This is a genomic window from Cupriavidus respiraculi (assembly GCF_914271545.1).
GTDB lineage: Bacteria > Pseudomonadota > Gammaproteobacteria > Burkholderiales > Burkholderiaceae > Cupriavidus > Cupriavidus respiraculi.
In genome coordinates, this window is the sequence record NZ_CAJZAH010000005.1 from 229,008 (window position 1) to 274,487 (window position 45,480).

A 45,480-nucleotide genomic window follows, 5' to 3' on the forward strand; every position below is an offset into this window, starting at 1 on the left:
AGTCGGACGCCGGCGCCGGCAAGCCGCTGCGCGCCTTCCTCGACTTCCTTGCCGCGACGCAGCGCGGCATCGTCCGCTGATTCCGGGCCACGCCATGTCGGACCCGATCCCGCCCATGGCGGTCGCCTCGCCGGGGCAGCCGGCCTCGCTGCACGGCACCGTCGCGATGGTGGCGGGAGAGGCCTCCGGCGACCTGCTGGCCTCGCTGCTGCTGGCAGGATTGAAGGCGCGCCTGTCCGACTCGGTCAACTATGCCGGCATCGGCGGCCAGCGCATGATGGCGCAGGGCTTCGTGTCGCACTGGCCGATGGAGACGCTGTCGGTCAACGGCTATGTGGAGGTGCTGGGCTCGCTGCGGGAAATCCTCGCCACGCGCCGCGCCATCCGCGACCGCCTGCTTGCCGAGCCGCCGCTGTGCTTCATCGGCGTGGACGCACCGGACTTCAACTTCGGCCTGGAAGTGCCGCTGCGGCGCGCCGGCATCCCGGTGGTGCACTTCGTCAGCCCGTCGATCTGGGCCTGGCGCGGCGGCCGCATCCGCACCATCGCGCGCGCGGTCGACCATATCCTGTGCCTGTTCCCGTTCGAGCCGGAAATCTACGCCAAGGCCGGAATTGCCGCGACCTACGTCGGGCACCCGCTGGCCGACGTGATCCCGATGGTGCCCGACACCATGGGCGCCCGGGCGCGCCTGGGCCTGCCCGCCGGGCGGCGCGTGGTCGCGGTGTTGCCGGGCAGCCGCCAGTCCGAGGTGCGCAATCTCGGCGCGACCTTCTTCGCCGCGATGGCACGCATGCAGCGCATGGATAGTGCGCTGACCTTTGTGGTCCCGGCCGCCAGCCCGCCGCTGCGCGCCATCATCGAGGGCCTGCATGCGCAGCATCCCGAGGTGGATGTGACCATCGTGGACGGCCAGTCGCATACGGTGATGGAGGCCGCCGACGTGGTGCTGCTCGCCAGCGGCACCGCGACGCTGGAGGCGGCGCTGTACAAGAAACCGATGGTCATCTCGTACAAGGTGCCCTGGCTGACCGCGCAGATCATGAAGCGCCAGGGCTATCTTCCGTATGTCGGACTGCCTAATATTCTTTCCGGACGCTTCGTCGTGCCCGAACTGCTGCAGGACGATGCCACGCCCGACGCGCTTGCCCGCGAGACGCTGCTGCAGCTGAACGACGAGAGCAACGGCGCCTTTCTCCGCGAACATTTCACGCAGATGCACCAGACGCTCCAGCGCAATACCGCCGACCTCGCGGCCAATGTCGTCGTGGACCTGATGGCCGCCCGGGCCGGGGCGGGCCGCTGATGGCGCGCCGCGGGTCCGCCCAGGCATCGGCGCAACTCGGGCTCGAGCTGTCGCCTGCCGCCGCCGCCGTCCAGCGCCGCTGCGGCGTGGACGAAGCGGGCCGCGGGCCGCTGGCCGGGCCGGTATTCGCGGCGGCCGTGGTGCTGAACCCGAAACGCCCGATCCGGGGGCTGGCGGACTCCAAGATCCTCACGGCGAAACGGCGCGAGGAACTGTACGAGCAGATCTGCGAGCGTGCGCTGGCCTGGCATATCGCCCAGGCGTCGGTCGAGGAGATCGACACGCTCAATATCCTGCACGCCACCATGCTGGCCATGCAGCGCGCGGTGCAGGGACTGGCCGCCAGCGGCTGCACACCTGACCTGGTGCAGGTGGACGGCAATCGCTGCCCGCAGGTGCCGTATCCGGTCGAGGCCGTGGTCAAGGGCGATGCGCTGGTCAAGTCGATCTCGGCCGCCTCCATCCTCGCCAAGGTCGCGCGCGACCGCGAACTGCTGACGCTGCACGCGATGTTCCCGCAGTACGGCTTCGATTCCCATGTGGGCTACGGCACGCCGCAGCATCTGGCCGCGCTGGCCGAATTCGGCGCCACGCCGCATCACCGCCGCTCGTTTGCGCCGGTGCGGGAGGCGCTGAGCCGCACCCCCGCCACGATGGCCGCGATGCTGGCTGCGGGCGAGCCGACCTCGTCGCTGGCAACCTTGCCGGCACTGTCGCCCGAAGCCGATTCGGCCTGGTAACCGCAGTCCCATCCCCAAGCCCCCGTGAAGCACGTCAGCTCGCGCGACAACGCGCTGTTCAAGCATCTGAAGGCCCTGGTCACGTCGACCCATCAGCGCCGCAAGGCCGGCCAATCCGTGCTCGACGGCGTGCATCTGGCCGACGCCTATCTCGGCGCGATGGGCCAGCCGGTCAACTGCGTGGTGTCCGAGCGCCATCTGGACCATCCGGAGGTCGCGCCGCTGCTGCGCCGGGTGGACAGCGACCACGTCGTGGTGCTGGCCGATGCGCTGTTCGGCCAGATCACGGGCGTGGTCAACGGCATCGACCTGATGTTCGTGATCGACACCCCGGCCGGTCATCTGCCCTCGCATATCGATACCGACTGCATCATTCTCGACGGCGTGCAGGACGCGGGCAATGTCGGCTCCATCCTGCGCAGCGCCGCGGCGGCGGGCATCCGGCACGCCTTCCTTGGCACCGGCTGCGCCTTTGCCTGGTCCACCAAGACCCTGCGCGCCGGCATGGGCGCCAACTTCCATCTGAACATCGTCGAGCACTGCACGCTGGAGATGCTCGCGCCGCGGCTGGCGGTGCCGCTGCTGGCCACCTCGTCGCATGCGGATGCCGATGTCTACGACACGGACCTGCGCGGCGCGGTGGGCTGGGTGGTGGGCAACGAGGGCTCGGGCGTGAGCCCGGCGTGGATGGAGCGCGTCTCGCGCACCGTCGGCATTCCGCAGCCGGGCGGCATGGAGTCGCTGAACGTGGCGGCCGCGGCCGCCGTGTGCCTGTTCGAGGCGGTCCGGCAGCGCCGCGGCCGCTAGCCGGCCGGTCGGGCAGGGTGGGCTAGTAGTTGTCCCGCTCGACCTTGATTTCCTGCAGGATGGTGGTGGCGATTTCCTCGATCGACTTGTGCGTCGACGACAGCCACTTGATGCCCTCGCGCCGCATCATGGCCTCCGCCTCGTTGACCTCGTAGCGGCAGTTTTCCAGGGCGGCGTATTTGCTGCCCGGGCGGCGCTCGTTTCGGATTTCGGTCAGGCGCTGCGGATCGATCGACAGTCCGAAGATCTTGCTCTTGAAGTCGTACAGCGCCGAGGGCAGGCGGCCGCGCTCGAAATCGTCCGGAATCAGCGGGTAGTTGGCGGCCTTCAGGCCGTACTGCATGGCCAGGTACAGGCTGGTCGGCGTCTTGCCGCTGCGCGAGACGCCCACCAGGATCACGTCGGCTTCGGCCAGGTTCTTGTGCGACTGGCCGTCGTCGTGCGCCAGCGAGAAGTTGATGGCCTCGATCCGGTTCTTGTACGCCTCGGTATCCGCGTTCTGGTGGAAACGCCCGATGGCGTGGGTCGATTTGAGCCCCAGTTCCTTCTCCAGCGGCTCGATAAAGGTCTGGAACATGTCCAGGATCATCGCCTTGGCGCGCCGGATCGCTTTGTTCGATTCCGCATTGACCAGCGTCGTGAACACGATAGGCTTGACGCCTTCGGCATAGAACGCCTCGTTGATCTTACCCACCGCGACATGTGCCTTTTCAGGCGTGTCGATAAATGGCATGCGCACCTTGCGGAACCGCATTTCGAACTGCGCCAGGATGGAATGGCTGAACGTTTCGGCCGTGATGCCGGTGCCGTCGGACACGATGAAAACAGTACGGACGGCCGGCTTTTCTTCGCGCGGCGCTTCGGGCGGTTGCATGTCTGGACAATTATTTGGAAGGGGTGCCCGCGAAAGTGTGGTGCGGCACGGTAGAATAGCGGCGATCTTTTCGCTAAGCAATTCTGCGGGGCGCCGGCCCGGCATCCAATCCGGGGCGAGATTGTCGACAATGGGCGGTGACAGGGCTTTCCGGCAGAGCAGTCATCCCGCCGGTCCCTCCTCGATCATGTCCGCCATGGTCGTCAACGCGCACGCATCGTCGGCCTGTCACGGCATGACAGACGATGCCGTGCGTCCCTCGGCGCCAGCCGCCGTCCCCCACGCGGGAATGCTTAGCCAAGCGATTCGTCCGGGCACAGAACGCCAACAACATACCGGGCGCAGGCGACAAGTTTCTTACTTCGTTTTGAGGCTGTTATGACCAACCAGGCCAATCCGGCAATTGACGGCGCCTACGTGCTGCCGTTCGAACAATTGCGCATGTCCGATGTGGAAGTCGTAGGCGGAAAAAACTCGTCGCTTGGCGAGATGATTTCCCAGCTCGCGCAGGCGGGCGTGCGGGTGCCCGGCGGTTTCGCCACCACCGCGCTCGCCTTCCGCGATTTCCTCGAACACAACAAGCTGACCCAGCGCATCTCCGACCGCCTCAAGGCGCTGAACGTCGATGACGTCAAGGCGCTGGCCGAAGCCGGCAAGGAGATCCGCGAGTGGGTCGCCACCGCGCCGTTCCAGCCCCGGCTGGAGCAGGAGATCCGCGAGCACTATGCGCGCGTCGCGGAGCGCGAAGGCTCGGAGGCATCGTTCGCGGTGCGCTCGTCGGCCACCGCCGAGGATCTGCCGGACGCCTCGTTCGCCGGCCAGCAGGAGTCCTACCTGAACGTCAGCGGCATCGACGACGTGCTGGACAAGATCCGCCACGTGTTCGCCTCGCTGTACAACGATCGCGCAATCTCGTATCGGGTGCACAAGGGCTTCGCCCATGACGTGGTGGCGCTGTCCGCCGGCGTGCAGCGCATGGTCCGTTCGGACCTGGCCGCCTCGGGCGTGATGTTCACGATCGACACCGAATCGGGCTTTCCGGACGTGGTCTTCATCACCTCCAGCTACGGCCTGGGCGAAACGGTGGTGCAGGGCGCGGTCAATCCCGACGAGTTCTACGTCTTCAAGCCGACGCTGCAAGCCGGCAAATACCCGATCATCCGCCGCTCGATCGGCTCGAAGCTGATCAAGATGGAATTCACCGCGCCGGGCGAAGCCGGCCGCGTGAAGACGGTCGATGTCCCGGCCGAGCTGCGCAACCGCTATTCGATCACCGACGACGACGTGTCGGAGCTGGCGAAGTACGCGATGATCATCGAGAAGCATTACCAGCGCCCGATGGACATCGAGTGGGGCAAGGACGGCAAGGACGGCAAGATCTATATCCTGCAGGCCCGCCCGGAAACGGTGAAGAGCCAGCAGGCCGGCAAGGCCGAGCAGCGCTTCAAGCTCAAGGGCACGGCGCCGGTGCTGACCACCGGCCGCGCCATCGGCCAGAAGATCGGCACGGGCCCCGTGCGCGTCATCAACGACCCGTCCGAGATGGAGCGCGTGCAGCCGGGCGATGTGCTGGTGGCGGACATGACCGACCCGAACTGGGAGCCGGTGATGAAGCGCGCCTCGGCGATCGTGACGAACCGTGGCGGCCGTACCTGCCACGCGGCCATCATCGCGCGCGAGCTCGGCGTGCCGGCCGTGGTCGGCTGCGGCGACGCCACCGACGTGCTCAAGGACGGTACGCTGGTGACCGTCTCGTGCGCCGAGGGCGACGAGGGCCGGATCTACGACGGCATGCTGGAGACCGAGATCACCGAAGTCGAGCGCGGCGACATGCCCGAGATCGACGTCAAGATCATGATGAACGTCGGCAACCCGCAGCTCGCCTTCGACTTCGCGCAGATTCCGAACAGCGGCGTGGGCCTGGCCCGTCTCGAATTCATCATCAACAACAATATCGGCGTCCACCCGAAGGCCATCCTCGACTATCCGCAGGTCGACGCGGACCTGAAGAAGGCCGTCGAGAGCGTGGCCCGCGGCCATGCCAGCCCGCGTGCGTTCTATATCGACAAGCTGGCCGAGGGTATCGCCACCATTGGCGCCGCCTTCTATCCGAAGCCCGTGATCGTGCGCCTGTCGGACTTCAAGTCCAACGAGTACAAGAAGCTGATCGGCGGTTCGCGCTACGAGCCGGACGAGGAAAACCCGATGCTGGGCTTCCGCGGCGCGTCGCGCTATATCGCCGAGGACTTCGCCGAGGCCTTCGAGATGGAGTGCCGCGCGATGAAGCGCGTGCGCGACGAGATGGGCCTGACCAACGTCGAGATCATGGTGCCGTTCGTGCGCACGCTGGGACAGGCCGAGAAGGTTATCGAGCTGCTGGCCAAATACGGCCTGAAGCGCGGCGAGAACGGCCTGCGCATCATCATGATGTGCGAGGTGCCGTCCAACGCCATCCTGGCCGAGGAATTCCTGCAATTCTTCGACGGCTTCTCGATCGGCTCGAACGACCTGACGCAGCTCACGCTGGGCCTGGACCGCGATTCCGGCATGGAACTGCTGGCCAAGGACTTCGACGAGCGCGATCCCGCGGTGCGGTTCATGCTGTCGCGCGCGATCTCGACCGCGCTGCGGCTGGACAAGTACGTGGGCATCTGCGGCCAGGGTCCTTCGGACCATCCGGACTTCGCGGCGTGGCTGGCCAAGGAGGGCATCCTGTCGATCTCGCTGAATCCCGATTCGGTGGTGGATACCTGGAAGCAGCTGGCGTCGTGAGATGGGAAGTTCCTCCCCTCTCCCGCTAGCGGGAGAGGGGGCAAGCCGGCGGACTATCTACCCCCGTAGCGCCCTCGCGTTGCGGGGGTTTTTGTTTGTGCTTTCCACCTTCAACGAAAGGAGCTTCATGGCGGCGCATTTCATCTGGTTTGCCCTGGCGGTCGTGCTGGTGATCGCGGAACTGGCGAGCCTGACCCTGTACCTGCTGATGCTGGCGCTCGGCGCGGTGGCGGCCGGCATTGGCGCCGTGTTCGGCCTCGGTGTCGGCGCGCAGATCGTGATCGCGGCGCTGGTGGCGCTGGCCGGCTTCGCGGTGTTGCGGCGCCTGCCGTATGGCAAGGTCAGGCGCGGCGCGGCGGCCACCGATCCGAGCGTCAACCTGGATATCGGCCAGGAAGTCGACGTGCCGGCGTGGGACGCCGACGGCCGCGCGCGCGTGCCGTATCGCGGCGCGCAGTGGAACGTGCAGTTGCGCGAGGGCGCGGTGCCGATGCTCGCGCCCGGACGCTACCGGATCGTCGAGGTACGCGGCAATACGCTGTTCGTCATGCCGCGCCAGTAAGCTGGCCCCATTCCTTTTCTTCGTAACGGAGCTTTCATGTTCGATGTCATTGGCAGCGCGCTGCCCCTGCTGGTTTTGATCGCCGTGATCGTGCTGCTGGCGCAGAGCCTGAAGATCGTGCCGCAGCAGCATGCCTGGGTACTGGAGCGGCTGGGCAAGTACCACGGCACGCTCACGCCCGGGCTCAATGTGGTGCTGCCCTTTATCGACCGCGTGGCCTACAAGCATGTGCTGAAGGAAATCCCGCTCGATGTGCCGAGCCAGGTCTGTATCACGCGCGACAACACGCAGCTGCAGGTCGATGGCGTGCTGTACTTCCAGGTCACCGACCCGATGAAGGCCTCGTATGGATCGAGCAACTTCGTGGTGGCCATCACGCAGCTGTCGCAGACCACGCTTCGCTCGGTGATCGGCAAGCTCGAACTCGACAAGACCTTCGAGGAGCGCGAGTTCATCAACCACAGCATCGTCAATGCGCTGGACGAGGCGGCGTCGAACTGGGGCGTCAAGGTGCTGCGCTACGAGATCAAGGACCTGACGCCGCCCAAGGAAATCCTGCACGCGATGCAGGCGCAGATCACCGCCGAGCGCGAGAAGCGCGCGCTGATCGCGGCGTCCGAGGGCCGCCGGCAGGAGCAGATCAACCTGGCGTCAGGCGCGCGCGAGGCCGCCATCCAGAAGTCCGAGGGCGAGCGTCAGGCGGCGATCAATTCGGCGCAGGGCGAGGCGTCGGCGATCCTGGCGGTGGCCGAGGCGAATGCGCAGGCGATCGAGAAGATCGGCCGTGCGATCCGGGGCGAGGGCGGCATGGAGGCCGTCAACCTGAAGGTGGCCGAGGAATACGTCAATGCCTTCGGCAATCTGGCCAAGGCCGGCAATACGCTGATCGTGCCGGGCAACCTGGGGGACATGAGTTCGATGGTCGCGTCCGCGTTGCAGATCGTCAAAGGGCACAAGGCGGGGTAGGTGGAACAGGTGCGCGGCGCGATAGGGCGCCGCGCTACTCCTTGGCGCCGCCCTTCAGAATGCGCGCCTTCTCGCGCTGCCAGTCGCGGTTTTTCTCGGTCTCGCGCTTGTCGTACAGCTTCTTGCCCTTGGCCAGGCCGATCTCGCATTTGACGCGGCCGCGGGTGTAGTGCAGGTTCAGCGGCACCAGCGTATAGCCGCGCTGCTCGACCTTGCCGATCAGCTTGCTGATCTCGTCGGACTTGAGCAGCAGCTTGCGGGTGCGCACCGGGTCGGGCGTGACGTGGGTCGAGGCGCTTTGCAGCGGGCTGATATGCGCGCCGATCAGGAACAGCTCGGCGTCGCGCACCACCACGTAGCCCTCCTTGATCTGCACGCGGCCGGCGCGGATGGCTTTCACTTCCCAGCCTTCGAGCACGATGCCGGCTTCATATCGCTCTTCGATGAAATAGTCGAAGAACGCCTTCTTGTTGTCTGCGATGGTCATGCGTTGGGGAGAGAGAGGGCGGGATGCCGGGGCGGGATGCCGCTCGGCATGTCGCAAAGGATGTCCCTTGCTCCCGTGTCGGCTAAAATCCGGATTCTAGCAAACAGACCCGGGCCGGTATTGGCTTTTGCGCGCCGCCAGGCGGTAAAGGCAGGCGAGCCGGCCGTTCGGATTGATCGAGATATGGCAGACGTCCATAAGACCGTGCTGCTCGGCTACTCGGCCGAACAGATGTATGACCTGGTCACGCGCATCGAGGACTATCCCAAGTTCCTGCCCTGGTGCGGTGGCGTGGAAGTGTTCGAGCAGACCGAGACGCTGCTCGATGCCAAGCTCCATATCCACTTCAACGGCATCAAGCAGTATTTCCACACGCGCAACACGCAGCAGCGGCCCACGCGCATCGACATGAATTTCGCCGATGGCCCGTTCAAGGCGTTCAACGGCTACTGGCATTTCATTCCGCTGCGGGCCGATGCCTGCAAGATCGAATTCCACCTGCACTACGAGTTCTCCAGCATTCTGCTGGAGAAAATCATCGGCCCGGTATTCAGCATGATCGCCAATACCTTTGTCGATGCTTTCGTCAAGCGCGCCGAAGTCGTCTATGGCGCCAGCTGATTTGCCGAGTTTGCCCAATTCGGCGTCCCCGGTTCGCGTCTCGGTCTGCTTCGCGCGGCCGGGCGAGGTATTCCTGCGGGATGTCGAGGTGCCGGCCGGCACCACGATCGCAGCGGCCATCGCGGCCTCGGGTTTGCTGCAGGCCTGCCCGGAGGTCGATCCCGCGACGATGCGCGTGGGCATTTTCAGCAAGTTGAAGACGCCGGACACGGCGGTGCGCGAAGGGGATCGGATCGAGGTCTACCGGCCGCTGCTGGCCGACCCCAAGACCGCGCGGCGCAAGCGGGTGCTCAAGACCCGCCAGGGCGGCACGCGCGAAGGGCAGAAGTGGTTGCGAGGGGCGGTGGATACGCCCGAGCAGGGCAGCTGAGCGGTCGCGGCCCCGCGCCCCGGCCCCTTTTCAGCGCGGTGCGCTAGGCGCAGAACTTCGCCAGATCCGCGTTCGCCTTGCTCAACTCGGCCTCGCGCTGCGCGGCGTCCATCGGCTGCAGGCTGCCGTCCGGTCCCGCGACGGCGGTGCGCCGGCCCTGTTGCAGCGCCTCGGCGTAATGGCGCAGGCTCGCGCAGCGGCTCTGGCGCTCCAGCCCCGCCTGCAATTGCGCGGCTTCCTCCATCTCGACCTTGCGTTGCGCCTCGCGACGCTGCCGGAACGCGGCCTCGGCGTCCGGGGCGGGCCCGGCCGCCACGGCGGCCACGCCGGGTGCCTTGGCTTGCGGCGCGGGCTGGGTGTCCGGCTCGGTCACGGGGCGGAACTGGCCGGCAAAGCGATCCGGCACCTTGACGAGGCTGCGTGCGGGCACCGAGGGCGGGGGCGGCACGTCGCTGTAGACCATACGTCCATTGGTGTCGCGCCACTGCCACTGCGATTGCGCGGCGGCGGGCAAGGGCAGCACGGCCAGGCCGGCGAGGGCCATGCAGGCGAAAGCGGCGAAAGGCGGGAGGCAGCGGGTCATGGCGGCGCGCGGGGAGGCCAGATCGGACCCGGCGCGCGGGGGCGCCAGGTGACGTGCGCGCTAGTTTAGGCAGCTTTGTCGGTGGCGTGCAAGCGCACCGACCAGGCCACGCCGACCATCAGCAACACGATGGCGGCGATCTCCAGCGGGCGGGGCCAGCGCGCATCGAACACGAAGCCGTAGGCCAGCGCGAACAGCGTCTCGAACACGATCATCTGCCCGGACAAGGTCAGCGGCAGCCGCCGGCTGGAGATATTCCACAGGTTGTTGCCGATCAGCGACGCGCCCAGCGCCACGGCGGCGTTGACCATCCAGAACCATTGCCAGTCCCGGCCGCTGCCCGGCGCCGTCAGCGCGTCGCCCGCCACCAGCCAGCCGACCAGCGCGAGGCACAGGGAGACCAGGCCGGTGGACAGCCCATACAGCGCCGACCATTCGTTGCCGCTGTACTGCGGATTGCGCTGCAGATAGCGGGCGTTGTCCACGGCATAGAGCGTCCAGCAGATCAGCGCCCCCACCGCGCACAGCACGCCGGCCATCTTCTGCCATGCGGTGCGCGCCGCCTCCCCGGCGGCCGCCCCGTGGGCGCCGCCGCCATGGCCGGCGAACAGGTCGATATTGATGCAGGCGATACCGGCCGCGACCACCAGCAGCGGCCAGACCAGCCGGGACAGCGGCACCGCGCCGTGGTCGCGGCGGCCCATCAGCGTGACGGAGATGGGCAGGATGCCGATGATCAGGGAAGTGGGCCCGACGCCGGCGAGCTGGACGCCGAACGCCAGCAGCACGTAGTACAGGAGATTGCCGGTGAAGGCCTGGCGCAGCAGGGCGATGCAGTCGGCCCGCGTCAGCTTGCGGGCGATGCGGCGCATCAGGGGCAGGGCGGCGACGAAGGCGACCAGCCCGTAGGCCAGGTATCGCCCGATGGCCAGCTCCCAGGGGGAGAATACGGGCAGCAGCTTGGGGGCGATGAATACCATGCCCCAGAACGCGCCGGCCAGCAGGCCGCACAGTACGCCTATGCCCATCGATCCGCGTCCCCCGCCTGAAAAAAGCCTTCGAGCATAGCAGACTGGGACTCGCGGTCAATGCCGGACGCGTCAACGCGTAGGCATTACTGTACAATTCGCTTTTGCGCCTAGAGGAATTGCTATGCGTCTTGTCCAGAAAGCACTCACGTTCGATGATGTGCTGCTCGTGCCGGCCTATTCGGCCGTCCTTCCCCGCGACGTGTCGCTCCGCACTCGCCTGTCCCGTTCGATCGAATTGAATATCCCGCTGGTGTCCGCCGCCATGGATACCGTGACCGAGGCGCGCCTGGCGATCGCCATGGCGCAGGCGGGCGGTATCGGGATCGTTCACAAGAACCTGAAGCCGGCCGACCAGGCGCGCGAAGTGGCGCGGGTCAAGCGCTACGAGTCGGGCGTGCTGCGTGACCCGATCACCATTTCCCCGGAAATGAAGATCCGGGATGTGATCGCGCTATCCCACCAGCACGGCATTTCGGGCTTCCCGGTGCTCGAGGGCAAGACCGTGGTCGGCATCATCACCAACCGCGACCTGCGCTTCGAGGAAGAGCTGGACGCGCCGGTGCGCGCCAAGATGACGCCGCGCGAGAAGCTGGTCACCGTGGCCGAGGGCGCCAGCCTGGACGAGGCCAAGCGGCTGATGAACCGGCACCGCCTGGAGCGCGTGCTGGTGGTCGATTCGGCCTTCGAGCTGCGCGGCCTGATCACCGTCAAGGACATCCAGAAGGCGGTCGAGCACCCGCTGGCCAGCAAGGACGCCCGCGGCCAGCTGCGCGTGGGCGCGGCGGTCGGCGTCGGCCCGGACAACGACGAGCGCGTCGAACTGCTGGTCAAGGCCGGCGTCGATGTGATCGTGGTCGACACGGCCCACGGCCATAGCCAGGGCGTGCTCAACCGGGTGCGCTGGGTCAAGGACAATTTCCCGAACGTGCAGGTGATCGGCGGCAATATCGCCACCGGCGAAGCCGCGCGGGCGCTGGTCGAGCATGGCGCGGACGGCGTCAAGGTCGGCATCGGCCCCGGCTCGATCTGCACCACGCGTATCGTCGCCGGCGTCGGCGTGCCGCAGATCTCGGCGGTGTCGAACGTGGCCGAGGCGCTCAAGGGCACCGACGTGCCGCTGATCGCCGATGGCGGCGTGCGCTACTCCGGCGATATCGCCAAGGCCCTGGCGGCCGGCGCGCACACGGTGATGATGGGCGGCATGTTCTCGGGTACCGAGGAAGCGCCGGGCGAGGTGTTCCTGTACCAGGGCCGCTCGTTCAAGAGCTACCGCGGCATGGGCTCGGTGGGTGCGATGAAGGAAGGCGCGGCCGACCGCTACTTCCAGGAAGACAACACCGCCAACGTCGACAAGCTGGTGCCGGAAGGCATCGAAGGCCGCGTGCCCTACAAGGGCTCGGTGATGGCCATCATCCACCAGCTGTGCGGCGGCGTGCGCGCCTCGATGGGGTATTGCGGCAGCAGCTCGATCGCCAACTGGCACGAGACCTCGCAGTTCGTGCAGATCACGGCGGCGGGCATGCGCGAGTCGCACGTGCACGATGTGCAGATCACCAAGGAAGCGCCGAACTACCATATCGACTGAGCGCCGACCGGGTCGCGCCGGCCGGTCCGCGGGGAGGCGGGATGCCGCCTCCCTCATCGGGGCCTGTCGCATTGCAGGGCAGGAAGCGACAGCCACGTTCGAGGAGATGCGATGAAGGTCCTGCTGAGAACCGTGCTGTTCTTCAACGCCTTGCTCTACCTGATGGCCGGCCTGCTGCTGCTGGTCGCGCCGTTCGCCACGCTGTACAGCGCGCTGCAGCTGCCCCAGCCGCAGCCGGCCATGTATGGCCAGTTGCTCGGCGTGGCGCTGGTGGGCATGGCGCTGCTGTCATGGCAGGCCACGGTCCACGGCGAGCTGGCCGCCGCCGTCGGGCGCACCATGGGCCAGGTCAACGTGGTCAGCGCGATGGTCGTCGCGGCATGGCTGGTGTTCCTGGACCTGCCGGTGCAGGGCGCGGGAAAGATCTGGCTGTGGCTGCTGGCGGCCATGCTGGGCATCTTCGCGCTGATGCTGCTGCCCACGGCCAAGACCATCCGCATCCGCGAGCGCGAACAACGTAAAGCCCGACAGAACGACAAGACCCACGATATTGGCCCGGTGCCGGCGACGCCCGCCGGCCGTCCGTACCAGGCCCCAGAATTCCGGCGCGAGCCGGTCGTCACGCCGCCGCCCGGCTATGGTCCCGGCACGGAAGTGGTGACCGAGCCCGATCCGGTCGATACGCCACCCGCCCATCATGCACGACAAAATCCTTATCCTTGATTTCGGCTCGCAGGTCACCCAGCTGATCGCCCGCCGCGTTCGCGAAGCCCACGTCTATTGCGAGATCCATCCGAACGATGTGTCGGACGCGTTCGTGCGCGAGTTCAACCCGAAGGGCATCATCCTCTCGGGCAGCCACGCCAGCACCTATGAAGACCACCAGCTGCGCGCGCCGCAGGCGGTATGGGACCTGGGCGTGCCGGTGCTGGGCATCTGCTACGGCATGCAGACCATGGCCGTGCAGCTGGGCGGCAAGGTCGAGTGGAGCGATCACCGCGAGTTCGGCTACGCCGAGGTCCGCGCCCGCGGCCATACCGCGCTGCTCAAGGACCTGGAAGACTTCGCCACGCCGGAAGGCCACGGCATGCTCAAGGTCTGGATGAGCCACGGCGACAAGGTCGCCGAGCTGCCGCCCGGCTTCAAGCTGATGGCATCGACGCCGAGCTGCCCGATCGCCGGCATGGCCGACGAGGCGCGCGGCTACTACGGCGTGCAGTTCCACCCCGAAGTCACCCATACGGTCAAAGGCCGCCAGCTGCTGGAGCGCTTCGTGCTGCAGATCGCGGGTGCCAATCCCGACTGGGTCATGCGCGACCATATCGAGGAGGCGGTGGCCCGCATCCGCGAGCAGGTCGGCGAGGAAGAGGTCATTCTGGGCCTGTCCGGCGGCGTCGATTCGTCGGTCGCCGCGGCGCTGATCCATCGCGCCATCGGCGACCAGCTCACCTGCGTCTTCGTCGACCACGGCCTGCTGCGCCTGGACGAAGGCAAGATGGTGATGGAGATGTTCGCCGGCCGCCTGCACGCAAAGGTCGTCCATATCGACGCCTCGGAACAGTTCCTCGGCCATCTGGCCGGCGTGACCGACCCCGAGCAGAAGCGCAAGATCATCGGCCGCGAATTCGTCGAGGTCTTCCAGGCCGAGGCCAAGAAGCTGAAGCAGGCCAAGTGGCTGGCGCAGGGCACGATCTACCCCGACGTGGTCGAGTCCGGCGGCACCAAGACCAAGAAGGCCACCACGATCAAGAGCCACCACAACGTCGGCGGCCTGCCCGAGACGCTGGGCCTGAAGCTGCTGGAGCCGCTGCGCGACCTGTTCAAGGACGAAGTGCGCGAGCTCGGCGTGGCCCTCGGCCTGCCGCCCGAAATGGTCTACCGCCACCCGTTCCCCGGCCCGGGTCTCGGCGTGCGCATCTTGGGGGAGGTCAAGCGCGACTACGCCGAGCTGCTGCGCCGCGCCGACGCGATCTTCATCGAGGAACTGCGCGGCACCATCGCCACGGCGCAGGACGCCGCCGCGGGCCTGTGCACCGAGGACCAGGTGGGCAAGAGCTGGTACGACCTGACCAGCCAGGCCTTCGCCGTGTTCCTGCCGGTCAAGTCCGTCGGCGTAATGGGCGACGGCCGCACCTACGACTACGTCGTCGCGCTGCGCGCCGTGCAGACCACCGACTTCATGACGGCGCACTGGGCACACCTGCCGTACGCGCTGCTGGGCCGCGCGTCGAACCGCATCATCAACGAGGTGCGGGGTTTGAACCGGGTGGTGTACGACGTGTCGGGCAAGCCGCCGGCGACGATCGAGTGGGAGTGAGTGGACGTCCTTCGAAGACTATCGCCAGTTATCGAGAAATCGTCGTAACGCGTTGATTCGACAGGCAAAAACGCGTCACGGCATCTATCGGTGGCTAGCGCCGGCCCGCGAAACGAGTTGACGGTGGCACTGGCGGTAAGAATTCGAGACCGGTTGAGACACACTCGCTCCCCATTTGAGACCTTTGCCGTCCTTGACGGTAAAGGTCTCGCCGCAGTGATCGAGCCGTCCATGACACGTCCACCGGGCGCTTCCTGCTGATTCCGCGGGGCTTGCGCATCCTCGGCCGCTATCCAGAGAAGGGCGGCCGCGCACAGTCACGTTTCTCTTCAGCTTGCAGCGAGCAGAACCGTCGATGCCGACCTCGCTCGGCCGGCATGGGCCCAGATCTCTCAGCGCCTCGGAAATTCGGCGAGCGCAGGCATGGCCTGCTGCGGAGCCTCCTCCATCACAGCCAATGCCCCGAGCCCCTGACGATGAGGCCCTCGAGGCTGGAATGCACCAGCTGGCCTGGTCGACCATCAGCGCGGCAGCCATTGCGAATTGCATGAATCGCAGGGAGGCATTCTCGATCGTCTCCCCGGAGTCAGAGGGCCTGAGTCAAAGTTGGCTCATGCCGCCGTCGGCAATGATCTCGGAGCCCACGATGTAGGCCGACTCCGGCGCCGTCAGATGCAGCACCGTCGCCGCGATCTCTTCCGCCGTGCCGAAGCGCCCGAGCGGGATCTGGCTCTGGATCTGCGCGGCTGTGGCCTCCTGCGCAGACGTATCCAGCCCCAACTTGCCGTAGATCGGTGTGGCGACCGGCCCTGGGCTGACCACGTTGACCCGCACGCCGCGCGGCAGCAATTCCGCCGACAGCGTCTTGGCTAGCGAGATGACCGCGGCCTTGCTGGCCGCGTAGACCGAAGAATTCGGCATTCCGATGCGAGCATTGATCGAACCATTGATCAGGATGGCCGCTCCCGGGTTGAGCAGCGGCAGCAGCGCTTGGAGCTGGAAGTAGGGGCCCTTGACGTTGGTGTCGAATATCTGCTCCCACAGGCGTTCGTCCACATCCGCAAAGGCGGCGAACTTGGCCACGCCGGCGTTGAGGAAAACGGCATCGAGGCGCAGGTCCAGTTCGGCAAGCCTACTGGCCAGCGCCTTGGCATCGGCCAGGTTGCCTGCATCGTTGCGCAGACCAATGGCGTTGCCGCCCACCGCGGCCTGAGCTTGTGCCAGGGCGGCGGCATCCCGGCCCGTAATGACGACGCGGGCGCCTTCGGCGGCGAAAGCTTTGGCGGAGGCTAGGCCGATACCACTGCTGCCGCCGGTGACGAGTACGGTCTTATCGGAAAAGCGGTTCATGAGTTTCTCCTTCGAAATCAGCGAATTGCTGTATCTGAATAATGGCGCAGCGTCAGAAGCTTTACGTATCATGTTCGTGATGAAATCGTGCGAAGGAATCGAACATGTTGTCCATCGATGAACTGGCCCTGCTGGAAGCCATCCGGGATACCGGGAGCCTGTCGCGTGCCGCAGTTCGATTGCGCAAAGCACCGTCCACGGTGTCGCATGCCGCGAGGCAGATGGAAGAACGGTTCGACGCTCTGCTGTTCGACCGACGCCGCTACCGGCTGCAGCTCACGCCAGCGGGTCAGCTGCTGGCCCAGGAGGCTGCCCGTGTCATGCTGGACGTCTCCCGGTTGACGCAGCGAGTCAAGCAGGTGGCGGGTGGTTGGGAAGACCGTTTGTGGATCGTTACGGATGAAGTGCTCGAATTTGAAACCCTGGTGCCGGTGATCCAGGCGTTCGATGCACTGAAGTCCGGCGTTACCCTCCGCCTTACCCAGGAGGTGCTGACCGGCACCTGGGATGCATTGCGCGAAGGCCGTGCCGATCTGGTGGTGGGCGCCACTAACGAGCCGCCGGTAATTCCCGGGCTGCGCTGGTTCGAACTGGGCGTGATGGATTGGGTCTTCGCTGTATCGTCGCGCCATCCGCTGGCCAAGGCGAAGGAGCCGCTGGACCGGGATGCAGTCATTCAACACCGATCGATCGTCGTGGCCGATTCTTCGCGCAGGTCGGATGTGCGCGGCTATGGCGTGCAGAGCGGTCAAGCCACGCTTGCCGTACCAAGTATGCGCGCCAAGATCGAGGCCCAGCGCCAGGGTCTGGGCGTCGGCTGGTTACCGCGCGATCGTATCGCCGGCTTACTCGAGCGCGGCGAGTTGATCGAGAAGGAGATGGTCGATCCGCGCGAGCCCAACCAACTCTTCGTGGCTTGGCGCGGCGACCATCAGGGGCGTGGACTGGATTGGTGGCTGAAGCAGTTGAAGGACAAGCGGCTGGGGGCGCGGTTGGTGCGGGGCATCGACTTCACTGCCGTCGTGGGATAGTGTTCGCGGTTCACGCCCGCGCGCCGTTCTTCGTCGTGCACTCCGCAATGAGCCGCCCTCTGTGATGGCGGGCGGATTATCAATACCTCCACTCACGCTGACTGCAGGCACGCGCTCAACTGCCTCGCAAAGTCAGCCGCCCGAGCCGCCTCCAGCGCCGACGCGGTAATCCTCAGCGCCGGCACCGCCGACGCGATCGCGAACGCATCGCCGGTACGCACGTTCCATCCAAGCCTCGCCAGTGCCTGCGCAACGCGGGCCGCGTCCGCATTCGCCGGCAAGGGCACCCACACATTGAAACCATCGCAGGGCTGTAGCGCGGTCAGCCCCTCGGCGCGCAGCGCCGCGATCAGCGCGTCGCGCCGCTGCGCGTAGGTCTTGCCCGCCGTGCCGATGCGCGCCATGGCGCGTTTCGAGCCCAGCAGCCCGCGCAGGGCCGCCTGCAGCAGGTGGCTGACCCAGCTGGTGCCCGGCGCGAGCCGCATCGCCAGCCGCTGGGCCGTGCCGTCGTCGCTGGCGAGGAAGGCGGCGCGCAGGTCGGGGCCGAAGCCCTTGGAGACCGAGCGCACCAGTGCCCAGCGCGCGGTCGTGGGCGGGACGATGGACCAGTAGGGCGACTGCGCGAGCAGGGCGAAGTGGTCGTCCTCGATCACCAGCACGTCCGGATAGCGCACCAGCACGCGCCGCAGCTCGCGGGCGCGTTTCTCGGTCAGGCTGCAACCGGTGGGGTTCTGCGCGCGCGGCGTGCACAGTACCGCGTGGGCGCCCGCGGCCAGCGCGGCCTCCAGGGCGTCGGGCAGCATGCCGCGCGCGTCCATTGCCACCGGCGCCGCCTGCAAACCCGTGCAGCGCAGGATATTGAGGCTGCCCAGGAAGCACGGGTCCTCCACGGCCACCTTGTCGCCCGGCACCAGATACGCCGCGAGCAGCCGCTCGATGGCGTCCACCGCGCCGTGGGTCAGCGTCAGGCGGTAGCCGGGGCGGCAGTCCGGTTCCAGCCATTGCCGCGCGAGCCGTTCCAGTTCCGCGTCGAATACCGGTTCGCCATACAACGTGGGCTGGTAGCCCTGTGCCGCCAGCGCCTGTAGTGGATCCGGCAGCCACGCCGGGTCGGGGTTGCCGCCGGCAAGGTCGACCAGCGGCGACCCCGGTGCGAGGCCCTCCTGTTCGATGGCGGTGGCCGACGAGCGGATCACGGTGCCATTGCGGCCCAGCGTCTGCGCGATGTGGGCGGCGACGAGCCGGCGGTATGCGGCGGCCACGGTGTTGCGGTTGACGCCCAGCCGTTCCGCCAGCTCCCGCACCGGCGGCAGCGACTGGCCCGGCGCCAGCCGTCCGGCATGCGCCTCCCGGCGGATGCTGTCGAAGATATCGGCGGCGGTGGTGCCGGTGATTTCCGTTTGTCCCATGGCGATATATACTTTGTCCTATGACAATGTAGCAGCGCACCGAGGACCTGTCCATGGACCTTCCGCATTCCACCCATTATCCCGCGGCGCACAGCGTCGAGGACTTCCGTCGCAACGTGGCGGCGGTGCGCGACCGCATTGCGGCCGCCTGCCGGCGCGCGGGCCGGGATCCGGCCGAAGTGCGGCTGTTGCCGGTCAGCAAGACCGTGCCCGAGGCGCGCATCCGCCTCGCCTACGCAGCGGGTCTGCGCGAGCTCGGGGAAAACAAGGTGCAGGAGGCCGAGGGCAAGGCGGCGGCGATGGCCGATCTGGCGGACCTGCGCTGGTCGGTCATCGGTCATCTGCAGACCAACAAGGCGAAGCTGGTCGCGCGCTTTGCCAGCGAATTCCAGGCGCTGGACAGCCTGCGCGTGGCCGAGGCGCTCGATCGCCGCCTGCAAGCCGAGGGACGCGGGCTGGACGTGCTGATGCAGGTCAATACCTCGAACGAGGCCAGCAAGTTCGGGCTGCCGCCGGACGATGTGGCGCGCTTCGTGCGCCAATTGCCTGCGTTTTCCGCGCTGCGCGTGCGCGGGCTGATGACGCTGGCGCTGTTTTCGGCCGACCCGGCGCTGGTGCGGCCCTGTTTCGTCCGGCTGCGCGAGCTGCGCGAGCGGCTGCGCCAGCAAGCGCCGCAAGGGGTTGCGATGGACGAGCTTTCCATGGGGATGTCCGGCGACTTCGAGCTGGCCATCGAGGAGGGCGCCACCGTCGTGCGCGTGGGGCAGGCCATCTTCGGTGCGCGGGACGTGCCGGACAACCACTACTGGCCGGAGGCCCGACTCGGCCGCCAACCGGGCCCCACATTGTCATCCACCTGATCGGAGCGATTGCATGAAGACCGCGCTGGCCTTGCGCCACATCCATTTCGAAGACCTCGGCACGCTGGAGCCACTGCTGCGCGAGCGCGGTTTCGCGGTGCGCTATGCGGACCCGGCCGTCGACGACCTGTCGGCCGTCGATATCGACTCGCCCGATCTGGTGGTCGCGCTCGGCGGCCCGATCGGCGCCTACGACGAGGCCGTCTATCCCTTCCTTGGCACCGAACTGGGGCTGATCGAGCGGCGTCTGGCCAGCGGGCGACCGCTGCTGGGCATCTGCCTGGGAGCACAGCTGATCGCGCGGACGCTGGGGGTCCCGGTGGCGCCGATGGGGTTCAAGGAGATCGGCTTTGGCGAAGTGACGCTGACCGAGGCGGGCCGCGACTCGGTGCTCGCGCCGCTCGCGGGCGTGCCGGTGCTGCACTGGCATGGCGACCGCTTCGATGTGCCCGCCGGCGGCACGTTGCTGGCGAGCACGGCGCAGTGCGCGCAGCAGGCCTACGCGGTGGGCGATGCGGTGCTGGGATTGCAGTTCCACCTGGAAGCCGACGCCAGCCAGATCGAACGGTGGCTGGTGGGCCATTGCAGCGAGTTGCTGCAAGCCGGAGTCGATCCGCGCGCGGTGCGCGAGGACGCGCGGCGGCATGGCGAGGTGCTGGCCAGGGCGGCGCGCGAGGTGATCGGCGGCTGGCTGGACCGGCTGGAATGAACGCGATGGCGCCCCGCCCCCGGTGAGGGGCGGGGCGCCATCGGGCTTGCCGCTTACTTCAGCGCGACCTTGGGGAAATCGACGGGCACGTCCAGCGCCACGTTGATGTAGTTGGTGAAGAGGTTCAGCGCGACGTGCGCGATGATCTCCACGATCTGCTCGTCGCCGAAGCCGTTCTCGCGCAGGCTGGCGATATCGGCGTCGGTCACTTGCGCACGCTGCTCGACCATCTTGATCGCGAACGCGAGGGCCGCGGCGGTCCGGGGATCCGCGGCGCGGCCGCCCTGGGCATCGGCCATCTCGGCCGACGAGGCCCCGGCCTTGCGGCCCAGCGCGGTGTGCGCGGCGAGGCAATACTCGCAGCGGTTGCGGTTGGCGATGGCCACGGCGATCTGCTCGCCGAGCCGCGCGCCCAGGGTGCCGCTGCCCAATGCGCCGAAGGCGGCCCACATGCTTTGCAGGGCGGCGGGCGAGTTGGCGACGGCCTTGAACATATTGGGCGTGGCGCCGAAGGCCTGATGGATCTGGGACAGCAGGGGCTGGCTGGCCGCGGGTGCGGATTCGGTCTGGATGCTGACGCGGGACATGACGATCTCCTTGAGATTGGGGTTTGGTTCGGAAACACTGGTAGCGAAGCGGCATGGCTTGTGGTGCTGTCTTGCCGATTCGTTGGAAGCAGTGTGCCCGGCCTGGGCGTATCATTGGGATCGTTTCGTACACCAAACATACCAATTCGTTCTATGCGTGACACGCCGCCCATCGACCGCCTGTCCGGCATCCTCGAACGCTTCCGCGTCCATGCGCAGCTGCATCACGCTGGGGCGCTCTGCGGCATCGACCATTTCGACGCGGGCGAAGGCAACGGCTACCTGCACGTCCTGCGACGCGGCTCGCTGAAGGTGACCCACCCCGTCGCGCGCGATGTGCCCGAGGTGATGCACTTCGACGAACCGACGCTGCTGCTCTACCCGCGGCCCTTTACCCATCGCTTCCACAATCCGCCGGTCGGCGGGTCCGATTTCACCTGCGCGCGGCTGCGCTTCGACGGCGGGGCGTACAACCCGCTGGCCCGCGCACTGCCGACGCTGATCGCGCTGCCGCTGGCGCGCGTGGAAGGGCTGGGGCCCGCGCTGGAACTGCTGTTCGCGGAAACCGAGCGCGTGCGCTGCGGCCAGCGCCTGCTGGCGGACCGGCTGTTCGAAGTGGTGGTGCTGCAGCTGCTGCGCTGGCTGCTCGATCATCCGCAGGAAGCGGGCGTGCGCCCGGGGCTGATCACCGGCCTGTCGGACCCGCGCCTGGCCCGCGCGCTGGTGGCCATGCACGACACGCCGGGCCAGGCATGGACACTCGAGCGCATGGCCGCGCAAGCCGGCATGTCGCGCACCGCATTCGCCACGACGTTCCGCGAACTGGTGGGCCAGACGCCGGCCGACTACCTGACCGGGTGGCGCATGGCGCTGGCGCAGAGCCGGCTGCGGGAGGGGCGCCCGATCAAGATCCTGGCCGAGGAACTCGGCTATGCGAACCCGTCGGCACTGTCCCGGGCGTTTGCCGCGAGGATCGGCATGTCGCCGCGCGACTGGCTGGTGCGGGGCGCCGCGGCGGGAGAGGCGGCGGTAGAGGCGGCGGCTACGCCGTCCGTGCAGTAAGCACCTCGATCATCGCGCGCGCCGCCGCCGACTGGCGGCGGTGCGGGGAATAGACCACGGAGAACGGCCGCGTGCGGCCGCGCAGCTGCGGCAGCAACTCCACCAGCCGCCCGCGCGCGATGGCGTCGCGCACGATGAAGTCGTAGCTCTGGCAGATCCCCATGCCCAGTTCGGCCAGCGACACGACGCCGAGCACGTCGTCGGACACCTCGACGGTGGCTGGGGGCATCCACTCGATATCGCCTTGCCCGTCGCGAAACACCCATGGCGCGCGACGGCCGGTGCTCGGCATGACGAAGGGCACACAAGCATGGCGCCCCAGCTCTTCCAGCGTGCGCGGCGTTCCGGCGCGTTCAAGGTACGCCGGAGCGGCGACCAGGCACAGCGGTGCCTCTTCCAGTGTGCGCGCCACCAGTCCGCTGTCCGGCAGGTGGCCAAGCCGAATCGCGAGGTCGAACCCTTCGGACACCAGGTCGACGTTGCGGTTGGTGATATTGAGCTCGACCCTGACCTGCGGGTACTGCGCGGTAAAGCGCGCCAGCAGCGGCGGCAGCCGGTGGTGGCCGTAGGTCGTCGGCACGCTCAGGCGCACCCGCCCCGTGAGCGCGCCTTCCCGACCCTGCACCTCGCGCTCGGCATCGTCCAGCAGCGTGAAGGCGGCGCGCGCCTGCTCCACGTAGAGACGGCCGGCATCCGTGAGGCCGATGCGGCGGGTCGTGCGCCGCAGCAGCTGGTTTCCCAGCCTGGCCTCCAGCCGCGTGACCGCGCGGCTCAGTACCGAGGGTGTGGTCGACAGCGCGACGGCCGCAGCCGTGAACGAGCCTTTTTCGGCCACGGCCAGGAAGCCTTCCACATCGCCAAGGTAGTCGAACCGACGGCTCATTTTGTCTCCAGAAGAACAGATGATTTCCCGAGGGCCGAGTTTATCTCCGCCGGCGTGAGCAATAAAGTCCGGGCATGGGATGGACGCCGCGATCGCAGGGCGTTCGCACTGACCTCACTGAAGGAACAACCATGGATCTGAAGTCAAAGAGCAAGACGGCCGTCGTCCACGGCGCCACCCCCGGCATCGGCCTGGCCATGGCCGCCACGCTCGCCGCGGCTGCCTTGGCCAGCGCATCGCCCTGGGCCCACGCGGCGCAGGAGCTTTCCCTGGAGCGCTGGCGCAGCTACACCGGCGTCAGCTGGGAGCCGCCGCGCGACGGCGCAAATCCGGCGCCCTTCGCGGGCTCGGTGAACGCGCCGATCGCCGGCATCCATTTCGATGCACGGGGCCGGGCGTTCGTCAGCACGCCCCGGCTGGTCGCGGCCGATGCGCCGGCCACCCTTAGCGTGCTCGATCTCGATGCCACCTCGGGCCCCGCGCGGCTCACGGCATTTCCCTCGGTGCGGGGCAATTCGGTGAGCGCTGCCCCCGAAGCGCACCTGCGCAATGTGCTGGGCTTTCATATCGACCGTCGCAACGGATGGCTGTGGGCGCTGGACCAGGGCTTCGTCGCGGGCGAGACAGAGGCGCCGGCGGGCGCGCAGAAGATCATGGTGTACGACCTGCGGACGGGGCGCATCGTCAGGCGTCTCGGGCTCGACGGCGTCGCCGACCGGCGGGGCAGCTTCCTGAACGACATCGTCGTCGACGAGCGCCGCCGCGTCGCTTACGTGTCGGACAGCGGCCTGCGCAGCGCGCCACGGAACCAGGCGGCCATTCTCGTGGTGGACTTCGCTTCGGGGCGTGCGCGGCGCGTACTGGACCAGCATCCGGCGCTGATGCCGGAGCCGGGCGCGAGCGTGGTTTCGCACGGCGCCGAGGTGTGGCCCGGCAAACCGCTGGTGCTTGGCATCAATGGCATCGCCCTGTCGCCGGATGGAGGCACGCTGTACTGGACGGTGACGACGGGCACGCGCGCCCATGCCGTGCCGACCCGGCTGCTGCGCGATGCAGGCGCGAAGGCGGACGCGATCTCGGCGGCCATCCGGAATCTCGGCGATGTCGGCGGCAATACGGACGGCATCGTGACGGACGGCGACGGCAACGTGTACGTCACCGACGTGACTCACAACGGCATCGTGAAGTACGACCCGCGCAGCGGATCGATGGCGCGGCTCGCCGCCGACGAGGGCGTGCGCTGGCCGGACACGCCGGCGATTGCCGCCGACGGCAGCCTCGTCTTCACGGCCAGCAACCTGAACCAGCATTTCGCTGGCGCGGTGAAGGCGGGCGAGGAGCGTTACGAGCTGTGGCGGCTGCCGTTGAAGCGCCAGCCCGGGAATAAGGACTGAGGCCGCGCCCTACGGCGCCGCCACCTGCCGCGCCGGTTCCGAGGCGGCGCTCCTGGCCGCATCGGTATCCCGGGCCGGTGGCAGGCCGAACATCCGGCGATATTCCCGCGTGAACTGCGACACGCTCTCGTACCCCACGGTAAACGCGGCGCCGCTGGCCGTGGCGCCCTCGGCGATCATCAGGCGGCGTGCCTCGATCAGGCGCAGCTGCTTCTGGAACTGCCGCGGCGAGAGCGACGTGATGGCGCGAAAGTGTTCGTGGAACGACGAGGCGCTCATGCCGGCGGTCGCCGCAAGGCGGTCCACCGGCAAGGGCCGCATGAAATCCGCCCGCAGCACCGCGACCGCGCGCGCGATGCGCTGCGCCGGTCCATCGGGCCAGCCCAGCCGGCGGATCGCGGGCCCGTGCCGGCCGGCCAGCAGCCAGTAGTGCAGCTCGCGCATCCGCTGCGCATGCAGTACCGGCACCGCTTCGGGCCGCTCCAGCAGGCGCATCAGGCGCAGCGCGGCGTCCGCGACCTCCGCCTCCGTCGGTTCGGCCCGCACCGGACCGCCGTCCGCCGGCGGCGCCGTCCGCATCTGTGCCGCCAGTTCCGCGATCACCGCCAGGTCCAGATCCACCACCAGCGACAGATAGGGCTGGGCCACGCTGGCCCGCGTGACCTGGCTGACGGTGGGCACGTCCGCCGTGATCAGCATCGAATCGCCGGCGTGGAACGCGAATGTCTGCGTCCCCATGGCAATCTCCTTGCTGCCCTGCAGGACCAGGCAGACGAGCGGACGGGACACGGCATGGACGAGCCCGCTCGGCGCGGTGGCGCGGATGGTCGTCACGCCCGGGATGGGCGTCTGGGCAAGGCCGCTCGGATCGGCATAAGTCTGCACGTAGCGGCGAACGGCATCGAGCAGGGCATCTGTCATGGCGCGATCGTAATCGGTTTTGCGCGAACGTTCGTGGCGTTCGGAGAATCGGGCAAGCAAGGCCGAGTTTTCGGCAACGACACGGAGCCGCTGGCTCGGAATAATCGGCTCTGTTCCAACCCACCCATGACAGGAGCCCGCATCATGAGCAAGATCGCTATCGTTACCGGCGCCAGCCGCGGACTTGGCCGCAACACCGCCCTGAGCATCGCCCGCCGCGGCGGCGACGTCATTCTGACTTACCAGCGCCGCGCCGACGAGGCCGCGGCCGTCGTGGCGGAGATCGAGGCCATGGGCCGCAAGGCCATCGCCCTGCAGCTGGACAGCGGCGACGTCGCCGGTTTCGGCCCTTTCGCCGCGCGCGTGCGGCAGGCGCTGCGCGAGGGCTGGCAGCGCGAGACGTTCGACCACTTGGTCAACAACGCCGGCCACGGCGACTACGCGCTGATCGATCAGACGACCGAGGCGCAGTTCGACAGCCTGGTCAATGTTCATTTCAAGGGCGTGTTCTTCCTGACGCAGGCGCTGCTGCCGCTGCTCGCGGACGGCGGCCGCATCGTGAACGTGTCGTCGGGCCTCACGCGTGTGTCCTATCCCGGCTATGCCGCCTATGCCGCGGTCAAGGGCGCGGTCGAGGTGCTGAGCGTCTACATGGCCAAGGAATTCGGCGTGCGCGGCATCGCGGTCAATAGCGTGGCCCCGGGCGCCATCGAAACCGACTTCGGCGGCGGGGCGGTACGCGACGACGCCGAGCTGAACCGCGCGTTTGCCGCGATGACCGCGCTGGGCCGGGTCGGCCTGCCGGACGATATCGGCCCGATGATCGCGAGCCTGCTGTCGGAGGACAACCGCTGGGTCAACGCGCAGCGGATCGAAGTCTCCGGCGGGCAGGCTATCTGATCGCCATGATGGCGCCCTCGTGGCGCCATCATGGCGACACGCGAACGCAAGCATCTTTTTACTCTGCCATGCACTTATTACGCGATGGCCGGTCCGCACGGACGCCGGCATCGCCGCGCTCGCGCGAGCCGGGGCGGTCCGGGCGCGCGGGCGCGGAATTTGCAGAATGCTGCGCATCATCCACTGAAACAGGGAGATGCCATGCGCATTCGTACCGCAACCCTCGCCACCGCCGTTGCCTGCTCGCTGCTGCTGTCGTCCGGCCTGATGGCCCAGACCACCGGCACCGCGCCCAAGAGCACCGGGGGCAGCAATATGCCGGCCAACGGTGCCAAGGATACGAGCCAGTTGAACCGCACCGACCGCAGCTTCCTCGAAAACGCGGCCCAGGGGGGCCTGGCCGAGGTAGAAGCCAGCAAGTTGGCGGAACAGAAGGCGTCCAGCGCAGACGTGAAGTCGTTCGCAGCGCAGATGATCAAGGACCACACCAAGGTCAACGATGAACTGAAGCAACTGGCCTCGACCAAGGGCTACACGCCGCCCACCGAGCCCTCGGTGATGCAGCGGACCGAGATGAAGGCCCTGAGCGTGCTCGATGGCGAGAAGTTCGACAAGATGTACAGCAGCCGCATCGGCGTCGCCGCGCACGAAGCCACGCTCAAGCAGTTCAGGGAGGCGGCGCAGCGCGCGCAGGACCCCGATGTGAAGGCGTTCGCCGCCAAGCATGTGCCGGACCTGGAGCATCACCTGCAGATGGCGCGCGACCTGAACAAGAAGGTCGGCAACGACAAGTAAGCCATTGCCCGGGGCGGCGCCTGCCGCCCCTTTTTCCTTTTGGGGATACCAATGGCCGATTCCGACCATGCATCGACTAGCCGGCGCCGCTTCGTCGGCGGCGTGACCACGGGGCTGGTGGCGGCGGTGGCCGTTCCGGCAGGGGCGCAGACGGGCGCCGCGGCCGGTGCGCAGCGCGCCCCGGCCCAGACCGTGAAGCGCAATCCGGTGGACCAGTATCCGAAGCCGCCCTTTGCGCGGCAGACGCAGTCGCCGCCCGGGCTCGCATCGCGGATGCAGCCGCGGCCGGACCATGGCGAAGGCACCTACCAGGGCACCGGCAGGCTGCTGGGCCGCAAGGCGCTGATCACCGGCGGGGATTCGGGCATCGGGCGCGCGGCGGCGATTGCGTATGCGCGGGAAGGTGCGGATGTGGCCATCGGCTACCTGCCGGCGGAGGAATCGGACGCGCAGGAAGTCGTGGCGCTGATCCGCGCGGCGGGGCGCAAGGCCGTGACCATTCCGGGCGATATCCGCGACGAGGGGTTCTGCAACAAGATGGTCGCCACGGCAGTGCAGCAGCTGGGCGGGCTGGACATCCTGGTCAACAACGCCGGCATGCAGCAGGCGGTCGAATCCATCACGGATCTGACCACCGCGCAGTTCGACGCCACGTTCCGCACCAACGTCTACGCGATGTTCTGGATCACCAAGGCCGCCATGCCGCATCTGACCCCGGGGGCCTCGATCATCAACACCGCGTCGGTGACGGCATACGATCCGCCTGCGCACCTGCTCGACTATTCGCAGACGAAGGCGGCCATCGTCGCGTTCACCAAGTCGCTGGCCAAGCAGGTCGCGACCAAAGGCATCCGCGTCAATGCGGTGGCGCCCGGTCCTTACTGGACGCCGCTGCAGCCCAGCGGCGGGCAGACGCCGGAGAAGCTGGTGCAGTTCGGCGGGGACACGCCGATGGGGCGGCCCGGCCAGCCGGCCGAGATCGCGGGCATCTATGTCCTGCTTGCCTCGCATGAATCGAGCTTCGCCACCGGACAGGTGTACGGATCGTCCGGCGGCAATGGCAATCCGTGACGGCGGCGGCGCGGCGGCGGCCGGATACCGCCGCCACGCCGGGCCCTTGCCACAGGACGATGCTCAGTGCGACTGCTGTGCCATCCGGCGGCTCAACGCTTCGGCGCTTTCCTTGCGCTCGCTGTAGCGGTCCACCAGATAGGGCGATACGTCGCGCGTGAGCAGCGTGAACTTCATCAGTTCCTCCATCACGTCGACGATGCGGTCGTAGTAAGGCGACGGCTTCATCCTGCCGTGCTCGTCGAATTCCTGATACGCCTTGGCCACGGACGACTGGTTCGGGATGGTCAGCATCCGCATCCAGCGCCCCAGCACGCGCATCTGGTTGACGGCATTGAACGACTGCGATCCGCCAGATACCTGCATCACCGCCAGCGTCTTGCCCTGGGTTGGCCGCACGGCGCCTACCGAGAGCGGAATCCAGTCGATCTGCGTCTTCATGATGCCGGTCATCGCGCCGTGCCGCTCCGGCGAGCACCACACCATGCCCTCGGCCCACGTCGCCAGTTCGCGCAGCTCGCGCACCTTGGGGTGGTCCTCCGGCGCGCCATCTGCCAGGGGCAGGCCGGCCGGGTCGAAGATTCGCGTTTCGCCGCCCAGCGCGCGCAGCAGCCGCGCACATTCCTCCACCGCCAGCCGGCTGTAGGAGCGCTCGCGCAAGGAGCCGTAGAGCAGCAGGAAGCGCGGCGCGTGCGTGGCGCGATGCTGCGGCCACAGGCGCGCGCTGTCAGGCATCGCGAACAGCGCCGTATCGAGATTGGGCAGGTCGTCGGCCCATTGGGAGACGGCTTCAGACACGCTTGCCCTCGGCATCGATCACGCGCTCGCCGTCTTCCTTGCTGAATTCGCCGCGTTGCGGCTGGGGCAGGATGTCGAGCACCGCCTCGGACGGCCGGCACAGGCGGGTGCCCAGCGGCGTGACCACGATGGGACGGTTGATCAGGATGGGATGCTCCAGCATGAAGTCGATCAGCTGCGCATCGGTCCACTTCGGATCGGCCAGGCCCAGCGCTTCGTAAGGCGGCGCCTTGGCGCGCAGCACCTCGCGCACGGGAATGCCCATGGAGGCGATCAGCGCTTCCAGCGTGGCGCGATCCGGCGGCGTCTTCAGGTATTCGATGACCCGCGGCTCTTCGCCGCTATTGCGGATCATCGCCAGCACGTTGCGGGAAGTGCCGCAGGCGGGGTTGTGGTAGATCGTGATTTCGCTCATGGTGAGGTCGTGAAGGTGGGTCGTGAACGGGTAGGGAAGAAGGACTCAGACCGCCATGCAGACGGGTTTGTCCGCGGGCAGCGCCGCATCGCAGCCGCTGCCTTCGCAGCAGTGCTCGGTCAGATAGCCCAGCAGGCCGTTCATCTGCGGGAACGCCGCGCGATAGATCAGGTTGCGGCCCTGCTGCTCGATGGTGACGAGTTCCGCCCGGGCGAGCTCCTTCAGATGGAAGGACATGGCATTGCGCGCCACGCCGAGCTGTTCGGCCAGCACGCTGGGCAGGAGCCCGGCAGGGCCCGCCACGACCAGGGCGCGGAATACCCGCAAGCGCTGGGGATGGGCGAGGGCGGCAAGAGCGGCGACGGCACGATCTTCGGTCATGGTTCGATGATACAAGGATAATTGAATTATCGGTAGAGAATCGTGCTGTGCGCAGCCGGCTGTTTGATTTCTCTTGGCGGGCTTGATATTTACGTCAATAATACGATGTCTATCCCAGTTTATTGACATATACATCAAATGCAGACCCTGTTCGAATTGGGTGAAGCCGTGGCCGAAAGGCGCCGTGCCCTCGGCCTGAAGCAGGCGGATGTCGCCGTGCAGGCCGGCATTCCCGCGGAAACACTGTCGCGCTTCGAGCGCGGGCGGGTGGCGGAGTTCGGCGCGCGCAAGCTGCTCGCCGTGCTGGCCACGCTGGGCATGGAGCTGGAGTTCGCCGCGCAGGGCCAGTCCGGCACGCTGGACCAGCTGCGCCGCGAACGCGGCGGCGGTGAGACGGCGGCAGGAGGGCGCGCATGAAACTGTCGGTCCATGTGCTCGGCCGCGATGTCGCGGTGCTGGAGCAGGCGGGGGACTTCCGCAGCGTGCTGACCTACCACGCCGATGCGGCCACCGACGACTTCGTCTCGCTGACGATGCCGGTGCGTACCGAATCGTATGTATGGGACGACCAGTTGCCACCGGTGCTGCAGATGAACCTGCCGGAGGGCTATCTGCTGCAGGTGCTGCAGGAACAGTTCGGTCCGCATATCGGCGCCAGCCCGATCGCGCTGCTGTCGGTGATCGGCCGCAACATGGTCGGGCGGCTGCAGGTGGCCGCGCCCGGTGCGACGCTGGACGAGCCCGCCGATCCGGTCGAGGTCGCGGCGCTGCTCAAGGGCGACAACTCCGAGGCGGCCTTCGCCGAGCTGGTGCGCCGGCATGCCACCAGCGGCGTGTCAGGCGTCGTGCCGAAATTTCTCGACGCGGAGATCGAAGCAGGCGGGGCCCCGCCGCTGACCCTGCACAGGAAGGCCAGCGTCGTCACGCGGCGGCACATCGTCAAGGGCTCCAGCAGCCGGCTGCCTTTCGTCGCGCTCAACGAGCATCTGTGCATGCAGGTCGCGGCGCGCGTGATGCCCACCGCCAGGACCGAGGTGTCCGACGACGGGCAGGCACTGGTGGTCCATCGCTTCGACGTCGGCGCGGACGGGCTGCCGCACTGGGGCATGGAGGATTTCTGCGCCCTGCTGGGCCTGCGGCCCGCGGCCAAGTACGAAACCACTTGGGAGCGCATCGCGCGCGCCGTGCGCGACCATGTGCCCGGCAGCCGGCGCCTTCAGACCTTCCGCCAGATGGCGACGATCCTGCTGCTGACCTACGCGCTGCGCAACGCGGACTGCCACGCCAAGAACCTGGCGCTGCTGTACACCACGCGTGCCGACGTCCATCTGGCGCCGGCCTACGACATGCTCACTACGGCGGTCTATGCCGGCTTCCAGCACAACCCGCCAGGCATCGAGTTCATGGGCAAGAAGACCTGGAAGCCGGGCAGGAACCTGCAGAACTTCATCGCCGCGACCTTCGGCATCCCGCCGCGCGAGCAGGCGCTGCTGGTGGAGGCGATCAGCGATGCGGTGTCGGACGTCGGCGCCCAGGTGCGCGAGGCCATGCGCACGCATCCGGGCTTCGAGGAGCTTGGCAAGCGCATGCTGATGACATGGGCCGAAGGCGTGCAGGGTCTGCGCGACAAGCGCGTCTACGCGGTGGGCGACTGGCAGCCGGGCGCGGCCTTCGATGGGTTCTCCGAGCCGCCCAAGCTCAAGAGCGGCACCACCACGATCGGACGCTCGCCGCTGCTGGGAGAGCGGTAGCCGGCGAGCGCTAAGGAGCGGCCTGCGGCTACGGCGCGGGTGATCTATCCTTACGGCCGGCGCCGGTGGCGCTGCCGGGGCAACGCCACCCGCGCCATCCCCCAAGATCCACGCAATTTCCCTTACGCAAGGAACACAGACGATGTCCCTCTCGATGTACGAAGCCTCCGTGCCGCTGTTCATTCGCGCGCTGAACAATCTGTCCGCCATCCTGGAAAAGGGCGCGGCGCACGCGCAGGCGCAGGGCATGGACCCGGCCGACCTGATCCAGACCCGGCTGGTCAGCGACATGGATGCGCTGCCGGCGCAGATCCAGCGCGCCAGCGATTCGGCCAAGGGCTGCGCCGCGCGTCTGGCGGGCATCGAGGTGCCGGGCATGGCGGACACCGAGACGACTTTCGCCGAGTTGCAGGAGCGGATTGCGAAGACCGTGGCCTTCCTGAAGACCATCACGCCCGCGCAGCTGGAAGGCAGCGAAACCCGCAGGATCGAACTGAAGGTGCCGCCCGAGCCGATGTATTTCGACGGCAAGGCGTATCTGCTCGGGTTTGCGCTGCCGAACTTCTATTTCCACATCACCACCGCCTACGACATCCTGCGGCACAAGGGTGTGCAGATCGGCAAGCGCGACTACCTGGGGCTGCGCTAGCCCTGCGGGGCGCACGCCGTCCCAGGGGTGTGCCCTTAGTCCCAGCGCGGCGCGAAGTCCGGGTTTGCCAGCCGCTCGTTGCGGTCCAGCGCCGCGATCGCCTGCATGTCGGCGTCCGACAGCGCCACATCCGCCGCGCGCAGATTGCTTTCCAGATTCGAGCGCTTGGTGGACGACGGGATGATGGCGAAGCCCTGCTGCAGCAGCCAGGCGAGCGATACCTGCGCCGGCGATACGCCATGCGCCTGCGCGATCCGTTGCAGCTCGGCGTCCTGCATCACCTTGCCGTACGCGAGCGGCATGTAGGCGGTCACGTGGATGCCCTGGCTGCGCGTGAAGTCGGCCAGCTTGCGGTTCTGCAGGAAGGGGTGAATCTCGATCTGCTGCGTCGCGATCTCGGCCGCGCCCACTGCGTCGATGGCCTGCCGCAGGTGCGCGATGGTGAAGTTCGAGACGCCGATGGCCCGGGTCAGCCCCTGCGCCTTGGCCTCGGCCAGCGCTTCCATATAGGCGCTGACAGGCAGCGCATCGCCGGGCGCCGGCCAATGGATCAGCGTCAGATCGACCTGGTCCATGCGCAGCTTGGACAGGCTTTCCTTCAGGCTCGGAATCAGCTTGTCGCGGCCCAGGTTCTCGGTCCAGATCTTGGTGGTGACGAACAGCGAGTCGCGTGCGACGCCGCTGTCGGCGATGGCCTTGCCGACCTCGGCCTCGTTGCCGTAGATCTGCGCGGTGTCGATATGGCGGTAGCCCAGTTCGAGGCCGGTGGTGACGGAGTCGATGACCTGCTGGTCCTTGAGGCGGAAGGTGCCGAGTCCGATGGCGGGGATATGCATGATGGTCCTTGTTCGGTGAAAGAGAAAAATTGCGCGGCGCGGGACGCGGGGCCCGCGCGCCGATACAGCGTTTGCTTCAGTGCATGCCGGCGGCCAGCGCGGTGCCGCCCTTGTGTTCGATGCCGTCGGCGCGGTCCAGCCGGCCGCTCAGCGCGGTCAGGCCATAGGCGACCAGCACCACCAGCGCGCCGATCCACGGCGTGTGCTGCAGGCCCACATGGGTCACGATCAGTCCGCCAGCCCATGCGGCGCCGGCGATGCCGAGGTTGAACGCGGCGATGTTCAGGCCCGATGCCACATCGACCGCCTGCGGCGTGAAGCGTTCCGCCTGCTTGACCACATAGACCTGCAGGCCCGGCACGTTGCCGAAGGCGACGGCGCCCCAGGCCAGCACGGTGGCGAACACCAGCCACGGATGCGGCGTGGTGAAGGTCAGCACGAACAGCACGGCGGCCAGCAGCAGGAACACGGTCTTCAGCGCGGGGATCGGCCCGAGGCGGTCGGCCAGCTTGCCACCCCAGATATTGCCGAAGGCCACCGAGACGCCGTACACCAGCATCACCACGCCCACCATGTTGGCGCTGAAGCCGGAGATGTCCTGCAGGATCGGGGCGAGGAAGGTGAACGGGATAAAACTGCCGCCGTAGCCGACCGCGGTCTTGGCGTAGACGAGCAGCAGCCGGGGCTCTGCCAGCACCTTGGCCTGCTGCAGCAGCGAAGCCGGCGGCGTATGGCGGATGCTCGACGGCACGAACAGCGCGCTGCCGACGAAGGCGATGGCGCCCAGCACGGACACCGCGAGGAAGGTCTCGCGCCAGCCGAAATGCTGGCCGATGAAGGTGCCCAGCGGCACGCCGGTCACCAGCGCCACGGTCAGGCCGGTAAACATGATCGCGATGGCGCTCGCGGCCTTGTCCTTGGGCACGAGGCTGGTGGCGATGGTCGAGCCGATCGAGAAGAACACGCCGTGCGTGAGGCCGGTGAGGATGCGCGCCATCACCAGCGATTCATAGCTGGGCGCCTGCCACGCCAGCAGGTTGCCGAGCGTGAAGACGGCCATCAGGGACAGCAGCAGCAGCTTGCGCGGCACGCGGCCGGTCAGGGCGGTCAGCAGCGGCGCGCCGATGGCGACGCCCAGCGCATAGAGGCTGACCAGCAGGCCGGCCGAGGGCAGGGAGATGCCGAGGTCGGCGGCGACGGTGGGAATCAGTCCGACGATCACGAATTCCGTCGTTCCGATGGCGAACGCGCTGATGGTCAGCGCGAGCAGGGCGATTGGCATGATGGCCTCCATAACAGAATGGAGCGCATTGTGCCGGTGCCGCCTTTGCAGATTAATGGGCTAATATGGCAAAAATACTTGATCGGTAGTCAATAATCCCCGCCATGAAAATCACGCTGGAAGAACTGCTCGCCTTCGTCACCGTGGTGGACAGCGGCTCCATCACGGCCGCCGCCGAGCAACTGGAGCAGACGGTCTCGGGCGTGAGCCGCGCGCTGGCCCGGCTGGAGGAGAAGCTGGGCACCGCGCTGATGCGCCGGACCACCCGGCGGCTGGAGCTTACCGAGGAGGGCGCGGCGCTGCTGACCCATGCCCGCGGCATTCTCGAATCGGTGGAGCTGGCCGAGGACCAGATGGCGCTGCGGCGGCAGCAGCCCGCCGGCAAGCTGCGCGTCAACGCCGCGTCGCCCTTCATGCTGCATGTGATCGTGCCGCTGGTCGGCGAATTCCGCCGGCAGTTTCCCGAGATCGAGCTGGAGCTGAACACCAGCGACCAGATCATCGACCTGCTGGAACACCGCACGGACGTGGCAATCCGCATCGGCGCGCTGCGCGACTCCACGCTGCACGCGAGGCGGCTGTGCAGCAGCCGCCTGCGCGTGCTCGCCAGCCCCGCCTATCTGAAGGAGCGCGGCCGCATCCGGCGCGTGGCCGACCTGGCGCAGCACTCGCTGCTGGGCTTCACCCAGCCCGAGACGCTGAACCGCTGGCCGCTGCGGGACGAGGCGGGCAACGAAATGCAGATCGTGCCGGACGTGGCGGCCTCCAGCGGCGAGACGCTGCGGCAGCTCGCGCTCGCCGGGCAGGGCGTGGTGTGCCTGGCGGATTTCATGACGGGCGCCGACCGCCGGCGCGGCGACCTGGTGCAGGTGCTGCCGCGCGAGACGCTGGAGGTCAGCCAGCCCATCCACGCGGTCTATTACCTGAATACGCAGCTGTCGGCCCGCATCGCGTGCTTTCTCGATTTCCTCGGCAGCAGCCTGGAAAAGGGCTATCCCGAGGCCGTCTGAGGCGTCGGCGCGGCCCCGGCACGGAAAAGGCGGGGCTGGTATACTCGCGCGCTTGGCCGAGGCCCGGCGAAGGCCCTTTCCGGGCTCGCTTCGTCCCCGCGTCGTTCCGCATCCTCCAGCGCGGGCCGCCGTTTCAGCCCTGACCCAAACGGGCGGGCCCCGAGGGGCCCCTATTCGACACGACGGTCCGCGTTCGCACCGGACCCGGCCCCAACACCACGAATTCAAGGTCGCTCAGACCGCAAGCATGACTTACGCCGTCAAGGAAATTTTCTATACGCTGCAAGGCGAGGGCGCCAACGCGGGCCGCGCCGCGGTGTTCTGCCGTTTCGCCGGCTGCAACCTGTGGACCGGCCGCGAGGAAGATCGCGCCCGCGCGGTCTGTCAGTTCTGCGACACCGATTTCGTCGGCACCGACGGCACCCTGGGCGGCAAGTACAAGAGCGCGGATGAACTGGCCGACATGGTCGCCTCGCAATGGCCCGACGGCGCGGGCGGCCGGCCGCTGGTCGTGTGCACGGGCGGCGAGCCGCTGCTGCAGCTCGATGCCCCGCTGATCGCCGCGCTGCACGCGCGCGGCTTCGAGATCGCCATCGAGACCAATGGCACCATCGCCGTGCCCGAGGGCATCGACTGGATCTGCGTGAGCCCCAAGATGGGCGCGGACCTGGTGGTCACGCGCGGCGACGAGCTCAAGGTCGTGATCCCGCAGGACGGGCAGGACCTGGCCGCATACGAGCAGCTTGATTTCCGCTATTTCCTCGTGCAGCCCATGGACGGTCCGCTGGCCCGGCACAATACCGCGCTCGCCGTGGACTTCTGCCAGCGCCATCCGCGCTGGCGCCTTTCGCTGCAAACCCACAAGATGCTCGGCATCCGGTAGGCACCGGTACTCATGAACAAGCAAGTCTCCATCACGCGCCGGCTCGAATTCGATGCCGGCCACCGCATCCCGAACCATGGCGGCCAGTGCCGCAACATCCACGGCCACCGCTATCGGCTGGACCTGACGCTGTCCGGCGAGGTGCTGCGGCGCGAGGGCGCGTCGGACGAAGGGATGATCCTGGACTTCGGGGACATCAAGTCGCTGGCCAACGAGCATCTGGTCTCGCAGTGGGACCACGCCTTCCTGATCCATCGCGGCGACAGCGCGCTGCTCGCGTTCCTGCAAGGCATGGACGGCCACAAGACCGTCGTGCTGGACGCGATCCCGACCGTGGAGAATCTCGCGCAGATCGCCTTCGACATGCTGGCGCCGGTGTTCAAGGATTGCTTCGGCCATCAGCTGCAACTGACCCGGCTGGTGCTGTTCGAGACGCCCAACTGCTGGGCCGAGGTCACCGCGCCGGCGACGCTGCCGGCGCAGGACTGAGCGCGGGCCCATGAGCGAGGCATCGCTGCCGCCGCGGTTCACGGGCCCGGGCGCCGCCGAGCGCGACGCGCATTTCATGCGCGCGGCGCTGGAGGAAGCGCGGCTGGCCGAAGCCGCGGGCGAGGTGCCCGTGGGCGCCGTCGTCGTGTGGAACGACGCCATCATCGCGCGCGGCCACAATTTGCCGATCCGCTCGGTGGACCCGTCCGCCCATGCCGAGATGCAGGCGCTGCGCGCCGCGGCGCAGGTCATCGGCAACTACCGCATGCCGGAGTGCGAGCTGTATGTCACGCTGGAGCCCTGCGCCATGTGCAGCGGCGCGATCCTGCACGCGCGCATGCGCCACGTCGTGTTCGGCGCGCATGATCCCAAGACCGGGGCGGCGGGCAGCGTGGTGGACTTGTTCGCCGAGGCGCGGCTCAATCACCAGACCACCGTGACCGGGGGCGTGCTGGGCGGCGAGTGCGGGCAAATGCTGAAGGATTTCTTCGGCGCGAAGCGCCGGGCGCAGAAGGCCGCCCAGCTGGCAGCGCAGCAGCTGGCGCAGCAGGCCGCGCCAGCCGGTCCCGCCACGCCGGCTGACCCAACGTCGAACCCGAGCCCTAAACCATGACCGAGCCGAGCGCAGCACCGCACACCACCGTCCGCCTCGTCGCGCCATCGGGCTATCCGCACGATGACGCGGTCGCCGCGCGCGGTGTGGACTGGCTGGCCGCGCACGGCTACCGGATCGGCAACCCCGAGGTTCTGGCCCGCCGCTACCTGCGCTTCGCCGGCACCGACGAGGAGCGGCTGGCGGACCTGCATGCCATCGGCAGCGGCGGCCGTGGCGAACTCGCGCTGGCCGTGCGCGGCGGCTATGGCCTCGCGCGCCTGCTCGATCGCATCGACTTCGCCCGCATCGCGCGGCAGGCACGGGAAAACGGCACGGTCATCGTTGGCCATAGCGATTTCACGGCGTTCCAGCTCGGCCTGCTGGCGCAGACAGGAGCGGTCAGCTTTGCCGGCCCGATGCTGCTGGCCGACTTCGGCGCGCCGGTGGCCGATGCCTTCATGTGGGAGCACTTCGAGACGGTGCTGCGGCACGACGCGCATGCCATCGAGGTGGCGGCGCCCCAGGCCGGCGGGAAAACCCTCCCGGCCCAAGTGTCGGGTACGCTGTGGGGCGGTAACCTGGCCATGATCTGCAGCCTGCTCGGCACGCGCTTCATGCCGCGCGTCGAGGGCGGCATCCTGTTCCTGGAGGACGTCAACGAGCCGCCGTACCGGGTGGAGCGCATGCTGCTGCAGTTGTGGCAGGCGGGCGTGCTCGATACCCAGCGCGCCATCGTGCTGGGCGATTTCTCGAATTACCGCACCACCGACTATGACAACGGCTACGACATGGACGCGGTGGTGTCGTACCTGCGCGAGCGGCTGCCGGTGCCTGTGCTGACCGGCCTGCCGTTCGGCCATTGCCCGCGCAAGCTGACGCTGCCGGTGGGCGCGCCGGCGCTGCTGCGCCCGCATGCCGACGGCTTCAGGCTTGAGTTTTCCGGCTACCCGACGCTGCCGGCGGCCGGCTGAGACACCATCCGCGCTGCCGGCGGCGCGCGAGGGTGGTAAAATCGCCGGCTATTCCCCAAGTTCATGCCGCTCGCGCCGCCGGGCCCTTTGCCCGCCGCGCAGGCACGCGACCGGCTTCGACCGGAGCCGCCCGCGCCGGCGCCCATCCCGAAGGTCTGACGCGCACGCACTACCGCACCGACGTATTGCCGGCGCCGCCATTCCGATTCGCTTACCGCATTTTTTACCGCATCACCACAGAAGGTCTACGACGTGCTATCTACCGCAAACATCACCATGCAGTTCGGCCCCAAGCCGTTGTTCGAGAATATCTCGGTCAAGTTCGGCGAAGGCAACCGCTACGGCCTGATCGGCGCGAACGGTTGCGGCAAGTCCACCTTCATGAAGATCCTCGGCGGCGACCTGGAGCCCAGCTCCGGCAACGTGATGCTGGAACCGGGCGTGCGCCTGGGCAAGCTGCGCCAGGACCAGTTCGCCTATGAGGACATGCGCGTGCTGGACGTGGTGATGATGGGCCATACCGAGATGTGGGCCGCGGCCGCCGAGCGCGACGCCATCTACGCGAACCCGGAAGCGACCGACGAAGACTACATGAAGGCCGCCGAACTGGAGGCCAAGTACGCCGAGTACGACGGCTACACGGCCGAGTCGCGCGCCGGCGAACTGCTGCTGGGCGTGGGCATCCCGACCGACCAGCACCAGGGCAAGATGAGCGACGTGGCGCCGGGCTGGAAGCTGCGCGTGCTGCTGGCGCAGGCGCTGTTCTCGAATCCGGACGTGCTGCTGCTGGACGAACCGACCAACAACCTGGACATCAACACGATCCGCTGGCTGGAAACCGTGCTCAACGAGCGCGACTCCACCATGATCATCATCTCGCACGATCGCCACTTCCTGAACTCCGTGTGCACGCACATGGCCGACATGGACTACGGCACGCTGAAGGTCTACCCGGGCAACTACGACGACTACATGGAAGCCTCCATGCAGGCGCGCGAACGCCAGATGGCCGCCAACGCGCGCGCCAAGGAGCGCATCGGCGAGCTGCAGGACTTCGTGCGCCGCTTCGCGGCGAACAAGTCCAAGGCGCGCCAGGCGACCTCGCGCCTGAAGCAGATCGACAAGATCAAGGTCGAGGACATCAAGCCGTCGTCGCGCCAGAACCCGTTCATCCGCTTCGAGTTCGAGAAGAAGCTGCACAACCTGGCCGTGTCGACCGAGAACGTCACCAAGACCTACGATCGCAAGATCCTGGACAACCTGAGCCTGTCGATTCAGGCCGGCGAACGCGTGGCGATCATCGGCGAGAACGGCGCCGGCAAGACCACGCTGCTGCGCTGCCTGCTCAATTCCGCGGTGCGCGGTGGCGTCGAGGTGGACCGCGGCACGGTCAAGTGGGCCGAGAACGCCAACGTGGGCTACATGCCGCAGGACACCTACGAGGAATTCCCGGACGACCGCGACCTGATGGACTGGATGAGCCAGTGGACGCAGCCAGGCGACGACGACCAGTCGCTGCGCGGCACGCTGGGCCGCCTGCTGTTCTCGGCCGACGACATCAAGAAGTCCGTCAAGGTGCTGTCCGGCGGCGAGAAGGGCCGCATGATCTGGGGCAAGCTGATGCTGGGCCGGCACAACGTGATGGCGCTCGACGAGCCGACCAACCACATGGATATGGAATCCATCGAATCGCTGCAGATCGCGCTGGACAAGTACACCGGCACGCTGATCTTCGTCTCGCACGACCGCGAGTTCGTCAGCGGCCTGGCCACGCGCGTGATCGAGATCCGCACCGACGGCACGCTGACCGATTTCGGCGGCACCTACGACGAATACCTGCAGTCGCAGGGGATTGCGGACTGAGTGCGCGAATCGCGCGGATGGACTGCGAAAGGCCGGCGGCGACGCCGGCCTTTTTCTTTGCGCAGTGCAGCGGGTAGTGCGGGGCGGCAGGGTGTCGCGACAGAAGCGGGCCGGCCGGCCGATTATCGCCATCTCGTTGAACGCCCCGGCGACGCCGCGAAATCCTTGCGGGAAAACGGTTCTACAATGTGGGGCACTTATAAAAAGTAACAAGATTTGCAACCGCCGATCGACTCACTTGGGGACTGTGGCTATGCAACAACGAGACAAACTATATCAACGGTAAATGGGTAAGCCCGCATGGCAAGGGGCTGATCGATGTCACGCACTCCGCCACCGAGGCGGTCATGGGCCGGATTCCGGAAGGCCATGCCCGCGACGCGGAGGACGCCATCCAGGCGGCCCGCGCCGCCTTCGACGGCTGGTCGTCGACGCCGCCGGCGGTGCGCGCCGAATACCTGCGCAAGGTCGCCGAGGGGCTGAAGGCCCGCGCCGAGGAACTGGCGCAGTTGATCGCGGGCGAGGTCGGCATGCCGATCAAGCTGGCGCGCGCGATCCAGGTCGGGGGACCCGTCTACAACTGGGGACAGACGGCCAAACTGCTGGAGAGCTTCGATTTCGAGGAAGAGGTCGGCAATTCGCTGGTGGTGCGCGAGCCGGTGGGCGTGGTGGGCGCGATCACGCCGTGGAACTATCCGCTGAACCAGATCACGCTGAAGGTCGCCCCCGCGCTGGCCGCCGGCTGCACCGTGATCCTCAAGCCGTCCGAGGTCGCGCCGCTGAACGCCTTCGTGCTGGCCGAGGTCATCGAGGCCGCCGGGCTGCCGCCCGGCGTGTTCAACCTGGTCACCGGCTATGGCCCGGTGGTGGGCGAGGTGCTGGCCAGCCATCCGGAAGTCGACATGGTGTCCTTCACCGGCTCGACCCGCGCCGGCAAGCGCGTGTCCGAGCTGGCCGCGCAGACCGTCAAGCGCGTGGCGCTGGAGCTGGGCGGCAAGTCCGCCTCGGTGATCCTCGACGACGCGGACTTCCCCGCGGCGGTCAAGGGCACGCTGAGCGCCTGCCTGCTGAACTCCGGCCAGACCTGCTCCGCCCATACCCGCATGCTGGTGCCGCGCTCGCGCTACGAGGAAGCCAAGGCGCTGGCGGCCAAGGTGGTGGAGGGCTATACCGTGGGCGATCCGCTGCAGGAAACCACGCGGCTCGGGCCGCTGATCTCCGCCACGCAGAAGGAGCGGGTGGTCAGCTATATCAACCGCGGCCTGAACGAGGGCGCCGAGCTGGTCGCCGGCGGTCCGGAAGCGCCGGCGGGGCTGGACAAGGGCTACTTCGTCAAGCCGACCGTGCTGGGCAACGTGGACCCCCGCGCGACCGTGGCGCAGGAGGAAATCTTCGGCCCGGTGCTGTCGATCATCTGCTACGACACCGAGGAAGACGCGGTGCGCATTGCCAACGACAGCATCTACGGGCTGGCCGGCGGCGTATGGTCCGGCGACGAGGCGCGGGCGCTGCGGGTGGCGCGGCGCATCCGCACGGGCCAGATCGATATCAACGGCGGCCAGTTCAATATGCTGGCACCGTTCGGCGGCTTCAAGCAGTCCGGCATCGGCCGGGAGGCCGGCAAGTACGGCATCGAGGAATTCCTCGAATACAAGGCTCTCCAGCTGAAGAAGCCGGCGGCCTGACGGCGCCGCGTAGCGAGGCTGAACCCCACCAATGCCCGGCTGGTCCGGGCATTTTTTCGTGAGCGATAATGTGGCGCTTCGATGCGGTGCGGGTCGGTAGCGGGACAGAACAACAAGGAGCGCCGCAGGCAAGGGCGAGCGTTCGGGAGGAGCGATCGATGCAATGGTTGAAACGGCTGGCCTGGACGGGGGTGATCGTCGCCGGCACGGCGCTGATGGCGGCGGTGGCCGCCTACGTCTGGTATCGGCAGGCATCGCAACCGCTGACCGCGGGCACGCTGAGCCTGGAGGGCCTGCGCGGCAAGGTCACCATCGTGCGCGACCGCAACGCCGTGCCGCATATCACAGCCACTGACCCGCTCGATGCCTACTACGCGCTCGGCTATGTGCATGCGCAGGACCGCCTGTGGCAGATGCAGATGAACAAGCGCATCGCGGCAGGCCGGCTCGCCGAGATACTGGGCGCCGGCGCCCTCGACACCGACCGCTTCCTGCGCACCCTGGGCGTGCGCCGCAATGCCCAAGCCATCTTCGATCGCGCCACCCCGCAGACGCGCGACGCGCTGCGGGCGTATGCGGATGGCGTCAATGCGTCCATCGCCACGCGCAAGGGACCGCTGCCGCCGGAATTCCTGATCCTGCGCACCGAGCCCGAGCGCTGGGAGCCGGCCGACACGCTGGCCTGGCAGACCATGATGGCCTGGGACCTTGGCGGCAACTGGACGCAGGAGACGCTGCGCATGCGGCTGGCCCAGACGCTGCCGGTGTCGCGCATCAACGAATTGCTGGCGCCGTATCCGGGCGACAAGCCGCTGCGTACGATGGACTATGCCGCGCTGTACCGCCGCCTGGCGCCGCTCGCCACCGCAATGGCCAGGGTCGAGGCCATGGCGCCTGCCGGCTATGTCGAGGGCATGGGCTCGAACAACTGGGTCGTGGCGGGCAGCCGCACCCGCTCCGGCAAGCCGATGCTGGCCAACGACCCGCACCTGGGGCTGCAGGCGCCCGCACTGTGGTATTTCGCCAGCATGCGGGCCCCCGGCCTCGATGTGTCCGGCGCGACGTTGCCCGGCATGCCGCTGGTGGTGCTCGGCCACGGCGCGCGGATCGCATGGGGCTTCACCAATACCGCGCCGGACGTGCAAGACCTGTACATCGAGCGGATCCAGCCGGGCAATCCGGAGCGCTATCAGACGCCCACCGGCTGGGCCACCTTCGAGACCCGCACCGAAACCATCCGCGTCAAGGATGCAGAGGACGTGACGCTGCGCGTACGCGTCTCGCGCCATGGCCCCGTCATTTCCGATGTGGCGGAGCCTCTGGCCACCGCCGCCGCGCCGCTCGGGGCGCAGTACGCCATCGCGTTCCAATGGGCGGCGCTGCGGCCCGACGACCTGACGCTGCAGGCGGGCCTGAAACTGAACCAGGCGACCGACTGGGCCAGCTTTACCGAGGCGCTGCGCGATTTCCACGCGCCGCAGCAGAACATGGTCTACGCGGACGTGGACGGCAATATCGGCTTCATCGCGCCCGGCCGCGTGCCGCTGCGGCGCGCCAGCAACGATTTGAAGGGGCTGGTGCCCGCGCCGGGCTGGGATGCGCGCTACGACTGGCCGGGCTTCATTCCGTTCGAAGAACTGCCCCGCAGCTACAACCCGCCCGAGGGCGTGATCGTTACCGCCAACCAGAAGATCGTCGCGGACGACTACCCGTATTTCATCACCAGCGAATGGACCGTGCCGTACCGCTACCAGCGTATCCGCACGCTGATCGACGCGACCCCGCGGCACCATATGGACTCGTTCGCGGCCATCCAGCGCGACGTGGTCTCGCTGGCGGTGCGCGACGCGCTGCCGCTGCTGCTGGCGTCCGGCGTGGCCAAGGATACGGCCCGCCCGCGGCGCGAGCGCGAGCTGTTCGACGCCCTGGGCCGCTGGGACGGCGCCATGCGCGCCGACCGCGTGGAGCCGCTGGTGGCGACGGCCTGGCTGCGCGAACTGTCTCGCGTGCTGTTCCAGGACAAGGTGGGCGAGGGCGTGTTCGGCCGCATGTGGGAGCAGCGCAACGTGCAGCAGCCGATGCTCAACGTGCTGCGCGATCCCGAGGGACTGGGGGCATTCTGGTGCGACGACTCCACCACGCCGGCCCGGGAAACCTGCGACGACGCGGTGGCGCTGGCATGGACCCGGGCGCTGGCCGACCTGGCGCAGCGCTACGGCGACGATCCGGACCGCTGGCGCTGGGGCCCGGCCCACGCGGCGCGCTCGGAGCACAAGCCGTTCGCGAAGGTGCCGTCGCTCGCGGGCTTCTTCAACGTCAAGGTGCCGACCGGCGGGGATACCTACACGGTCAATGTGGGCCGCCACAACCTGCGCGACGACGCGACGCCGTTCGAGAACGTCCACGCGGCCAGCCTGCGGGCGATCTACGATCTGGCCGACCTGGACGCTTCACGCTTCATCAGTTCGACCGGGCAGTCGGGCAATGTCCTGTCGGCGCACTACCGCGACTGGACGGAACGCTGGGCGAGGGTGGAATTCGTGACGCTGGACAGGGCGCGGCGGCAGGCGGGCGGCGATGCCTTCGAGACGCTGGTGCTGGTGCCGGCCAAGGCGGCCAGCGGACAGTAGAGTGTTGGAGGGAAGGGCGGCGGTCAGCCTTGCCGGAAGCGCCGTGCGGTGCCTTCTCGCGTGATGCGCTCCCAGACCGCCTGCTTCTCGTCATCGCTCAGGAACACCCAGTTGCTGACTTCCATCGCGGTGCGCCCGCAGCCCTGGCAGATGTCGTCGAACAGGGTCGAACAGATGCCGATGCACGGGCTGTCAGGACGGTCGAACAGGCGTTCGTCGCCACTGTCCACGGGGGCGGGAGCGAGGGGATCGGGCGGTGTGGTCGGCATCGTGGAAGGGGTCGGCGGCTGGGGCGACATTATAAGCGCAGGGGCGGCGGCGCCCGGCCGCGGGAGGCGCGCGATTACCTCCGAAGTCATTGAGCGGCGGCGCGCCTCGCCGCTACGCTAGCCACATCCTCATTGTCACCGCCAAGGAGACCCGATGCTGCCATCCATTGCCGCCACGCCGAGCGCGAGCACCGCCGACAACGATAGCGCCGTTCCGGCGCGCATCCGCGAGATGGTGGAAGCCATCCTGATCGCCTCGCCCGTGGCGCGCCGTCAAGGGGAGGTGCTCGACACGCTGGCCCGCGACCATGTCGAACTCGTGCTGCCGTTCAGCCCGGACAACGTGACCGTGCGCGATACGGTGCATGGCGGGGTGATCGCCACCCTGATCGATATTGCCGGCGCCGCGGCGGCGGCATCGGGTGCCGATCCGGCAACCGTGCGGGGCGGGGCCACAAGCTCGCTGTCGATCCAGTACCTGGCGCCGGCCAACGGTATCGCGCTGCGCGCGGTGGCCATCGTCGTGCGGCGCGGACAAAGGCAGGTGGTGACCGATGTGTCGGTCTATGGCGAGGACGCGGAACAAGCGACGGTCGTGGCCAAGGCCCTGATGAGCAGCGTGCTGTTCTGAGACCCCGCAAAAAGAAGAAAGGGCCGCCGGCCCTTTTCTTAAAATGCAATTAGCGGCCGGGGCGACATACCACCGGCCTTGGCCGGCGACCTGTGCCAGGCCGCCGGCGAAGCGGCACACAACGCAGCGGGAGCCGCCCGGCCGAGGCCGTCAGATCACATACAGATCCACATACTCGTGCACCGGCATGGCCTCGAGCCGGGCCTGGTCCAGCGACACGGCCAGGATCGCCTCCTGCTGCCTGGCCGGGAAGCGGCGCGCCAGGTTGGTGCGGAATTTCTCCACCAGCAGCGGAATGCCGTCGGCGCGCCGGCGCTTGTGGCCGATCGGGTATTCCACCACCACCTCC

Annotated in this window: 46 protein-coding genes and 2 pseudogenes (1 of these 48 cut by a window edge); 32 read left to right on the top strand and 16 right to left on the bottom strand. The window is 67.8% G+C overall.

The window, feature by feature from the left end; all coding sequences use genetic code 11:
* The 4 genes in view from lpxA to LDO27_RS20875 are tightly spaced (at most 35 nt apart) and all read left to right on the top strand, a layout consistent with a single transcriptional unit that may run on beyond the window.
* Window positions 1-80: the end of an acyl-ACP--UDP-N-acetylglucosamine O-acyltransferase gene (gene lpxA / locus LDO27_RS20860; protein WP_222203367.1), read on the top strand. The gene continues 724 nt to the left of window position 1, outside the view; only the last 80 of its 804 coding nucleotides appear in the window; its start codon lies beyond the left edge, outside the window; the stop codon is at window positions 78-80.
* Window positions 81-115: 35 nt separating this feature from the next.
* Entirely contained in the window at window positions 116-1,306 is a 1,191-nt protein-coding gene (lpxB, locus tag LDO27_RS20865; RefSeq protein WP_224043845.1) for a lipid-A-disaccharide synthase, read from the top strand.
* Window positions 1,306-2,046 (top strand): ribonuclease HII, encoded by a 741-nt coding sequence (gene rnhB / locus LDO27_RS20870; protein ID WP_222203365.1) that lies wholly within the window; start codon window positions 1,306-1,308, stop codon window positions 2,044-2,046. Before lpxB ends, rnhB begins: the two co-directional genes overlap by 1 nt.
* A 24-nt stretch (window positions 2,047-2,070) precedes the next feature.
* Window positions 2,071-2,853, top strand: coding sequence for a TrmH family RNA methyltransferase (locus LDO27_RS20875; protein ID WP_224043783.1), 783 nt, complete (start codon window positions 2,071-2,073; stop codon window positions 2,851-2,853).
* A 22-nt stretch (window positions 2,854-2,875) separates the two neighbouring features.
* Here the strand turns inward: LDO27_RS20875 and ppsR are convergent, their stop codons facing one another.
* Window positions 2,876-3,727, bottom strand: coding sequence for a posphoenolpyruvate synthetase regulatory kinase/phosphorylase PpsR (ppsR, locus tag LDO27_RS20880; protein ID WP_222203363.1), 852 nt, complete (start codon window positions 3,725-3,727; stop codon window positions 2,876-2,878).
* 378 nt (window positions 3,728-4,105) lie between these two features.
* On the opposite strand from ppsR, the gene ppsA reads away from it, so the two are divergent.
* The 3 genes from ppsA to LDO27_RS20895 all read left to right on the top strand — a co-directional run bounded on the left by ppsA (window position 4,106) and on the right by LDO27_RS20895 (window position 8,027).
* Window positions 4,106-6,499, top strand: coding sequence for a phosphoenolpyruvate synthase (gene ppsA, locus LDO27_RS20885; protein ID WP_224043784.1), 2,394 nt, complete (start codon window positions 4,106-4,108; stop codon window positions 6,497-6,499).
* Window positions 6,500-6,626: 127 nt separating this feature from the next.
* Window positions 6,627-7,061 carry an NfeD family protein gene (locus LDO27_RS20890; RefSeq protein WP_224043785.1) on the top strand — a complete coding sequence of 145 codons (435 nt, stop codon included), beginning with the start codon at window positions 6,627-6,629 and terminating at the stop codon, window positions 7,059-7,061.
* 36 nt (window positions 7,062-7,097) lie between these two features.
* Complete coding sequence (locus LDO27_RS20895; protein ID WP_222203358.1) at window positions 7,098-8,027, top strand: SPFH domain-containing protein; 930 nt, start codon at window positions 7,098-7,100, stop codon at window positions 8,025-8,027.
* Window positions 8,028-8,061: 34 nt separating this feature from the next.
* Here the strand turns inward: LDO27_RS20895 and smpB are convergent, their stop codons facing one another.
* Window positions 8,062-8,514: an SsrA-binding protein SmpB gene (gene smpB, locus LDO27_RS20900; protein ID WP_224043786.1), complete on the bottom strand. Its 453-nt coding sequence runs from the start codon at window positions 8,512-8,514 to the stop codon at window positions 8,062-8,064.
* Between the two features lie 183 nt (window positions 8,515-8,697).
* On the opposite strand from smpB, the gene LDO27_RS20905 reads away from it, so the two are divergent.
* Together LDO27_RS20905 and LDO27_RS20910 are read left to right on the top strand one after the other, a co-directional pair.
* Window positions 8,698-9,135: a type II toxin-antitoxin system RatA family toxin gene (locus LDO27_RS20905; RefSeq protein ID WP_222203354.1), complete on the top strand. Its 438-nt coding sequence runs from the start codon at window positions 8,698-8,700 to the stop codon at window positions 9,133-9,135.
* Window positions 9,122-9,505 (top strand): RnfH family protein, encoded by a 384-nt coding sequence (locus LDO27_RS20910; RefSeq protein WP_224043787.1) that lies wholly within the window; start codon window positions 9,122-9,124, stop codon window positions 9,503-9,505. The genes LDO27_RS20905 and LDO27_RS20910 overlap by 14 nt, the downstream gene beginning before the upstream one ends.
* Window positions 9,506-9,548: 43 nt before the next feature.
* Here the strand turns inward: LDO27_RS20910 and LDO27_RS20915 are convergent, their stop codons facing one another.
* Both LDO27_RS20915 and LDO27_RS20920 read right to left on the bottom strand, forming a co-directional pair.
* Complete coding sequence (locus LDO27_RS20915) at window positions 9,549-10,088, bottom strand: DUF4124 domain-containing protein (RefSeq protein WP_224043788.1); 540 nt, start codon at window positions 10,086-10,088, stop codon at window positions 9,549-9,551.
* 65 nt (window positions 10,089-10,153) lie between these two features.
* Window positions 10,154-11,116, bottom strand: a complete 963-nt coding sequence (locus tag LDO27_RS20920; RefSeq protein WP_224043789.1) for a DMT family transporter — start codon at window positions 11,114-11,116, stop codon at window positions 10,154-10,156.
* 124 nt (window positions 11,117-11,240) lie between these two features.
* Here LDO27_RS20920 and guaB point away from each other — a divergent pair, with 124 nt between their 5' ends.
* From guaB to guaA, 3 genes are all read left to right on the top strand, one after another.
* Entirely contained in the window at window positions 11,241-12,704 is a 1,464-nt protein-coding gene (guaB, locus tag LDO27_RS20925; protein WP_222203349.1) for an IMP dehydrogenase, read from the top strand.
* 111 nt (window positions 12,705-12,815) lie between these two features.
* Window positions 12,816-13,427 (top strand): hypothetical protein, encoded by a 612-nt coding sequence (locus tag LDO27_RS20930; protein WP_224043790.1) that lies wholly within the window; start codon window positions 12,816-12,818, stop codon window positions 13,425-13,427.
* Window positions 13,402-15,021: a glutamine-hydrolyzing GMP synthase gene (guaA, locus tag LDO27_RS20935; protein ID WP_224043791.1), complete on the top strand. Its 1,620-nt coding sequence runs from the start codon at window positions 13,402-13,404 to the stop codon at window positions 15,019-15,021. The genes LDO27_RS20930 and guaA overlap by 26 nt, the downstream gene beginning before the upstream one ends.
* 600 nt (window positions 15,022-15,621) lie before the next feature.
* On the opposite strand, the gene LDO27_RS20940 is transcribed toward guaA, so the two are convergent.
* Window positions 15,622-16,371, bottom strand: a complete 750-nt coding sequence (locus LDO27_RS20940) for an SDR family oxidoreductase (RefSeq protein ID WP_224043792.1) — start codon at window positions 16,369-16,371, stop codon at window positions 15,622-15,624.
* Window positions 16,372-16,475: 104 nt separating this feature from the next.
* Between LDO27_RS20940 and LDO27_RS20945 the strand changes: the two genes are divergently transcribed.
* Window positions 16,476-17,402, top strand: coding sequence for a LysR substrate-binding domain-containing protein (locus tag LDO27_RS20945; protein WP_224043793.1), 927 nt, complete (start codon window positions 16,476-16,478; stop codon window positions 17,400-17,402).
* Window positions 17,403-17,494: 92 nt separating this feature from the next.
* Here LDO27_RS20945 and ptsJ read toward each other — a convergent pair whose 3' ends face one another.
* Complete coding sequence (ptsJ, locus tag LDO27_RS20950) at window positions 17,495-18,811, bottom strand: MocR-like B6 salvage transcription factor PtsJ (protein ID WP_224043794.1); 1,317 nt, start codon at window positions 18,809-18,811, stop codon at window positions 17,495-17,497.
* 53 nt (window positions 18,812-18,864) lie between these two features.
* Here ptsJ and LDO27_RS20955 point away from each other — a divergent pair, with 53 nt between their 5' ends.
* Complete coding sequence (locus tag LDO27_RS20955; RefSeq protein ID WP_224043796.1) at window positions 18,865-19,671, top strand: YggS family pyridoxal phosphate-dependent enzyme; 807 nt, start codon at window positions 18,865-18,867, stop codon at window positions 19,669-19,671.
* 13 nt (window positions 19,672-19,684) lie between these two features.
* A complete protein-coding gene (locus LDO27_RS20960) occupies window positions 19,685-20,380 on the top strand; it encodes a glutamine amidotransferase (RefSeq protein ID WP_224043798.1) in 696 nt (231 codons plus the stop codon).
* Window positions 20,381-20,433: 53 nt separating this feature from the next.
* On the opposite strand, the gene LDO27_RS20965 is transcribed toward LDO27_RS20960, so the two are convergent.
* Window positions 20,434-20,967, bottom strand: a complete 534-nt coding sequence (locus LDO27_RS20965; RefSeq protein ID WP_224043799.1) for a carboxymuconolactone decarboxylase family protein — start codon at window positions 20,965-20,967, stop codon at window positions 20,434-20,436.
* Between the two features lie 153 nt (window positions 20,968-21,120).
* Here LDO27_RS20965 and LDO27_RS20970 point away from each other — a divergent pair, with 153 nt between their 5' ends.
* Window positions 21,121-22,029, top strand: a complete 909-nt coding sequence (locus tag LDO27_RS20970) for an AraC family transcriptional regulator (protein WP_224043801.1) — start codon at window positions 21,121-21,123, stop codon at window positions 22,027-22,029.
* Here the strand turns inward: LDO27_RS20970 and LDO27_RS20975 are convergent.
* A complete protein-coding gene (locus LDO27_RS20975; RefSeq protein WP_224043803.1) occupies window positions 22,010-22,912 on the bottom strand; it encodes a LysR family transcriptional regulator in 903 nt (300 codons plus the stop codon). The two genes, LDO27_RS20970 and LDO27_RS20975, sit on opposite strands and share 20 nt — an antisense overlap.
* Before the next feature lie 197 nt (window positions 22,913-23,109).
* Here LDO27_RS20975 and LDO27_RS20980 point away from each other — a divergent pair, with 197 nt between their 5' ends.
* Complete coding sequence (locus LDO27_RS20980; RefSeq protein ID WP_224043847.1) at window positions 23,110-24,306, top strand: major royal jelly family protein; 1,197 nt, start codon at window positions 23,110-23,112, stop codon at window positions 24,304-24,306.
* 9 nt (window positions 24,307-24,315) lie between these two features.
* Here the strand turns inward: LDO27_RS20980 and LDO27_RS20985 are convergent, their stop codons facing one another.
* Window positions 24,316-25,227, bottom strand: a complete 912-nt coding sequence (locus LDO27_RS20985; protein WP_224043804.1) for an AraC family transcriptional regulator — start codon at window positions 25,225-25,227, stop codon at window positions 24,316-24,318.
* Between the two features lie 144 nt (window positions 25,228-25,371).
* On the opposite strand from LDO27_RS20985, the gene LDO27_RS20990 reads away from it, so the two are divergent.
* The 3 genes from LDO27_RS20990 to LDO27_RS21000 all read left to right on the top strand — a co-directional run bounded on the left by LDO27_RS20990 (window position 25,372) and on the right by LDO27_RS21000 (window position 27,993).
* Window positions 25,372-26,127 carry an SDR family NAD(P)-dependent oxidoreductase gene (locus LDO27_RS20990; protein WP_224043806.1) on the top strand — a complete coding sequence of 252 codons (756 nt, stop codon included), beginning with the start codon at window positions 25,372-25,374 and terminating at the stop codon, window positions 26,125-26,127.
* Window positions 26,128-26,328: 201 nt separating this feature from the next.
* Complete coding sequence (locus LDO27_RS20995) at window positions 26,329-26,922, top strand: DUF4142 domain-containing protein (protein WP_224043808.1); 594 nt, start codon at window positions 26,329-26,331, stop codon at window positions 26,920-26,922.
* Between the two features lie 51 nt (window positions 26,923-26,973).
* On the top strand, window positions 26,974-27,993 hold the full coding sequence (locus tag LDO27_RS21000; protein WP_224043810.1) for an SDR family oxidoreductase: 1,020 nt from the start codon (window positions 26,974-26,976) through the stop codon (window positions 27,991-27,993).
* Window positions 27,994-28,056: 63 nt separating this feature from the next.
* On the opposite strand, the gene arsH is transcribed toward LDO27_RS21000, so the two are convergent.
* Genes arsH through LDO27_RS21015 form a run of 3 tightly spaced genes read right to left on the bottom strand, consistent with a single transcriptional unit; the run spans window position 28,057 to window position 29,587 of the window.
* The gene (gene arsH, locus LDO27_RS21005; RefSeq protein WP_222203337.1) at window positions 28,057-28,806 is read right to left on the bottom strand and encodes an arsenical resistance protein ArsH; all 750 of its coding nucleotides are present in this window, start codon (window positions 28,804-28,806) and stop codon (window positions 28,057-28,059) included.
* A complete protein-coding gene (arsC, locus tag LDO27_RS21010; protein ID WP_224043811.1) occupies window positions 28,784-29,206 on the bottom strand; it encodes an arsenate reductase (glutaredoxin) in 423 nt (140 codons plus the stop codon). The genes arsH and arsC overlap by 23 nt, the downstream gene beginning before the upstream one ends.
* 45 nt (window positions 29,207-29,251) lie before the next feature.
* The gene (locus tag LDO27_RS21015; protein ID WP_222203335.1) at window positions 29,252-29,587 is read right to left on the bottom strand and encodes an ArsR/SmtB family transcription factor; all 336 of its coding nucleotides are present in this window, start codon (window positions 29,585-29,587) and stop codon (window positions 29,252-29,254) included.
* Window positions 29,588-29,725: 138 nt separating this feature from the next.
* Between LDO27_RS21015 and LDO27_RS21020 the strand changes: the two genes are divergently transcribed.
* The 3 genes from LDO27_RS21020 (at window position 29,726) to LDO27_RS21030 (ending at window position 31,987) form a co-directional block, all read left to right on the top strand.
* Window positions 29,726-30,004: a helix-turn-helix domain-containing protein gene (locus LDO27_RS21020; protein WP_224043813.1), complete on the top strand. Its 279-nt coding sequence runs from the start codon at window positions 29,726-29,728 to the stop codon at window positions 30,002-30,004.
* Complete coding sequence (locus LDO27_RS21025; RefSeq protein ID WP_224043815.1) at window positions 30,001-31,338, top strand: type II toxin-antitoxin system HipA family toxin; 1,338 nt, start codon at window positions 30,001-30,003, stop codon at window positions 31,336-31,338. Before LDO27_RS21020 ends, LDO27_RS21025 begins: the two co-directional genes overlap by 4 nt.
* Before the next feature lie 142 nt (window positions 31,339-31,480).
* Window positions 31,481-31,987 (top strand): DUF1993 domain-containing protein, encoded by a 507-nt coding sequence (locus tag LDO27_RS21030; RefSeq protein WP_224043817.1) that lies wholly within the window; start codon window positions 31,481-31,483, stop codon window positions 31,985-31,987.
* A 35-nt stretch (window positions 31,988-32,022) separates the two neighbouring features.
* On the opposite strand, the gene dkgB is transcribed toward LDO27_RS21030, so the two are convergent.
* Complete coding sequence (gene dkgB / locus LDO27_RS21035) at window positions 32,023-32,823, bottom strand: 2,5-didehydrogluconate reductase DkgB (protein WP_224043818.1); 801 nt, start codon at window positions 32,821-32,823, stop codon at window positions 32,023-32,025.
* A gap of 76 nt (window positions 32,824-32,899) precedes the next feature.
* Window positions 32,900-34,105, bottom strand: a complete 1,206-nt coding sequence (locus LDO27_RS21040) for an MFS transporter (RefSeq protein ID WP_224043819.1) — start codon at window positions 34,103-34,105, stop codon at window positions 32,900-32,902.
* Window positions 34,106-34,209: 104 nt separating this feature from the next.
* Here LDO27_RS21040 and LDO27_RS21045 point away from each other — a divergent pair, with 104 nt between their 5' ends.
* The 8 genes and pseudogenes from LDO27_RS21045 to LDO27_RS21080 all read left to right on the top strand — a co-directional run bounded on the left by LDO27_RS21045 (window position 34,210) and on the right by LDO27_RS21080 (window position 44,231).
* Complete coding sequence (locus tag LDO27_RS21045; RefSeq protein WP_224043822.1) at window positions 34,210-35,115, top strand: LysR family transcriptional regulator; 906 nt, start codon at window positions 34,210-34,212, stop codon at window positions 35,113-35,115.
* Between the two features lie 247 nt (window positions 35,116-35,362).
* Window positions 35,363-35,998, top strand: coding sequence for a 7-carboxy-7-deazaguanine synthase (gene queE / locus LDO27_RS21050; protein WP_222203323.1), 636 nt, complete (start codon window positions 35,363-35,365; stop codon window positions 35,996-35,998).
* 12 nt (window positions 35,999-36,010) lie between these two features.
* Complete coding sequence (gene queD / locus LDO27_RS21055; RefSeq protein WP_224043824.1) at window positions 36,011-36,487, top strand: 6-carboxytetrahydropterin synthase QueD; 477 nt, start codon at window positions 36,011-36,013, stop codon at window positions 36,485-36,487.
* Window positions 36,488-36,497: 10 nt separating this feature from the next.
* Window positions 36,498-37,100, top strand: coding sequence for a tRNA adenosine(34) deaminase TadA (gene tadA / locus LDO27_RS21060; protein ID WP_222203321.1), 603 nt, complete (start codon window positions 36,498-36,500; stop codon window positions 37,098-37,100).
* Window positions 37,097-38,053, top strand: a complete 957-nt coding sequence (ldcA, locus tag LDO27_RS21065) for a muramoyltetrapeptide carboxypeptidase (RefSeq protein ID WP_224043826.1) — start codon at window positions 37,097-37,099, stop codon at window positions 38,051-38,053. Before tadA ends, ldcA begins: the two co-directional genes overlap by 4 nt.
* A 252-nt stretch (window positions 38,054-38,305) precedes the next feature.
* Window positions 38,306-39,916, top strand: a complete 1,611-nt coding sequence (locus LDO27_RS21070) for an ABC-F family ATPase (protein ID WP_222203319.1) — start codon at window positions 38,306-38,308, stop codon at window positions 39,914-39,916.
* Between the two features lie 253 nt (window positions 39,917-40,169).
* Window positions 40,170-41,601, top strand: a pseudogene (locus LDO27_RS21075) (aldehyde dehydrogenase family protein).
* Between the two features lie 158 nt (window positions 41,602-41,759).
* On the top strand, window positions 41,760-44,231 hold the full coding sequence (locus LDO27_RS21080; RefSeq protein WP_224043828.1) for a penicillin acylase family protein: 2,472 nt from the start codon (window positions 41,760-41,762) through the stop codon (window positions 44,229-44,231).
* A 23-nt stretch (window positions 44,232-44,254) separates the two neighbouring features.
* On the opposite strand, the gene LDO27_RS21085 is transcribed toward LDO27_RS21080, so the two are convergent.
* On the bottom strand, window positions 44,255-44,500 hold the full coding sequence (locus tag LDO27_RS21085; RefSeq protein WP_224043829.1) for a DUF1289 domain-containing protein: 246 nt from the start codon (window positions 44,498-44,500) through the stop codon (window positions 44,255-44,257).
* Between the two features lie 154 nt (window positions 44,501-44,654).
* Between LDO27_RS21085 and LDO27_RS21090 the strand changes: the two genes are divergently transcribed.
* Entirely contained in the window at window positions 44,655-45,131 is a 477-nt protein-coding gene (locus LDO27_RS21090; protein WP_224043831.1) for a PaaI family thioesterase, read from the top strand.
* A gap of 150 nt (window positions 45,132-45,281) precedes the next feature.
* On the opposite strand, the pseudogene prpD reads toward LDO27_RS21090, so the two are convergent.
* Window positions 45,282-45,480: pseudogene (gene prpD, locus LDO27_RS21095) on the bottom strand (2-methylcitrate dehydratase); the annotation flags it as partial.

Excerpts from the sequence above, each read along its gene's own strand:
- lpxB (WP_224043845.1), top strand. The coding sequence starts at position 116 with ATGGCGGTCGCCTCGCCGGGGCAGCCGGCCTCGCTGCACGGCACCGTC.
- rnhB (WP_222203365.1), top strand. The coding sequence starts at position 1,306 with ATGGCGCGCCGCGGGTCCGCCCAGGCATCGGCGCAACTCGGGCTCGAG.
- ppsR (WP_222203363.1), bottom strand. The coding sequence starts at position 3,727 with ATGCAACCGCCCGAAGCGCCGCGCGAAGAAAAGCCGGCCGTCCGTACT.
- ppsA (WP_224043784.1), top strand. The coding sequence starts at position 4,106 with ATGACCAACCAGGCCAATCCGGCAATTGACGGCGCCTACGTGCTGCCG.
- LDO27_RS20890 (WP_224043785.1), top strand. The coding sequence starts at position 6,627 with ATGGCGGCGCATTTCATCTGGTTTGCCCTGGCGGTCGTGCTGGTGATC.
- LDO27_RS20895 (WP_222203358.1), top strand. The coding sequence starts at position 7,098 with ATGTTCGATGTCATTGGCAGCGCGCTGCCCCTGCTGGTTTTGATCGCC.
- smpB (WP_224043786.1), bottom strand. The coding sequence starts at position 8,514 with ATGACCATCGCAGACAACAAGAAGGCGTTCTTCGACTATTTCATCGAA.
- LDO27_RS20905 (WP_222203354.1), top strand. The coding sequence starts at position 8,698 with ATGGCAGACGTCCATAAGACCGTGCTGCTCGGCTACTCGGCCGAACAG.
- LDO27_RS20910 (WP_224043787.1), top strand. The coding sequence starts at position 9,122 with ATGGCGCCAGCTGATTTGCCGAGTTTGCCCAATTCGGCGTCCCCGGTT.
- LDO27_RS20915 (WP_224043788.1), bottom strand. The coding sequence starts at position 10,088 with ATGACCCGCTGCCTCCCGCCTTTCGCCGCTTTCGCCTGCATGGCCCTC.
- LDO27_RS20920 (WP_224043789.1), bottom strand. The coding sequence starts at position 11,116 with ATGGGCATAGGCGTACTGTGCGGCCTGCTGGCCGGCGCGTTCTGGGGC.
- guaB (WP_222203349.1), top strand. The coding sequence starts at position 11,241 with ATGCGTCTTGTCCAGAAAGCACTCACGTTCGATGATGTGCTGCTCGTG.
- LDO27_RS20930 (WP_224043790.1), top strand. The coding sequence starts at position 12,816 with ATGAAGGTCCTGCTGAGAACCGTGCTGTTCTTCAACGCCTTGCTCTAC.
- guaA (WP_224043791.1), top strand. The coding sequence starts at position 13,402 with ATGCACGACAAAATCCTTATCCTTGATTTCGGCTCGCAGGTCACCCAG.
- LDO27_RS20940 (WP_224043792.1), bottom strand. The coding sequence starts at position 16,371 with ATGAACCGCTTTTCCGATAAGACCGTACTCGTCACCGGCGGCAGCAGT.
- LDO27_RS20945 (WP_224043793.1), top strand. The coding sequence starts at position 16,476 with ATGTTGTCCATCGATGAACTGGCCCTGCTGGAAGCCATCCGGGATACC.
- ptsJ (WP_224043794.1), bottom strand. The coding sequence starts at position 18,811 with ATGGGACAAACGGAAATCACCGGCACCACCGCCGCCGATATCTTCGAC.
- LDO27_RS20955 (WP_224043796.1), top strand. The coding sequence starts at position 18,865 with ATGGACCTTCCGCATTCCACCCATTATCCCGCGGCGCACAGCGTCGAG.
- LDO27_RS20960 (WP_224043798.1), top strand. The coding sequence starts at position 19,685 with ATGAAGACCGCGCTGGCCTTGCGCCACATCCATTTCGAAGACCTCGGC.
- LDO27_RS20965 (WP_224043799.1), bottom strand. The coding sequence starts at position 20,967 with ATGTCCCGCGTCAGCATCCAGACCGAATCCGCACCCGCGGCCAGCCAG.
- LDO27_RS20970 (WP_224043801.1), top strand. The coding sequence starts at position 21,121 with ATGCGTGACACGCCGCCCATCGACCGCCTGTCCGGCATCCTCGAACGC.
- LDO27_RS20975 (WP_224043803.1), bottom strand. The coding sequence starts at position 22,912 with ATGAGCCGTCGGTTCGACTACCTTGGCGATGTGGAAGGCTTCCTGGCC.
- LDO27_RS20980 (WP_224043847.1), top strand. The coding sequence starts at position 23,110 with ATGGCCGCCACGCTCGCCGCGGCTGCCTTGGCCAGCGCATCGCCCTGG.
- LDO27_RS20985 (WP_224043804.1), bottom strand. The coding sequence starts at position 25,227 with ATGACAGATGCCCTGCTCGATGCCGTTCGCCGCTACGTGCAGACTTAT.
- LDO27_RS20990 (WP_224043806.1), top strand. The coding sequence starts at position 25,372 with ATGAGCAAGATCGCTATCGTTACCGGCGCCAGCCGCGGACTTGGCCGC.
- LDO27_RS20995 (WP_224043808.1), top strand. The coding sequence starts at position 26,329 with ATGCGCATTCGTACCGCAACCCTCGCCACCGCCGTTGCCTGCTCGCTG.
- LDO27_RS21000 (WP_224043810.1), top strand. The coding sequence starts at position 26,974 with ATGGCCGATTCCGACCATGCATCGACTAGCCGGCGCCGCTTCGTCGGC.
- arsH (WP_222203337.1), bottom strand. The coding sequence starts at position 28,806 with ATGCCGAGGGCAAGCGTGTCTGAAGCCGTCTCCCAATGGGCCGACGAC.
- arsC (WP_224043811.1), bottom strand. The coding sequence starts at position 29,206 with ATGAGCGAAATCACGATCTACCACAACCCCGCCTGCGGCACTTCCCGC.
- LDO27_RS21015 (WP_222203335.1), bottom strand. The coding sequence starts at position 29,587 with ATGACCGAAGATCGTGCCGTCGCCGCTCTTGCCGCCCTCGCCCATCCC.
- LDO27_RS21020 (WP_224043813.1), top strand. The coding sequence starts at position 29,726 with ATGCAGACCCTGTTCGAATTGGGTGAAGCCGTGGCCGAAAGGCGCCGT.
- LDO27_RS21025 (WP_224043815.1), top strand. The coding sequence starts at position 30,001 with ATGAAACTGTCGGTCCATGTGCTCGGCCGCGATGTCGCGGTGCTGGAG.
- LDO27_RS21030 (WP_224043817.1), top strand. The coding sequence starts at position 31,481 with ATGTCCCTCTCGATGTACGAAGCCTCCGTGCCGCTGTTCATTCGCGCG.
- dkgB (WP_224043818.1), bottom strand. The coding sequence starts at position 32,823 with ATGCATATCCCCGCCATCGGACTCGGCACCTTCCGCCTCAAGGACCAG.
- LDO27_RS21040 (WP_224043819.1), bottom strand. The coding sequence starts at position 34,105 with ATGCCAATCGCCCTGCTCGCGCTGACCATCAGCGCGTTCGCCATCGGA.
- LDO27_RS21045 (WP_224043822.1), top strand. The coding sequence starts at position 34,210 with ATGAAAATCACGCTGGAAGAACTGCTCGCCTTCGTCACCGTGGTGGAC.
- queE (WP_222203323.1), top strand. The coding sequence starts at position 35,363 with ATGACTTACGCCGTCAAGGAAATTTTCTATACGCTGCAAGGCGAGGGC.
- queD (WP_224043824.1), top strand. The coding sequence starts at position 36,011 with ATGAACAAGCAAGTCTCCATCACGCGCCGGCTCGAATTCGATGCCGGC.
- tadA (WP_222203321.1), top strand. The coding sequence starts at position 36,498 with ATGAGCGAGGCATCGCTGCCGCCGCGGTTCACGGGCCCGGGCGCCGCC.
- ldcA (WP_224043826.1), top strand. The coding sequence starts at position 37,097 with ATGACCGAGCCGAGCGCAGCACCGCACACCACCGTCCGCCTCGTCGCG.
- LDO27_RS21080 (WP_224043828.1), top strand. The coding sequence starts at position 41,760 with ATGCAATGGTTGAAACGGCTGGCCTGGACGGGGGTGATCGTCGCCGGC.
- LDO27_RS21085 (WP_224043829.1), bottom strand. The coding sequence starts at position 44,500 with ATGCCGACCACACCGCCCGATCCCCTCGCTCCCGCCCCCGTGGACAGT.
- LDO27_RS21090 (WP_224043831.1), top strand. The coding sequence starts at position 44,655 with ATGCTGCCATCCATTGCCGCCACGCCGAGCGCGAGCACCGCCGACAAC.